The organism is Amycolatopsis jejuensis, assembly GCF_000717335.1.
GTDB classification, from domain to species: Bacteria; Actinomycetota; Actinomycetes; order Mycobacteriales; family Pseudonocardiaceae; genus Amycolatopsis; species Amycolatopsis jejuensis.
Map to the genome: position 1 here is coordinate 1 of NZ_JNYZ01000021.1, position 56815 is coordinate 56815.

At 69.3% G+C, this 56815-nt stretch carries 53 protein-coding genes and 1 riboswitch (1 of these 54 cut by a window edge); of the genes, 20 read left to right on the top strand and 33 right to left on the bottom strand.

Features of this window, described 5'->3' with window-relative positions:
- The first annotated feature begins 253 nt into the window (after positions 1 to 253).
- From OO71_RS27630 to OO71_RS27640, 3 genes are all read left to right on the top strand, one after another.
- A complete protein-coding gene (locus tag OO71_RS27630; RefSeq protein ID WP_033292856.1) occupies positions 254 to 745 on the top strand; it encodes a beta-class carbonic anhydrase in 492 nt (163 codons plus the stop codon).
- Positions 746 to 768: 23 nt separating this feature from the next.
- Positions 769 to 1644 (top strand): HhH-GPD family protein, encoded by an 876-nt coding sequence (locus OO71_RS27635; protein ID WP_033292857.1) that lies wholly within the window; start codon positions 769 to 771, stop codon positions 1642 to 1644.
- 90 nt (positions 1645 to 1734) lie between these two features.
- On the top strand, positions 1735 to 2682 hold the full coding sequence (locus tag OO71_RS27640) for a peptidoglycan recognition protein family protein (protein ID WP_033292858.1): 948 nt from the start codon (positions 1735 to 1737) through the stop codon (positions 2680 to 2682).
- A gap of 43 nt (positions 2683 to 2725) precedes the next feature.
- Here the strand turns inward: OO71_RS27640 and OO71_RS27645 are convergent, their stop codons facing one another.
- Positions 2726 to 3478 (bottom strand): alpha/beta fold hydrolase, encoded by a 753-nt coding sequence (locus OO71_RS27645; RefSeq protein ID WP_211260618.1) that lies wholly within the window; start codon positions 3476 to 3478, stop codon positions 2726 to 2728.
- Between the two features lie 57 nt (positions 3479 to 3535).
- On the opposite strand from OO71_RS27645, the gene OO71_RS27650 reads away from it, so the two are divergent.
- Positions 3536 to 4948 (top strand): M1 family metallopeptidase, encoded by a 1413-nt coding sequence (locus tag OO71_RS27650; protein WP_033292859.1) that lies wholly within the window; start codon positions 3536 to 3538, stop codon positions 4946 to 4948.
- On the opposite strand, the gene OO71_RS27655 is transcribed toward OO71_RS27650, so the two are convergent.
- Complete coding sequence (locus tag OO71_RS27655; protein WP_033292860.1) at positions 4924 to 6339, bottom strand: AAA family ATPase; 1416 nt, start codon at positions 6337 to 6339, stop codon at positions 4924 to 4926. The two genes, OO71_RS27650 and OO71_RS27655, sit on opposite strands and share 25 nt — an antisense overlap.
- A gap of 55 nt (positions 6340 to 6394) precedes the next feature.
- Between OO71_RS27655 and OO71_RS27660 the strand changes: the two genes are divergently transcribed.
- Together OO71_RS27660 and OO71_RS27665 are read left to right on the top strand one after the other, a co-directional pair.
- Entirely contained in the window at positions 6395 to 6703 is a 309-nt protein-coding gene (locus OO71_RS27660; protein ID WP_033292861.1) for an antibiotic biosynthesis monooxygenase family protein, read from the top strand.
- The gene (locus OO71_RS27665) at positions 6696 to 7496 is read left to right on the top strand and encodes an SIR2 family NAD-dependent protein deacylase (RefSeq protein ID WP_033292862.1); all 801 of its coding nucleotides are present in this window, start codon (positions 6696 to 6698) and stop codon (positions 7494 to 7496) included. The genes OO71_RS27660 and OO71_RS27665 overlap by 8 nt, the downstream gene beginning before the upstream one ends.
- Here OO71_RS27665 and OO71_RS27670 read toward each other — a convergent pair.
- Together OO71_RS27670 and OO71_RS27675 are read right to left on the bottom strand one after the other, a co-directional pair.
- On the bottom strand, positions 7483 to 7917 hold the full coding sequence (locus tag OO71_RS27670; RefSeq protein ID WP_156096564.1) for an acetyltransferase: 435 nt from the start codon (positions 7915 to 7917) through the stop codon (positions 7483 to 7485). The two genes, OO71_RS27665 and OO71_RS27670, sit on opposite strands and share 14 nt — an antisense overlap.
- Positions 7914 to 8864, bottom strand: a complete 951-nt coding sequence (locus OO71_RS27675) for an endonuclease/exonuclease/phosphatase family protein (protein WP_051792382.1) — start codon at positions 8862 to 8864, stop codon at positions 7914 to 7916. Before OO71_RS27675 ends, OO71_RS27670 begins: the two co-directional genes overlap by 4 nt.
- Positions 8865 to 8973: 109 nt before the next feature.
- Here OO71_RS27675 and OO71_RS27680 point away from each other — a divergent pair, with 109 nt between their 5' ends.
- The 6 genes from OO71_RS27680 (at position 8974) to OO71_RS27705 (ending at position 13951) form a co-directional block, all read left to right on the top strand.
- Complete coding sequence (locus OO71_RS27680; protein ID WP_033292863.1) at positions 8974 to 9951, top strand: daunorubicin resistance protein DrrA family ABC transporter ATP-binding protein; 978 nt, start codon at positions 8974 to 8976, stop codon at positions 9949 to 9951.
- Positions 9948 to 10745: an ABC transporter permease gene (locus OO71_RS27685; protein ID WP_033292864.1), complete on the top strand. Its 798-nt coding sequence runs from the start codon at positions 9948 to 9950 to the stop codon at positions 10743 to 10745. The genes OO71_RS27680 and OO71_RS27685 overlap by 4 nt, the downstream gene beginning before the upstream one ends.
- A gap of 152 nt (positions 10746 to 10897) precedes the next feature.
- On the top strand, positions 10898 to 11377 hold the full coding sequence (locus tag OO71_RS27690; RefSeq protein WP_033292865.1) for a hypothetical protein: 480 nt from the start codon (positions 10898 to 10900) through the stop codon (positions 11375 to 11377).
- Positions 11370 to 11996: a DUF3558 domain-containing protein gene (locus OO71_RS27695; RefSeq protein ID WP_084145339.1), complete on the top strand. Its 627-nt coding sequence runs from the start codon at positions 11370 to 11372 to the stop codon at positions 11994 to 11996. The genes OO71_RS27690 and OO71_RS27695 overlap by 8 nt, the downstream gene beginning before the upstream one ends.
- The gene (locus OO71_RS27700; RefSeq protein ID WP_033292867.1) at positions 11996 to 13219 is read left to right on the top strand and encodes a WXG100 family type VII secretion target; all 1224 of its coding nucleotides are present in this window, start codon (positions 11996 to 11998) and stop codon (positions 13217 to 13219) included. Before OO71_RS27695 ends, OO71_RS27700 begins: the two co-directional genes overlap by 1 nt.
- A gap of 33 nt (positions 13220 to 13252) precedes the next feature.
- The gene (locus OO71_RS27705; RefSeq protein ID WP_033292868.1) at positions 13253 to 13951 is read left to right on the top strand and encodes an ESX secretion-associated protein EspG; all 699 of its coding nucleotides are present in this window, start codon (positions 13253 to 13255) and stop codon (positions 13949 to 13951) included.
- Here OO71_RS27705 and OO71_RS27710 read toward each other — a convergent pair.
- Positions 13948 to 16641, bottom strand: a complete 2694-nt coding sequence (locus tag OO71_RS27710) for an AfsR/SARP family transcriptional regulator (RefSeq protein WP_051792385.1) — start codon at positions 16639 to 16641, stop codon at positions 13948 to 13950. The genes OO71_RS27705 and OO71_RS27710 overlap by 4 nt on opposite strands.
- A 105-nt stretch (positions 16642 to 16746) precedes the next feature.
- Between OO71_RS27710 and OO71_RS27715 the strand changes: the two genes are divergently transcribed.
- Positions 16747 to 17277, top strand: a complete 531-nt coding sequence (locus OO71_RS27715) for a C40 family peptidase (protein ID WP_051792387.1) — start codon at positions 16747 to 16749, stop codon at positions 17275 to 17277.
- Here OO71_RS27715 and OO71_RS27720 read toward each other — a convergent pair.
- The gene (locus OO71_RS27720) at positions 17259 to 20438 is read right to left on the bottom strand and encodes an AfsR/SARP family transcriptional regulator (RefSeq protein WP_033292869.1); all 3180 of its coding nucleotides are present in this window, start codon (positions 20436 to 20438) and stop codon (positions 17259 to 17261) included. The two genes, OO71_RS27715 and OO71_RS27720, sit on opposite strands and share 19 nt — an antisense overlap.
- A 142-nt stretch (positions 20439 to 20580) precedes the next feature.
- On the opposite strand from OO71_RS27720, the gene OO71_RS27725 reads away from it, so the two are divergent.
- Entirely contained in the window at positions 20581 to 22020 is a 1440-nt protein-coding gene (locus tag OO71_RS27725; RefSeq protein WP_033292870.1) for a M1 family metallopeptidase, read from the top strand.
- A gap of 27 nt (positions 22021 to 22047) precedes the next feature.
- Here the strand turns inward: OO71_RS27725 and OO71_RS50340 are convergent, their stop codons facing one another.
- The 4 genes from OO71_RS50340 to OO71_RS27740 all read right to left on the bottom strand — a co-directional run bounded on the left by OO71_RS50340 (position 22048) and on the right by OO71_RS27740 (position 26318).
- Positions 22048 to 22191: a hypothetical protein gene (locus OO71_RS50340; protein ID WP_156096565.1), complete on the bottom strand. Its 144-nt coding sequence runs from the start codon at positions 22189 to 22191 to the stop codon at positions 22048 to 22050.
- 126 nt (positions 22192 to 22317) lie between these two features.
- Positions 22318 to 22713 (bottom strand): VOC family protein, encoded by a 396-nt coding sequence (locus OO71_RS27730; protein ID WP_245633793.1) that lies wholly within the window; start codon positions 22711 to 22713, stop codon positions 22318 to 22320.
- Between the two features lie 18 nt (positions 22714 to 22731).
- Entirely contained in the window at positions 22732 to 23700 is a 969-nt protein-coding gene (locus OO71_RS27735) for a protein kinase family protein (protein ID WP_033292872.1), read from the bottom strand.
- A gap of 65 nt (positions 23701 to 23765) precedes the next feature.
- Positions 23766 to 26318 carry an ATP-dependent Clp protease ATP-binding subunit gene (locus OO71_RS27740; protein WP_033292873.1) on the bottom strand — a complete coding sequence of 851 codons (2553 nt, stop codon included), beginning with the start codon at positions 26316 to 26318 and terminating at the stop codon, positions 23766 to 23768.
- Positions 26319 to 26674: 356 nt separating this feature from the next.
- On the opposite strand from OO71_RS27740, the gene OO71_RS27745 reads away from it, so the two are divergent.
- Positions 26675 to 27499 carry a (2Fe-2S)-binding protein gene (locus OO71_RS27745; RefSeq protein WP_033293046.1) on the top strand — a complete coding sequence of 275 codons (825 nt, stop codon included), beginning with the start codon at positions 26675 to 26677 and terminating at the stop codon, positions 27497 to 27499.
- On the opposite strand, the gene OO71_RS27750 is transcribed toward OO71_RS27745, so the two are convergent.
- Complete coding sequence (locus OO71_RS27750; RefSeq protein WP_084145340.1) at positions 27442 to 28080, bottom strand: TIGR03086 family metal-binding protein; 639 nt, start codon at positions 28078 to 28080, stop codon at positions 27442 to 27444. The two genes, OO71_RS27745 and OO71_RS27750, sit on opposite strands and share 58 nt — an antisense overlap.
- Positions 28081 to 28147: 67 nt before the next feature.
- Here OO71_RS27750 and OO71_RS27755 point away from each other — a divergent pair, with 67 nt between their 5' ends.
- Positions 28148 to 28960, top strand: a complete 813-nt coding sequence (locus OO71_RS27755) for an AraC family transcriptional regulator (RefSeq protein ID WP_033292874.1) — start codon at positions 28148 to 28150, stop codon at positions 28958 to 28960.
- Between the two features lie 100 nt (positions 28961 to 29060).
- Here the strand turns inward: OO71_RS27755 and OO71_RS27760 are convergent, their stop codons facing one another.
- Together OO71_RS27760 and lysS are read right to left on the bottom strand one after the other, a co-directional pair.
- Positions 29061 to 29414 carry a histone-like nucleoid-structuring protein Lsr2 gene (locus OO71_RS27760; RefSeq protein WP_033292875.1) on the bottom strand — a complete coding sequence of 118 codons (354 nt, stop codon included), beginning with the start codon at positions 29412 to 29414 and terminating at the stop codon, positions 29061 to 29063.
- A 160-nt stretch (positions 29415 to 29574) separates the two neighbouring features.
- Positions 29575 to 31083, bottom strand: a complete 1509-nt coding sequence (gene lysS, locus OO71_RS27765; protein WP_033293048.1) for a lysine--tRNA ligase — start codon at positions 31081 to 31083, stop codon at positions 29575 to 29577.
- A gap of 75 nt (positions 31084 to 31158) precedes the next feature.
- Here lysS and OO71_RS27770 point away from each other — a divergent pair, with 75 nt between their 5' ends.
- Together OO71_RS27770 and OO71_RS27775 are read left to right on the top strand one after the other, a co-directional pair.
- The gene (locus OO71_RS27770) at positions 31159 to 31941 is read left to right on the top strand and encodes a class I SAM-dependent methyltransferase (RefSeq protein ID WP_033292876.1); all 783 of its coding nucleotides are present in this window, start codon (positions 31159 to 31161) and stop codon (positions 31939 to 31941) included.
- A 21-nt stretch (positions 31942 to 31962) separates the two neighbouring features.
- Positions 31963 to 32021: riboswitch (guanidine-III (ykkC-III) riboswitch) on the top strand.
- A 31-nt stretch (positions 32022 to 32052) separates the two neighbouring features.
- Positions 32053 to 32367 carry a DMT family transporter gene (locus OO71_RS27775; RefSeq protein ID WP_033292877.1) on the top strand — a complete coding sequence of 105 codons (315 nt, stop codon included), beginning with the start codon at positions 32053 to 32055 and terminating at the stop codon, positions 32365 to 32367.
- Here OO71_RS27775 and OO71_RS27780 read toward each other — a convergent pair.
- From OO71_RS27780 to OO71_RS27815, 7 genes are all read right to left on the bottom strand, one after another.
- Positions 32364 to 33137: a type III pantothenate kinase gene (locus tag OO71_RS27780; protein WP_033292878.1), complete on the bottom strand. Its 774-nt coding sequence runs from the start codon at positions 33135 to 33137 to the stop codon at positions 32364 to 32366. The two genes, OO71_RS27775 and OO71_RS27780, sit on opposite strands and share 4 nt — an antisense overlap.
- Positions 33138 to 33180: 43 nt before the next feature.
- Positions 33181 to 33675 (bottom strand): aspartate 1-decarboxylase, encoded by a 495-nt coding sequence (gene panD / locus OO71_RS27785; protein WP_033292879.1) that lies wholly within the window; start codon positions 33673 to 33675, stop codon positions 33181 to 33183.
- A 12-nt stretch (positions 33676 to 33687) separates the two neighbouring features.
- A complete protein-coding gene (gene panC, locus OO71_RS27790; RefSeq protein ID WP_033292880.1) occupies positions 33688 to 34590 on the bottom strand; it encodes a pantoate--beta-alanine ligase in 903 nt (300 codons plus the stop codon).
- Positions 34587 to 35540 carry a Rossmann-like and DUF2520 domain-containing protein gene (locus tag OO71_RS27795; RefSeq protein ID WP_425388707.1) on the bottom strand — a complete coding sequence of 318 codons (954 nt, stop codon included), beginning with the start codon at positions 35538 to 35540 and terminating at the stop codon, positions 34587 to 34589. The genes panC and OO71_RS27795 overlap by 4 nt, the downstream gene beginning before the upstream one ends.
- A gap of 197 nt (positions 35541 to 35737) precedes the next feature.
- A complete protein-coding gene (locus tag OO71_RS27800; RefSeq protein ID WP_033293049.1) occupies positions 35738 to 36829 on the bottom strand; it encodes a PrsW family intramembrane metalloprotease in 1092 nt (363 codons plus the stop codon).
- A gap of 821 nt (positions 36830 to 37650) precedes the next feature.
- Complete coding sequence (locus tag OO71_RS27810) at positions 37651 to 39885, bottom strand: DUF6779 domain-containing protein (RefSeq protein WP_033292883.1); 2235 nt, start codon at positions 39883 to 39885, stop codon at positions 37651 to 37653.
- Between the two features lie 69 nt (positions 39886 to 39954).
- Positions 39955 to 40404 carry a DUF3180 domain-containing protein gene (locus tag OO71_RS27815; protein ID WP_033292884.1) on the bottom strand — a complete coding sequence of 150 codons (450 nt, stop codon included), beginning with the start codon at positions 40402 to 40404 and terminating at the stop codon, positions 39955 to 39957.
- Positions 40405 to 40474: 70 nt separating this feature from the next.
- Here OO71_RS27815 and OO71_RS27820 point away from each other — a divergent pair, with 70 nt between their 5' ends.
- A complete protein-coding gene (locus OO71_RS27820) occupies positions 40475 to 41410 on the top strand; it encodes a helix-turn-helix domain-containing protein (RefSeq protein WP_033293050.1) in 936 nt (311 codons plus the stop codon).
- Positions 41411 to 42240: 830 nt separating this feature from the next.
- Here OO71_RS27820 and folK read toward each other — a convergent pair.
- The 13 genes from folK to dacB form a co-directional block, all read right to left on the bottom strand.
- Positions 42241 to 42735 (bottom strand): 2-amino-4-hydroxy-6-hydroxymethyldihydropteridine diphosphokinase, encoded by a 495-nt coding sequence (gene folK, locus OO71_RS27825; protein ID WP_033292885.1) that lies wholly within the window; start codon positions 42733 to 42735, stop codon positions 42241 to 42243.
- Positions 42732 to 43091: a dihydroneopterin aldolase gene (folB, locus tag OO71_RS27830; protein WP_033292886.1), complete on the bottom strand. Its 360-nt coding sequence runs from the start codon at positions 43089 to 43091 to the stop codon at positions 42732 to 42734. The genes folK and folB overlap by 4 nt, the downstream gene beginning before the upstream one ends.
- On the bottom strand, positions 43084 to 43890 hold the full coding sequence (folP, locus tag OO71_RS27835) for a dihydropteroate synthase (RefSeq protein ID WP_051792390.1): 807 nt from the start codon (positions 43888 to 43890) through the stop codon (positions 43084 to 43086). The genes folB and folP overlap by 8 nt, the downstream gene beginning before the upstream one ends.
- Positions 43891 to 43916: 26 nt before the next feature.
- Positions 43917 to 44531 (bottom strand): GTP cyclohydrolase I FolE, encoded by a 615-nt coding sequence (gene folE, locus OO71_RS27840; RefSeq protein ID WP_033292887.1) that lies wholly within the window; start codon positions 44529 to 44531, stop codon positions 43917 to 43919.
- Positions 44503 to 46902: an ATP-dependent zinc metalloprotease FtsH gene (ftsH, locus tag OO71_RS27845; RefSeq protein WP_033292888.1), complete on the bottom strand. Its 2400-nt coding sequence runs from the start codon at positions 46900 to 46902 to the stop codon at positions 44503 to 44505. The genes folE and ftsH overlap by 29 nt, the downstream gene beginning before the upstream one ends.
- A gap of 204 nt (positions 46903 to 47106) precedes the next feature.
- Positions 47107 to 47928: an ESX secretion-associated protein EspG gene (locus OO71_RS27850; RefSeq protein ID WP_033292889.1), complete on the bottom strand. Its 822-nt coding sequence runs from the start codon at positions 47926 to 47928 to the stop codon at positions 47107 to 47109.
- A 154-nt stretch (positions 47929 to 48082) separates the two neighbouring features.
- Positions 48083 to 48886, bottom strand: coding sequence for an ESX secretion-associated protein EspG (locus OO71_RS27855; RefSeq protein ID WP_033292890.1), 804 nt, complete (start codon positions 48884 to 48886; stop codon positions 48083 to 48085).
- A 68-nt stretch (positions 48887 to 48954) separates the two neighbouring features.
- Positions 48955 to 50322 carry a hypothetical protein gene (locus OO71_RS27860; RefSeq protein WP_425388705.1) on the bottom strand — a complete coding sequence of 456 codons (1368 nt, stop codon included), beginning with the start codon at positions 50320 to 50322 and terminating at the stop codon, positions 48955 to 48957.
- Between the two features lie 23 nt (positions 50323 to 50345).
- Entirely contained in the window at positions 50346 to 50711 is a 366-nt protein-coding gene (locus OO71_RS27865; RefSeq protein WP_033292891.1) for a hypothetical protein, read from the bottom strand.
- 119 nt (positions 50712 to 50830) lie between these two features.
- Positions 50831 to 51385, bottom strand: a complete 555-nt coding sequence (gene hpt / locus OO71_RS27870; protein ID WP_033292892.1) for a hypoxanthine phosphoribosyltransferase — start codon at positions 51383 to 51385, stop codon at positions 50831 to 50833.
- A 3-nt stretch (positions 51386 to 51388) separates the two neighbouring features.
- Complete coding sequence (tilS, locus tag OO71_RS27875) at positions 51389 to 52360, bottom strand: tRNA lysidine(34) synthetase TilS (RefSeq protein WP_033292893.1); 972 nt, start codon at positions 52358 to 52360, stop codon at positions 51389 to 51391.
- A complete protein-coding gene (locus OO71_RS27880) occupies positions 52357 to 53373 on the bottom strand; it encodes a zinc-dependent metalloprotease (RefSeq protein ID WP_033292894.1) in 1017 nt (338 codons plus the stop codon). The genes tilS and OO71_RS27880 overlap by 4 nt, the downstream gene beginning before the upstream one ends.
- 72 nt (positions 53374 to 53445) lie before the next feature.
- Complete coding sequence (dacB, locus tag OO71_RS27885; RefSeq protein ID WP_245633794.1) at positions 53446 to 54987, bottom strand: D-alanyl-D-alanine carboxypeptidase/D-alanyl-D-alanine endopeptidase; 1542 nt, start codon at positions 54985 to 54987, stop codon at positions 53446 to 53448.
- 1800 nt (positions 54988 to 56787) lie between these two features.
- Here dacB and OO71_RS27890 point away from each other — a divergent pair.
- A protein-coding gene (locus tag OO71_RS27890) for an inorganic diphosphatase (RefSeq protein ID WP_033292895.1) crosses the window boundary here: on the top strand, positions 56788 to 56815 show its 5' end (the start). Its footprint extends 491 nt past the window's final position; only the first 28 of its 519 coding nucleotides appear in the window; its start codon is at positions 56788 to 56790; its stop codon lies beyond the right edge, outside the window.

A 56815-nucleotide genomic window follows, 5' to 3' on the forward strand; every position in this document is an offset into this window, starting at 1 on the left:
ATCCGAAGCCCCCACACGGTCTGAATGGCTTGTCAAGGCATCTTTCCCGCCTTGACAAGCCATTCAGACCGTCGTGACAATCCAGCTTCGGGGTGCCCCACCGCAACAGTTCCCCACCAGCAAACCCCACCGCAACAGTTCCAACCCACCACCGTGATTTCGCGCCCACCGCATTGCCCCCACCCGCCCCATCCGGGTTCCATAATGAACAACCGCCCGCACCGCGCGGGGAAGCGCAGCCGAAAGGTGCCCCATGACCTCCATCGACCTGCTTCTCAAGCGCAACCGCGAGATCGGCGACATCGTCCCCGGCGACCGGTCCTCCCCCATGCCGTCGCTGCACGTGTCCATCCTGACCTGCATGGACGCCCGCATCCGCGTCTTCGAGATCTTCGGCCTCCTCCAGGGCGAGGCGCACGTGCTGCGGAACGCGGGCGGTGTCGTCACCGATGACATGATCCGGTCGCTCGCGCTCAGCCAGCGCAAGCTCGGTACCCGCGAGGTGCTGATCGTCCAGCACACGAACTGCGGCCTCTCCATGGTCACCGACGACGAGTTCAAGGACGAGCTGGAAACCGCCACCGGACTGCGGCCGACCTGGGCCGTCGAGGCGTTCCGGAACGTCGAGGACAGCGTGCGCACGTCGGTCGAGCGGGCCCGGCGCAGCGACTTCCTCCTGCACAACGACAACGTGCGCGGATTCGTCTACGACGTGAAGGCCGGGAGGCTGAGCGAAGTCAAGTAACCGCCGTCGTATTCAATGGCGGGGTGGCAGTAGACACCGACGTACTGATCGACTGGTTCGCCGACGTGGGCCGCGACCTGCCGTGGCGGGAACCGGACTGCTCGGCGTGGGGCGTGCTGGTCAGCGAAATCATGCTGCAGCAGACCCCGGTCTCGCGCGTGCAGCCGATCTGGCTGGAGTGGATGGCCCGCTGGCCGGTGCCGTCGGCGCTGGCCGCGGAGACCACCGGCGAGGTGGTCCGCGCGTGGGGCAAGCTCGGCTACCCGCGCCGCGCGCTCCGGCTGCACGCGGCGGCCACTGTGATCGCCGCAGAGCACGGTGACGTCGTACCCGCCGATGTGGACACGCTGCTCGCGTTGCCGGGCATCGGCGCGTACACGGCGCGCGCGGTGGCGGCGTTCGCGTACGGCAAGCGCGCGCCCGTCGTCGACACCAATGTGCGACGCGTTGTCGCGCGTGCGGTCCATGGTGCGGGAGATGCGGGTCCGGCGTCGAATACGCGCGACATGGCGGACGTCGATGCACTGCTCCCGCAGCAGGACGCTGTTGCCGCGAAGCTGTCGGCGGCGTTGATGGAGTTGGGCGCGCTCGTTTGCACCGCGCGGTCGCCGCGCTGTGCGGACTGCCCGATCCACGCCGAATGCGCTTGGCAGCACAACGGCCGTCCCGAATACGCCGGACCGGCCAAGCCGGTGCAGAAGTTCGCGGGCACCGACCGGCAGGTCCGCGGGCTGCTGCTGGACGTCCTGCGCGGCAGCGAGGGTCCGGTCGAAAAGGCGCGCCTGGACGTCGTGTGGCACGAATCGGGGCAGCGGGACCGGTGCCTGGACTCGCTGCTCGTGGACGGGCTGCTCGAGCAAACGGCCGACGGCCTGTTCGCGCTTCCCGGGGAACACTGACGCACTACGACGAAAGTCGGCAAAAAGTTGTCCCAATCGGGACGGCGGGTTAGCTTTCCTCCGTCGCACTTCCGGGCGAAGGAGTTCCGCATGGGGGAAGCAACGCGTCGTGCCGTGCTCAAAGGCGGTCTCACGGTCGTGGGCGCGCTCGGGCTGATGAAAACCCAGACCGCGTCCGCGGCCACCACGCCGGTGATCCACTCGACGGCGGAGTGGAACGCGCGGCCCGCGTCCGGCGCGATCGTGGTGGAGAACCACAAGCCGACCTACATCGTCGTGCACCACACCGTGGACCCGGGCAACAACACCGACTACTCGCTGGCCCACGCACTGCAGATCTCGCGCGACATCCAGAACTTCCACATGGACACCCGCGGCTGGATCGACACCGGCCAGCAGTTCACGAACAGCCGCGGCGGGCACGTCACCGAGGGACGGCACCGGAGCCTGGAGATCCTGCGCGGCGGGACGCGGCACGTGCAGGGCGCCAACGTCGGCAACCACAACAGCGAATGTCTAGGCATCGAGAACGAAGGCCTCTACAGCACGGTCGACGTGCCGGTGGCGCTGTGGAACTCGCTCGTGCAGCTGATCGCCTACATTGCCGACCAGTACGGCATCACCCCGGATTTCATCAAAGGCCACCGCGATTTCAATTCCACCGAATGCTGCGGACAGGTGTTGTACAACCGGCTGCCGGAGCTGCGTGAGGCGGTCGGACGGCAGCTGGGTCAAGCGGTCCTGCGGGCTGACGCGCCCGAGTGGCCGCTGCTCAAGCCGGGCGACACCGGCCCGAAGGTGGCGACGGCACAACGGTTCCTGCGCGCGGCCGGTTTCGGAGTACCGACCGACGGCGTGTTCGGGAAAGCCACCGCGGACGCCGTCACCCGGCTCGCCGCCGGACAGGGCCTCTCGCGCGACAGCTGCACGGCCGCGCGGGCGAGCGACGAATCGGCGTACCTGGGATCGGACGTCTGGCCGCTGATCGTGCCGGCGGACCGCTCGGCTGCCGCGTGGCGGGCCGAGCTGGCCCGCTGACCTGGGCGGTCACGTGTGCCAGCGAGGGCGGCACACGTGACCGTCACAGTCCGGAGAGAAACGCCTCCACCGCGCCCCGGTAGGTTTCCGGCGCCTCGGCGTGCGGCAAATGCGCCGAACCGGGTACGACCAGGTGCCGCGCCCCGGGTACCCGAGCGGCGACCTCGGCCTGCTGCCCCGGCGGCATCGCGGTGTGCTCGCCCTCGACGACCAGCAGCGGGCAGCGGATGCCGTCCACAATGGACCAATAGTCCCGGCGGCCCCATTCGGCGGCGATCTCGTACAGGTTCTCCAGGTCGGCGATCAGGTGGTACCCGTCCTCGCGTTCCTCGACGCATTCGGTGAAGTAATCGCCCGCGGCGCCGAAGAACTCCCGCACGTGGGCCAGGGATTCGAAGGGCACCGGCCAGCTCTCGAAGTACCCCCGCCAGGTCTCGACGGTGCGGCCGCGCTGATCCGGGGCGAAGTCCTCGCTCACGACCGCGCGGACCAGCTCCGGATGCTTTGCCGCGGTCGCCCACGCGTGCAGCCCGCCCATCGAATGCCCGATCAGCACGGACGGCCCGAGATCGGCCAGCACGTCGGCGACGTCCTCGGCGAACTGCTCGGTGGTCCACGGCCCCGTGTGCGGCGCCCGGCCGTGCCCGCGGGCGTCGAGACCCCGTACCCGGCCGTACCGCTTGAGCCACTGCGCGACCGGCCACCACGTGCGGGCCCGGCCCATCAGCCCGTGCAGCAACAGGATCGACACGCCGGTGCGGTCTTCGCCACCGAAGTCGATCAGGCCTGGTCGCATTGGTCCTCCTGGGTTTCTGAGGCCACCTCATCACATCTCTGGCTCTAGGGTGAACTCATGCGCAGCCGCCGAATCGCCGTCCTCGCCCTGACCGGCGTGCTCGCGCTGTCTGCGTGCAGCCCGGATGAACCGCCGCCGATGCACCCCGCGCCGGGCGCGAGCGGCGGCGGTGACCCGTACTTCCCGGACGACGGCAACGGCGGGTACGACGCCCTCGACTACCACGTGGACGTCGGCTACGACCCGGCGAGCGGGCGCCTCGACGGCGACACGACCGTCACCGCCAAGGCCACCCAAGACCTCAGCAGCTTCAACCTCGACCTGCGCGGGCTCGACGTCGCTTCGGTGGACGTCGACGGCCAGCCGGCCCGGTTCACCCGGGAGAAACAGCACGAGCTGGTGGTGACGCCGTCGGGTCCGCTGCGGGCTGGTTCGACGTTCAAGACGCGCGTGCGTTATTCGGGCGTTCCGGCGAAAACCCCGCACGAGGGCGGTCCGGAAAACGGCTGGGCCAAGACCGAGGACGGCGGCGCGTACCTGGTCGGCGAGCCGCATTCGGCGTCGTTCTGGTACCCGGTGAACGAAACCCCGCGAGACAAAGCGACCTTCAGTGTCACCGCACACGTGCCCGAGGGCTGGACGGTGCTGTCCAACGGCCGGGAACAGGGCAACACCACCAAGGACGGCAAGACCACCACCACGTGGACCGAGCCGAACCCGATCGCGAGCTATCTGACCACGATTGCGATCGACAAGTTCACCGTGAAGCGGTCCGCCTTGCCGGACGGGACGCCGATCGTGTCGGCCTACGCGCCGGGCGCCGAAGCCCGCGAAGCCACCGGCGACCGGCTGCCCGAGGTGATCGCGTTCCTGGAAAGCAAGTTCGGCCCGTACCCGCAGAGCGCCGCCGGTGGCATCTACCTCGACGAGGACATTCATTTCTCGCTCGAAACGCAAACCCGCCCGACATATGCGAAATGGGCGGAAATCCTCACTGTGGTGCACGAAAACGCGCACCAGTGGTTCGGCGATTCGGTGTCGCTGAACTCGTGGTCCGACATCTGCCTGAACGAGTGCTTCGCGTCGTACGCGCAGTGGCTGTGGGGCGAACGCGAGGGCCAGAACCTGGACGACCGGTACCGCGCGGCCATCGAGATCACCAGGGGCAGCACGGATTTCTGGGCGCAGAAGCTCGTGGACATGGGCCAGGAGCACCTGTTCCAAGGCGTGTACGACAAGGGCATCCTCGCAATGCACGCGTTGCGGCGGGAACTGGGCGAACCGGCGTTCGCGACGCTGCTGCACGACTGGGTGACGCAACACCGGGGCGCCAACGGGACCTGGGCGGAGTTCGAGAAGCTGGTGTCCCGCGTTGCCGGACGCGATCTGAGCGGCTTCCTCGCCGACTGGTTCAAGGGCACGAAACTGCCCGCGGACCGCAACCTCTACCCCGGCGCGCTCCGGCCCTGACTGCCCAGCAACGACCTGGTCAGGCCACTGCGCGCGTCGTTCATCTCGGCGAGCGCCGCGGCCAGGTCGGCGTCGTCGATCCGCACCCGGGAATCGTCCGGCCGGACCGCGAGCGCCCGCAGCGCCGACCGCCGCAGCAGCTCCTTCATGAACGACGCCGTGACCCCGTCGGTGGCCTCGACGACCGGCGCCAGATCGGCTGTCACGTCCAGCCCGCGCGAGTACAGCCGTAGCAGCGCTTCGCGTCCTTCGGCGTCCGGCAGCGGGATTTCGACCGCGAGGTCGACCCGGCCGGGACGATCGGCGAGCGCCTTTTCCAGGCTGCCCGCCCGGTTGGTGGTGAGCAGGAAGGTGACGTCGGCGTCGCCGCCGACGCCGTCCATCGCGTCGAGCAGGCTGAACAAGAGCGGTGTTCCGCCGCGCGCGAGGTCACGGTCCTCGGCGATCAGGTCGACGTCCTCCAGCACGACCACGCTCGGCTGCAGCCGCCGCGCCAGCGACGCTGCTTTCGAGACGAACCGCATCGCGCTGCCGGTAAGGATCACCACCGTGCAGTCGGGCATGCGGCCCATCAGATACCGCACGGTGTGCGTCTTTCCCGTGCCCGGCGGGCCGTGCAGCAGCAACCCGCGCTTGAGGTGCTGCCCCGCGGCGGCCAGGCGCGACCCGTGTTCAGCGATGCCGACGGTGTGCCGTTCCACTGCGTCCAGCACGCCGCCCGGCAGCACGACGTCGTCCGTGCCGAGCTGCGGGCGCGGTAGGAAGGTGACGAGCTCGTTGCTGCGGTGCTCGCTCAGGCCGAATGCGATGACCTGGCCACGCAACACGTCGTGCTCGGCCATGAGCTGCTCGATGCGGTCCCGGGTTTCGGTGGCCACGCGCCGGTCCGCGGCAATCACCTCCAGCCGGGAGCTCGCCTGGCCGTACTGCAGGTTCGCGCCGCGCACGCCGATGAGCACACGGGTCCCGTCCGGCGCGACCGTGCCGACGATCCCGAGCTGGACGACGTCCGCCGCCTCGTCCGGGCCGACCGCGACGGTGGCGTAGTCGACCGCGCCCAGCTCGTACAGGCCATGCTTCTTCGCGGTGACCAGCATGCCGACGAGATCCTCGTGCCCGCGCTGGCCACCGGCGATGCCGAACCAGTCGGTGCGGGCGCCGCCGTTCTGCTCGGCGAGGTACGCGTCGACGCCCGCCTGGATGGTCGCGTGTTCCCAGTCCTCGAAGCTCCGGGTGACGACGAGGGCCTGCGTGATGGGCACGCCGAGGTGCCCGGTGACGCGGTCGATCAGCTCCCCGGAGTCGCCCGCGCCGACCGAATCGGCCGCGGCTTTCACGATGCGCTGCAGGTTGCGGGCAAGTTCGGTGCCGAATGCGTGGTCTTCCCCCATGTGCGTAGCGTCGCACGAACCGGAGCGGGCGGCCAGCCGTCAGTACGCTGGGGACATGGCAGTGGTCAAGATCAACGCAATCGAGGTACCCGAAGGCGCCGGCCCCGAGCTGGAGAAGCGGTTCGCCGCGCGGCTGCACGCCGTCGACAGTCAGGAGGGTTTCCTCGGATTCGAGCTGCTCCGCCCGATCTCGGGGGAGAAGCGCTACTTCGTGTACACGAAGTGGGAGACCGAGGAGCACTACCAGGCGTGGGCGAAGGGCCCGTCGCGCGAGGCGCATGCGGGTGAGCGCAAGAACCCGGTGTCGACCGGCGCGAGCCTGCTGGAGTTCGAGGTCGTGCAGGCATCGAAGCCGGGTGAATGAGCTCGCCCGAGCCGCGGAGCTGATCCACGGCGCCGGCGCGCTGCTCGTGTGCGCCGGCGCCGGGATGGGCGTCGACTCCGGGTTACCCGATTTCCGCGGTGGCGAGGGCTTCTGGCGGGCGTATCCGCCGTACGCCGGGCTCGGGCTGCGGTTCGAGGAAATCGCCGACCCACGGCATTTCGCCTCGGACCCGGAACTGGCCTGGGGTTTCTACGGACACCGGCTCGAGCTGTACCGGAACACGATGCCGCACCGCGGCTTCGGCCTGCTGCTGGAATGGGGACGCGCGACCCCCGGCGGGGTGCGGGTCTTCACGTCCAATGTGGACGGACAGTTCCAGTCGGCCGGGTTTCCGCACGTGGCCGAGGTACACGGGTCGATCCATCACCTGCAGTGTTTTTCGGGCTGCAGCAACGAGATCTGGGCGGCGGACGACGTCGTGGTCGATCTCGACGAGACCACGATGCGCGCCCGGCCCCCGCTGCCGTCGTGCCGCCGTTGTGGCGGCTTGGCCCGGCCGAACATCCTGATGTTCGGTGATTTCGAGTGGGTGGCGGATCGGAGCGAGGTGCAGCTGGAGGAACTGGCTGCGTGGCGCCGGTCGCATCGGGATCTGGTGGTGGTGGAGATCGGTGCCGGGCAGGCGCTGCCCACGGTGCGGCGGTATGCGGAGCTCGCCAGCGCGGCGAGTGGGGCGTTGATCCGGATCAATCCACGGGAAGCTGAGGTCCGGCACGGCCGCGGGATCTCGATTCCCGCCGGGGCGCTGGAGACGCTGATCAAGCTCGCTTGAGCTGCAGCAACGGAAACGGGCGGCCATCCGAATCGAGCGGTTGCCGTCCGGTCACCACAAACCCTTGGTGCAGATAGAATCCCACTGCCGACGGGTTTTGCTCGTTGACGTCCAAAGTGAGCTCCGGGAAGCGGTCCACCGCCGCCCGCAGGAGGGCCGAACCGACGCCCTGGCCGCGGAAATCGTCGTGGACGAACAGCATTTCCAGCTTTCCCTCGGCAGTTCCCGAGAAACCCGCCGCGACACCGTCGACCGTCGCCACCGTCAGGGCCACTTCCGGCAGGTATTCCGGGACGCGCGTGGCGTAGTACTCGACGTCCGACGGGGCCAGAAAATGGTGAGTCGCCTCGACTGCGCTGCGCCAGATCTCGAGGAGCCGGGCGTATTCACCCGAGCCGTGGTCCCGCCGGAGTTCGATCACGGCAGCTGTACCTCCGCATACACGGCCCGATGGTCGGTACCCGCGACGTCCAGCACCCGGTAGTCCCGCACGGCCACGCGGCGGTCCACCAGCACGTGGTCCAGCGGCGCGAAGGGGACCATCGTGGCGGGCCAGGTCGGGATCAGGCCGTCGCCGCGGGCTTCGGCGGCGTCGACGTACCCGCGGGACAGCACGGTGCGCAGCGCGGCGTGGTCGAGGGTCGCGTTGAAGTCTCCCGCCACCACGCGCAAGCCGTGCTCGCCGATGGCGCGCGAAAGGTCACGCATCTCCTGTTCCCATTCGTGGAAACCGGTGTCCGGGGCGTTGGGATGCGCCGCCACGATCTCCAGCGTCACGCCGTCGCCGAGGTCGGCCATCGCGCCGGGCTGTTTGCGCGCCGAATCGCCTGCGTAGGCCTCCTCGGTGAGCCGGAAGCGCGACACGATGCCGGACCCGTCCGTACCGGGCGCCGCATGCAGCACGCGGTACGGCAGCACCGCGAAAAGCCCGGCTCGCTCCAGCCCGTCCACCGCTGCGGGCGTCATCTCCAGCAGGTTGAGCACGTCGACCCGCTGTTCGCGCACCAGCCGCACCACCTCCGCCGGATCGGCCCGGCCGACGTACAGGTTCGAGGCCATCACGCGCACTGTCTTGCCGCGCGCCGCCGGCTGCTCGTCGGCCATCACGCGCGGGACGACGTACACCGTCAGCAGCGCCGCCATGGCCAGCGCGACCCCGCCGACCCACCAGCGCCGCAGCAGCAACGCCACTGCGGCGAGCAGGACGCCGTAGACGATCACGTACGGGGCGAGCGCCATCAGAGCGGTCAGGTACCAGTCGCCGTCGTAACCGATCGTGCGCAGCACGGCCACTGCGAACAGCGGCAGTCCGGCTACCACGAGTAGGCCCGTGACCAGCCGGGTTCGCGCGTCGGCGTCCATCACCATGCGTCCGAGTATGCCGGGGACGCGCTGACAGCCCCGTGTCAGCGTGCTGTGCGCGTCTTGCCAGCGGGACCGTCCAGAGTGTCGGGGAAGCGACACAGGAGGAGGAAACATGTCGCACGCAATCCGGGCCGAAGGCCTGGTCAAGCGGTTCGGGGAGACGAAGGCACTGGATGGGGTGGACCTGGAGGTCCCGTTCGGGAAAGTGGTGGGGGTGCTCGGGCCGAACGGCGCGGGCAAGACAACGGCGGTCCGCATCCTGGCGACCCTGCTGAGACCCGACGCGGGGCACGCCACGGTCGGCGGTTACGACGTGGTGCGCGATCCGGTGCGGGTCCGCAGCCTGATCGGGCTCACCGGGCAGTACGCGTCGGTGGACGAGGATCTGAACGGCACCGAGAACCTAGTGCTGATCGGCCGGCTGCTCAACCTGTCGAGGGCGGACGCGCGGGCGCGGGCCGCCGAGTTGCTGGAGCAGTTCGAGCTGTCGGACGCGGCGAAGCGGCCGATCCGCACGTACTCCGGGGGGATGCGGCGCAGGATCGACCTGGCGGCGAGCCTCGTCGGCCGTCCCGCCGTGCTGTACCTCGACGAGCCGACTACCGGGCTCGACCCGCACGCGCGCAACGAGGTGTGGGCGGTTGTGCGAAATCTCGTCGCCGACGGTGCGACCGTGCTGCTCACCACGCAGTACCTCGAGGAGGCCGACCAGCTCGCCGACAGCATCACCGTGTTCGACCACGGCCACGTCGTCGCGGATGGACGGGCCGACGAGCTGAAGCGGCGCGTCGGGGGCCAGACGCTGCAGGTACGTCCGACGTCATTGGCCGACCTCGACGCGGTCGACCGGATCCTTGGCGAGCTCACCGGCGTCACGCCGACTCGGGACAACGCCACCGGCCTGCTCACCGCGCCGGTGTCCGACCCGGTGCTGCTGTCCACTTTGGTCCGCCGCCTCGACGCGGCCGGCATCACGTCCGACGAACTGGCGCTGCGGCTGCCCAGCCTCGACGAGGTGTTCCTCGCGCTCACCGGGCACGCCGCCGAAGAGCCGAAGGACGAACGCGAACTCGAAGGGAGCCGGTCGTGACCGCACTCGCCGTGGACCCGCCCCGGCACATCAGCCTCGGGCAGGGCACGAAACACGCGCTTTCCCTTGCCTGGCGCGGAATCCTGAAGATCCGCAAGAACCCGGAGCAGCTGGCCGACGTCACGCTGATGCCGATCATCTTCCTGCTGATCTTCACCTATTTGTTCGGCAACGCCCTCGGCGGGTCCATCGACAACTACCTGCAGATGCTCGTGCCGGGCGTGATCGTGATGAACATCCTGCAGGCGTGCCTGACCGTCGGAACGCAGCTCAACACAGATGTCACGAAGGGCGTCTTCGACCGCTTCCGCGCCATGCCGATCGCCCGCTCGGCGCCGCTGGTTGGCGCGGTACTGGCGGACCTCGTGCGGTACGTGGTGTGTTTGGCGGTACTGCTGGTCGTCGCGACGGCAATGGGCTTCCGCGTGCAGACCGGGCCGGGTCAGTTCCTGGTCGCGGTGCTGCTGGCGCTCGCGTTCGGCCTGTGCTTCTGCTGGGGCTCGGTTTTCGTGGGCATGCTGATGAAATCCCCTGGCGCGGCACAGGGTCTGATGTTCGTGTTCATCATGCCGCTCACGTTCGGCAGCAACGTCTTCGTCTCGACGGCGACGATGCCGGGCTGGCTCAAGGCATGGGCGGACATCAGCCCGGTAAGCCTGATGGCCGACGCCCTGCGCGGCCTCCTCAACGGCGGTCCGGTCGCAGGTTCCCTTGCGGGAGCACTGGCGTGGATGGCAGGTGCGGTAGTGGTGTTCTTCCCGCTGGCGACGTGGGCCTACCGCCGTCGGATGTGAGGGCGACCCCGAGGGGGTGGGGAGCCTGCGTCCGGTCTTTTTGGCCGGGCGCAGGCTTTTTTCTCGTGCGGAAGATCATCTGTTTCGTCACCAATTGCAGACAGCCGTGATACGGTCGGTGATGTTCGGTTGCGAGGGTGGGGAGGCCTTCGATGGCGGATGGCGACGTCGAGCGCGTCAGGCACATTCCGGCGGATATGCAGGGTCCGCTGGTCCCGGGGTACCGGTATGTGCGGGACAAGACGCCGGAACAGACGGCGAAGGAAGCCGCAGACGCACAGGCCAAGGCGAATGACGGCATGCCCACCGGTGGTGGCGGGTACCGGCTGGAGCCGGACACCGCCCATGAGGTGGTGAAGGAGATCGAAGACATCCTCGACTGGGTACAGAAGGATCTTCGGCGGCATGCCCGGCAGCTCGTGTCATTCACTCCAATGGGTGACGAAGTCGCCAGCATCAACTACGTGCAGGATCTCAACGCCGCAGGCCGGTCCTATACCAACTTCCTCAACAGCGTTGTCGCGGAGCTCGGGCGCCAGAGGGATGCCGTGCAGCAGGCCCTGGATACTTACCAAAAGCAAGAACACCGGGCCGTCTCTGATCTGAAAGGCCTTCACCGCCACCATGCCTAAACCAATCGCAGCCACCGCATTCAGCCTCCTTGCCGCGGCGCTTCTGGCAACCGGCTGTTCTGGCGAGCCCGGGAGCGCCGCTCCGGCGTCGTCGCCGGCTGCACCCGGCTCCGCGGGTCCGAGGTTCGGAGCTCCATCGGTTCCGGCCCCGTTGGACCCCGCACCGCTCGAGAAAAGCCCGTGCGCTGCGATGACCCCGGACCAGGTGGCGACCCTCGGCGCTCCGGCCAAGAACTCGGAGCCGAAGCCCGCCGACCCGACCGGCCCCGCTTGCAGCTGGAGCTTCGCCACCGACGACGGGCCGTCCTCGACCACCGGAGCAGTGTTCACCGCCGATCCCACTCACGGCGGGATCAGCGGGCTCTACGGCAAGCAGCAATCCGGAGGGCTCAGCAAGTTCCAGCCGTTCACCGTCAGCGGCTATCCCGGGGTGATCTACGACGCTGCGACCAACTCCTCGCCGGGGAGCTGCGGTCTGGCGGTCGGGCTCCGAGACGACCTCACGTACACGATCAGCGTGGACCTCGACGCCCTCAAGCAGCCCTTTGCTGACAGCTGCGAGCTCGGCAAGAAGGTTGCCGGATTCGTGGTCCAGTACCTCCAGAAAGGAGGCCACTGATGCCGGACGGCTATACCGGCGCCGAGGTCTACGAGCGGATGCACCGCTACGGCGCCAACACCGCACCGCTCGACAGTGGGCAGCAAGCGGCCGAATCGCTCAAAGGCGCGCACGAGAACCTCGTCGCCCGGATTGCCCGGCTTCAAGGCAAACTCGACAACGCCTGGCAGGGCGACGCCTCCGCGAAGGCGCAAGCCGGGTTCAGTCCGTTGATCCAGACGTCCCAGCAGGCGGCCGACGACCTCGGGCGTAGCGCGCAATCGCTCAACTCGCAGAACAGCGGCTTCCACCACACCTTGAACAAGCTCGCCAAGATGACCGGCAGCCGTCCTGACACCAACGATTTGGCGAGCTACAACCCGTTCCACGCGAGCGATTCGGAAAAGGCCGCCGCGCAGTGGGATACCAATGACAAGACCAACAAGGAAGCGTATGGCGGCTATTACGCCACAACGGACGGGAATCGCAACACCGCGGCCAAGGATTACCCGGTACTGAGCGCTGCACCGGCCGGGCTTGCCGTCGCAACGGGGTCGTCGCCCGGTGGAGTGTCCGGGCAGGATGGGGGCTCCAAAGGCACCGTCGGCAGGCGTGCGCACTCCGCGGGAGTCAGCAGCGGCAGCCACCTCGGCACCGCAGGCCAAGGCCAGTCGAGCGAGAGCCCGGTGCAGCCCGGCTCGGCGCCCCATCCGGTCGTTCCGAATCCTAGTGTCAGCAACGAAAACCCGACCTCCGACACCACCACGACCGCGGGTTACGCACCGAAACCGCCGGTGAACGACGCGCCCGGGTTCGGTTCGGGGCGGCTGCCGACGTTCGGGCCGGTCGGCGCGGATTCCGGCTCTGGCAACAGCTTCGGCGCGCCAGGAAGCTTCGGCGCACCAGGAGGACCCGGAGGATTGGGCAGCAGGCCGGAAGGTGGTCCGGGCAGCAGGCCAGGCGGTACCGGCGCGGGTTCACGCGGAGCCGGACAGCAGCCGGGTCGCGGCACGGGAACCGCCATTCCCGGCAATGGCCAAGGGGCAGCACGCCCGGGAACAGCCGCGGCAGGAGCCAAGGGCACCCCCGGCATGGGTGGCCTGAGTACCGGAAACGGGAAAGGCAAAGGCAGCGAGGACGAGGAGCACCAGCGGAAGATCACGCTCCCCGACCAGGACGTCGACGAGCTCTTCGGCGGCTACCCCGACGGCATGCGGCCGACCCCGCCCACCATCGGAGCCTGACCTGTGCTGCGAGCACCCCTCCGGTTCAGCCGCATGGGCTACCAGAACCTGGTCCGACGGCTGGACGGCGGAGACCTCCACCCGACGTTGATCGGCGGCGAAAAGTGGTACCCGCCGGAGGAGGCGGCTCAGCTCGACGACCACGCCGACGCCGAACTCGCCCGCACCGGGTACCACGCCCGGGACTTCGCCGACGTGATCGGGCTGCTGCAACGCCCGGCCGTCGACTACTACTGCTGGGCGAGAATCGGCGGCCGCGACGTCACTCTCCAAGCGGCGACCCGAAGGCGCGAAGCAATCCTTGCCGTCGCCGGACCGGACTCCGTCACCCTCTACCCCAGCTCAGCCGAAACCGGGCCGGACGATCTCGCGGAAGCCCTCCCGCCGACCCCGCCGGTCCCGCACCTGCATTCCCTGTCCTGCTCGGAACAGGACTACACCGCGGTCCTGAACGGCGACCCACCCGCCACCCGCACCGGCAGCGCGCGGGACGCAAGGCGCGCGGTGGAGTGGATGCAAGCCCCCAGAATCAACGTCGGACGGCTGTACGTCGCCGTCCGTCGCGGCGGCAGCAGGATCCGGGGTGGCCAGCCGCCGTATTGGATCGACACCGAACGAGGTCGCTTCACCGCGTCGGTCGCCGACGGTTGGCTGAACATCAGCCCGGCCGGTACCGACGACATCGGCCGGATATTCCGCGAACTCGAGTACCAGCTGAGCAGCGCAGCCTAAGCACCTTCCGTTTCCGCAAGCCGCGCACGGATCTCCGCTGCCTTCGGACCCCCAAGGCGTTCCAGCACCGGCAACGCCGCCTGCCAGCACGTGCGAGCTCCGACGAGATCACCAGCACCGTGGAGAACCCGGCCCAAACCGGCTTGCGCCTGGGCGATTCCCCAATCATCGGCAAGGGTGCGGTTGATTTCCAGGGCTACCTCGTAGTGCTCGCGCGCCTCGGGATACCGGCTGCGGTCAAAGCAGAGGGCACCCAGGCTGTAGCGCGTATACCGCTCGCCGATCCGGTCACCAATAGCGCGTTGGAGTTCCAGCGCGCGTTCGAGATGTCCCGCCGCCTCGGCGAAAAGGCCGCACCCACGGTAGGTATCGCCGAGGTTGTTCAGCGCATACCCTTCCCCGCGTTGATCGCCGACCGCGCAGAACAATTCCAACGCCTGCCGCAAAACCGGTAATGCCTCGTCGTACTCACCGCGTTCCGCGTGGCCGACGCCCAGGTTGTTGAGGGTCCACGCCTGCCCGCCGTGATCGCCGATCTCCTCCTGAATGACGAGAGCTTGCCGGTACGCGGCGAATGCGTCGGCGTAGCAAGGAATATCGCTGTAGACTACCCCCAGCTTACTCAACGCATCTCCCTCGGCTCGGCGATTTCCCAGCCGTTGCGCGGCAGCCAGTGCTATCCGGTGCGTGGCGACCCAATCGTCTCGATAACTGCGCAAGTGCAGGAAGGCGAACATCGCGCGAGGCAATTGGAGCGCAATCACGTCGAAACCCTGTCGTGCCGCCGCTTGTACGGCCGAAACCAGGTTGCCGCGCTCCTGTTCGAACCATTGCATAGCCTCGCCACGATCCGCAAACCCGGGGATTTCCCCAACAGAATCAACAGCATCCAAGAGTACCGGCCGATGCGGATCAACAGCCTGTGCAGCCACGCGGGCGGCACCAAGCCACCAGGTCAGCAACCTCTCCAAAGCAGCGCCGTCCGGTTCGGCCTGGGCGGCAGCGTACGTCCGCAGCAAGGCATGCAACCGGTAACGTCCGGGCTGGGTCTGCTGGAGCAAATGCTCGTCGAGAAGGTCCTCGAGCCCGGATTCGGCTACACCACTGCTGATCCCGGCCAGCGCCGCGGCCGAGTACCGGGTGACATCCTCGCCGGGATTCACCGACAGCAGCCGGAAAAGCCGTTGCTGCGACTCGCTGAGCGCACGATAGGAAAGATCGAACGCCGCGGTGACCGCACGGTCTCCGAGAGCCAGCTGGGACAATTGACCAGAAGCCAGACGCTGAGCGAAATCCGCGACCGCCCAAGCAGGTCTCGTCTGCAGGCGTTTTGCCGCCAGCGCAACGGCAATCGGCAGGCGACCGCATTGTTCGGCGAGATGCTGCGCGGCAGCACGGTCGAGGCGTTGCCGCCCGATGACCTTGCCGATGAGCGTCACGGCCTCCTCGGCGGTGAACACGTCGAGCGGCAGCGACACGCTCCCGTCCAGCCCGGCCAGGCTGCGCCGGCTCGTGATCAGCACCAAAGCATGCGAACTACCCGGCAGCAAGGCGCGTACCTGCTGCTCGTCGACGGCGTTGTCCAGCACCAGCAGAACACTCTTGCCCGCCAGCCGATCGCGGAACAACGACGCCCGTTCGCCGAGTGAGCCGGGAATCCGCTCACCGGCCACGCCGAGCTTGCGCAGCAGGCTTTCCAGCACCGCACCGGGCGCGACGGGTGGGTGGTCCGCGGTGAATCCCTGCAGGTCGGCGTACAGCTGCACCTCGCCGAACAGTCCACTTGCGACAATCTGGTGCGCGGCCCGGACCGCGAGCCGCGTCTTGCCCACCCCGGACATGCCTTCGATCGTGACCACCGTGGCTGCCGTGCCGTCCGTCGCCTCGGCCAGCTTGTGCAGCATCCGCAGCTCCGGTTCGCGGCCGGTGAACGTGGCGATGTCCATCGGCAGGTCCCGCCACGACGAACCGGCCTCCAGCACCGACTGCTGGACCCGGCGCAATCCGGGACCGGGTTCGACCCCGAGTTCGTCCCGCAGCAGCTGACGAATCTCCTGGTACGCCTCCAGCGCCTCGGCCCGGCGACCGGCCCCGTGCAAGGCCCGCATCAGCTGCCCCCACAGCCCCTCGCGCAGCGGATACTCCGCCAGGATCGGCCGTAACCGCAGCAGCGCGCCGTGGTAGTCCCCGGTTTCGAGCTGGGCGGCCACCTGCGCCTCGACGACCGTCCGCCGCCGCTCCTCCAGCCACGCGATCGTGGCCCGCAGCTCCGGACCCGGCGAAAGCCCCTCCAGCGGCCGTCCTCGCCACAGGTCCAGCGCCGCGCCGAACAGCCGGATCGCCTCGGCGAGGTCGCCTCGATCGCGGGCCGCCTCGCCCTGGGTGGCCAGCTCCTCGAACCGCGCGACGTCCACCTCACCCGGCCCGGCGACGAGCACGTACCCCGGGGAACGCGTGCACAGCCGCGGCCCGCCGAGGAGCTTGCGCAACCGTTGGACGTACGTGCGCAGGTTCGATTCCGCCGACCGTGGCGCCTCGTCCCACACCGCCTGCATGAGGTAGCCGAGGCTCACCGCTTCGTTGGCCCGCAGCGCCAGCGCCGCGAGGACCACCTGCTGCCGCGCCCCGCCCAGTTCGAGCGGACGGCCGCGTTCCCCTGCCGTCAGCGGGCCGAGTAGCCGGATCTCCATCTTCCCCCCGGAACGGTGCGCATATGCGGATCGTATAGGTCAGATCGTCACGATGGGTCCAAAGCGGTCGCAAACGGTTTTCTCGACGGACGGAGAGGAAGTCACATGAGGGTCAAGGGCCAGCGAACGGTCGCGGTGCTTTTCGCCGCTGCCGTGCTCATCGGCGGCGGGGCGACAGCCATGCCGACACCTGCCACCGCAGCGACCGCAGACATCCGGCACAAGATCGTCTCCACTGCCGAAGGCGAGCTCGGCCAGGGGGAACGTCCGCCGGGATCCAACTGCACGAGGTACTCGCCGGTCTGCGAGGAATGGTGCGCCGACTTCGCGACCTGGGTCTGGCGCCGGGCCGGGATCACCATCGGCCGGATCGCCGCGGTCAGCGAGGTGTTCCGCTGGGGAAGGCAGCACGGCCGGGCGCACAACGGGCACCGCGGGATGAAACCGGGTGACCTCGTCATCTACGGGGGCAACAAGCACATCGGCATCGTCGCCACCGTCCACGCGGGCGGCACCATCGAAACGATCGAGGGCAACTCCAGCAACCGCGTGGTCCGCCAGCGGGCGTTCGACCCCGCTCACGCCAGGGCGGCCGGACGGCCAGGGGACATCACCGGTTACGTGTCGGCGAGCTGACCGCTCTCCTCCGCAAGGAGCCACGCGATCCCCTCGCTCCGCGACATCCGCGTGGTCTCCGCCACCAGCTCCTCGTACCGCCGCGCCCCCAGCTCGCGGGTCAGGTTTTCGATCAGCCCCCGGACTTCCGGGCTCCCCAGATCGAACCGCCCGCGGGCGACGGCGGTGAGTGCGAGGATCCGGGCCGCCGACATGTACCTCCCCTGCTGCCAACGGATCTGGGCGAGAAGCTCAAGACCTCCCGCCAGATCCGGCATGTCGGCGCGCCCGGCCACCGCTTTGATCATCCCGAGCGCCACCGGTTCCGCCTCGTCCGGACGGCCCTCGGCGAGCAGCACCATGGCTTCGACGAGACCGAGCCACTCCGCTTCGAAGCCCTCCGGCATCGGCCAGTCCACTTTGGCCGACACCATTTCCCGGTAGACCTCGCGGACCTCGCCCAGCCGCCGATCGCGGACCAGCAGTTCGGCCCGGCCGAGCAGGAGGATCAAGCGCAGGCCCCGGTTTCCCCCACCAGTGGCGGCGAAGCGCTCCGCGGCTTCCATCTCCCGCCAGGCACCTTCGCTGTCACCGGCTCGCGAACGTTCCACGGCGAGCCGCCACCACTGCTGTACGACGTCGTCGCGGGACCGCAGCTCCAGCGCCAGCCGGAGGCCCTCGGTGTATCCGGCGATCGCCCCTTCGTGGTTCCCGGCCTGCGACAACGCCCCGGCGCGGAAGCTGTGCGTCATCGCGAGCCCCCAGCGGTCGCCGACCTCGGCGAAGCCCTCGTGCGCCCGCTCCCGTGCCTGCTCGGCACCGTCGAGATCGCCCGCGTCGCCGAGGATGAAGCTCTCCGCCCAGTGCCCGGCGGCGCGGCCCCACCGGTCGTCCCGCTCGATTGCCCGGCGGACCTCGCGCATCGCCAGCTCGCGGTCGCCGTTGAGGTACGCGACGATCGGCAATCCCACCGACAGCCACGGGTTCCGCTCCGCCGCACCGGTCCGCGCGCATTCCTGCGCGAGGTCCCGGACGTCCGTTTTCTCGTGCGGACCCGCCATCGTCCGCATGAGAATCTGGCTCAACCGCAGGCTCACCGCCATGTCGTGGGGCAGCCGGTCGCCGAACTCCAGCACCTCGTCGACGAACCGCGCACCACGCTCGTTCTGGCCGATGATGTTGAGGTACCAGAACATGCCGAACAGCAGATGCGCCGCCGAATCCGCGGCCCCGGACGCGATCGCCATCCGCAGCGCCGCGGTGAAATTGTCGTTCTCGTCGTCGTACACCTCGATCGCGGCGAGCTGACCCGGCCCGCGCAATTGCGGTTCGGTGCGATCGACCAGGTCCGCGTAGTAGGCGACCATCGCCTCCCGCATCCGCTCCTGCTCACCCGACACCACGAGCCGGTCGGCCGCGTACACCCGCAACGTCTCCAGCAGGCGGTACCGCGAGCCGACGACGTCCACAATGGACTTTTCGACGAGCGAACCCAGCACGTACACCACGTCCTCGGCGGGCAGCTCGTCGTCCGCACAGACGTTTTCCACCGCCTCCTCGGAAAAGCTCGCCGCGAACACTGCCAGCCGGCGGGCGAGCCGGACCTCGGCGTCGGTGAGCAGGTCCCAGCTCCAATCCACCACCGCGCGCAACGTGCGCTGCCGCGGCAACGCCGTCCGGCTGCCGGAGGTGAGCAGCCGGAACCGGTCGTCGAGGCGTTCGGCGATCTGGTCCGCGGTCATCGACCGCAGCCGCGCGGCAGCCAGTTCGAGCGCGAGCGGCATCCCGTCGAGCCGCCGGCAGATCTGCCGTACCGCGTCCATTGTGGACTCATCGAGCCGGAACCCCGGGCGCACGGCAACGGCACGGTCGAGGAACAGCCGGACGGAGTCGAGGGCAGCGACGTCCGGCGCCGTCTCGTCCGGCACCGGGAGCGGACCGAGCGGGCACAACGCCTCACCGGTGATGGCCAGCGGTTCCCGGCTCGTCGCGAGCACCCGCAGCTTCGGCAACCGGCGCAGCAGATCCTCGGCCAGCCCGGCCGCAGCGTCCACCACGTGTTCGCAATTGTCCAGCACCAGCAACGCTTCCGCGCCGCTGAGCGCCTCCACCGCGTGGTCGAACAGATCGACCGGACGGCGCCGCGCCTCGGTCTCAGTCGACCGGAGATCGCGGACCTCGAGCGAGGTGAGCAACGCGGCAAGCACGTCACCCGCGTCGCGCACGCCCGCCAGCGGCACGAACCACACGAGACCGTGCGCGTGCGCGGAATCCCGGGCCGCCGCCTCCGTCGCGAGCCTGGTCTTACCCGCGCCGCCCGGGCCGACGAGCGTGACCAGCCGGGCCCCTTCGAGCAGCTCGGCCAGCAGTTTGAGCTCGTCGGTGCGGCCGATGAAGCTGGTGAGCCGCTGCGGCAGCCGGTCGATCACCGCCGCCGCGGGCGCGAACTCCCCACGCAACGCACGCAGGTGTACGTCCTGCAGTTCGGCGGACGGATCGACGCCCAGCTCGTCGGCCAGCGTCGTACGGATCGCGGAATACGCGGCGAGGGCGTCGGCCTGCCGTCCGGCCGCACACAGGGCGCGGATCCGCAGCCCGGCCAGCCGTTCCCGCAATGGATGCGCCTGCGCTGCCGCGGTGAGGTCGGCGAGCACCTCGGAATGGCGCCCCAGCCGCAGCCCGGCTTCGAACCAGTCCTCAGTGGCCTCGGTACGCCGCTCGTCCAGCAAGGCGGCAGGCGCGGCAGCGAACGGCGCGTCGAGCACGTCCGCGAGCGCGGGCCCGCGCCACAACGCGAGCGCCTGGCCGAGGGCCTCGGCGGCGGTTTCGTCGCGCCCCGCGGCGAGTTCCCGGCGACCTTCGGCGGCGAGCTTTTCGAACCGGTGGGCGTCGACGGCTTCCGGCGGCGCGGCAAGCCGGTAACCGCCGTTCACGGACTCCAGCTCGGCGCCGGAGGGTCGCAGCACCCGGCGCAGCCGCGAGACGAGCGACTGCAGTGCGTTGGGCGCGTCGGCGGGCGGCTCGGCGCCCCAGAGGCCGTCGATGAGGAGGTCGGCAGGCACCGCGCGCCCGGTATCGAGCGCCAGCCGGGACAGGAGCATGCGAAGGCGGGCTCCGCCGATGTCGATCGGCGTGCCGTCGTCCCCATCCGCTCGCAGCGGGCCCAGCAGCGCCACGTGCACAGGTCCAGCTTTCCAGACAGCACCCCGGAAGCGGTGGAGCCCAACGGAAGTGTGGACTTTCCGGACATTCCACCGCCCAGCGGTTACCCAGCGCCTCCGCAGCGCTACGTTGCGAGGGATCCGCACGCAGACAGGAGCGCCCATGAGAGCACCGCACCGCTCGGCAGTGACCGTCGCCGCCACGCTCACCGCACTGAGCCTGACCACCGGGATCGCATCGGCAGGCCAGGACGGCTGGGGACGGCCGACACCCGGTTCGGACGGCGGCGGCGACAGTTACTACCCGCAGGACGGCAACGGCGGGTACGACGTCTCGGACTACAACCTCAAGGTCACCTACGCGCCGGACAGCCACCAGCTCACCGGCCTGCAGACGGTGTCCGCGCGGGCGACCCAGTCGCTCAGCTCGTTCAACCTCGACCTCAAGGGCCTCACCGTCGATTCGGTCAAGGTCAACGGCCTGCCCGCGAAGTTCACCCGGACCGGCGACCACGAGGTCGTCATCACGCCGCGGTACCCGCTGATCCGCGGCCTGCCGTTCCGCGCGGTGATCGCCTACCACGGCGTCCCCGAGGCGATCAACGACCCGCTGCTGGGCAAGAACGGCTGGCAGTTCACCCGCTCCGGCGGCGCGTTCGCCGCGGGCGAGCCCAAGTCGGCCACCACCTGGTACCCGGTCAACGACACCCCGCGCGACAAGGCGACGTTCCACCTGGCCATCACGGTCCCGGACGAGTGGGGAGTGATCGGCAACGGCCGCGAGGCCGGGTCGTACAAGACGGAAGCGGGCACCACGCACGTGTGGTCCGAGGACACCCCGGCGGCGCCGTACATGACCACGGTGGCCATCGACAAGTGGACCTTCGACCGGCAGCAGCGCGCCGACGGCACGCCGATCGTCAGCGCGTTCGCCCCGGGCACGCCGGACAAGACGAAACAGGCCGAGGCGCGGCTGCCGGAAATCCTCGACTTCCTGGAGTCGAAATTCGGCAAGTACCCGGTGGACGCGGCAGGCGGCATCTTCCTCGCCGAGCCGATCGGCTTCTCGCTGGAAACCCTCAGCCGCCCGATCTATTCCGGCCGAGCGGGCAACATCAGCACGATCGTGCACGAAAACGCCCACCAGTGGTACGGCGACAGCGTAGCCGTGGACCATTGGCGGGATGTGTGCCTCAACGAATGTTTTGCTTCGTACGCAACATGGTTGTGGGCGCAGGAAAAGGAAGGCCAAGACCTGAAGAAGCTGTACCTGGACAGGGTAGCGAGCGCGCCGGACAGCTTCTGGGCGGGAAAGCTGTACGACATGGGGCCGGGTAACGAATTCACGTACGTGTATTCGAAGGGCCCGACGGCGTTGCACGCGCTGAGCAAGTACATGGGCCAGGCCGCATTCGACCGGGTGCTGAAGACCTGGCCCGCCTTGCACCGCGACGGAAACGCGAGCATGCAGGAGTTCCAGCACTACGCGGAAGCGGTGTCACACAAGGATCTGCAGGGCTTCTTCGACGCGTGGATCTACGGGTCGGGCAAGCCTTCGGCGGAGTATTTGTATCCGGGGGATTTGAAACCTGCTGCCGGATGACGATCGGGGCGCCCTGGTACGCGTTGCTCAGCAACCCTGACCGGGGCGCCCGCACCACGCCATCGTGTGGGTGCCCTGACCGGCCGACACCTGGTCGACGGCAACCGCACCCGTGACCACCACGGCCGACGCCACCGCAAAGAACGCGATCATTCTGGCGATTCTCTTCATTGTCACTCCTCGCAACTGAGGCGGAGCAGGATGTTAGAAGGAAGTATGCGCGGCGCACCTCACGGAGCAAAGATGACGAAAGTGCAGAAATTCGCGCACTATGGTGAAACTCGATCATCACCCCGATTACGGCACCGTGGTCGCGACAAGCTCGACCTCGAAGCCGTCCTCGTTCTCCAAATACGCGGCGTAATGCTCCGCGCCCCCGGCATACGGATGCCGATCCGGAAACATCAACTGCCACCCATGCCGTACGGCATCGACCGCCAGCTTCTCCACCGCCGCCGCGTCCTCGACATAGAAAGCCAAATGATTCAACCCAGGACGGCACCGGTCGTAGTGCTCAGCAATCATCGCCGGGGACTGTTCGACCACCAGGTACGTCGGCCCAAAGCGCCAGCTTCGGCCGCCTTCCCAATTCTGGAACCGCGTGTACCCCATCTCCTCCAGCAGCCAGCCGAGCGAGTCGATCGCGCGCGACAGGTTCGGTACCCAGAGTTCGACGTGATGCAGCGTGCCCACGATTTCCGGCCTCCAGTGTTATCTCGCCGGAAACGGGGTCTCCCGGCTCTCCCCCATAAGCTGGTCGTAGAACTCGTTCATCACCATGGCTGTCCGCGCATGACGCTTGACAATGGACGACGCCGGTTCCGGTAGCGAGAACTCGCCTCGGCGGACGTACGCCACTCGCTCGGCGCGGGTCACCGTTCCCGCCAGTTCGGTGACCAGCCAGTTCACCAGCTGGGTCACCACATACCCCCGGTCGTGGGCGGCATTGCGGGTCGCGAAAGCACGCTCCGCGGGAGTCAGGTCGAAGCGCGTCGACAGGGCAAGGCCGAAATCCGCCAGATAGATCTGTTTCCCATCGGTGAGGATATTGCCGAAATGGGCGTCGAAATGCAAAAGACCTTGGGCAGCAAGGAAATCCGTTACCGCAAGGAGTTGCGTTTCGATCCATGCGGCGTCCGTCAGGTGAGAGCGCAGCCATTCGTGCACCGTCGTCGGCAGGTACTCCAGGAACAGCACCACACTCGACGTCGCATCGTCCAGCAGTTCCAGACGGCGGCGGACCGCCGGGGAACCGTGCCAGAACTCCACCGACCGCTCGCGTTCCTCAAGATCGGGAGTACGCCTCGGCATCGGCAACTCCCGCCAGTGGTACAGCAGCGGGAAATGCGCACATTCGCCGGACAGCACCCAGCCCGTCGTCATCACGTGCGCGGCCAGTTCCCGCCACACTCCGCCGCCTGCGGAGCCGAGACCGTAATGGCAGAACGTGGGCAGGTCGAAGACATTCGCTGTCGAGCGAACGTTTTCCGGGCGCCGTTCCAGGTCCGTCAGTGGCACGCGTTTGGCGAAGACCGGTACGCCCGCCACGTCGAGCCGGACCGCAGTGCCGCCGATGCCGACAGCCACCACCGGGGCCGCATCCAGAAGCCGGGCGAGCTGATGGTCACTCAACAGCGCGAGCCCGGTGGCGGCGGCGCTGTGGCGCGCGATTCTCCCCATACCGTCCGAGAATAGAGAGAAGGGCGGCTCCCCGTCAGGAAGCCGCCCTTCTCGAAGAAAACCGATCAGTCGTTCTCGGCTGCCTCACCGTTTTCCGCGGCACCGATGGTGACCGGCGGCGCGTCCGGCACCGAGGACGGGCGCTTCTCACCGCGGAAGGTGAACTTCGCCTCGTCGTCCCGGTCCTCCGGGTTGCCGCTCCAGCCATCGACGTCGACCAGGATGATCTGGCCTGCCTCGACCTCGCCGAAGAGAATCTTCTCCGACAGCTGGTCCTCGATCTCGCGCTGGATCGTGCGGCGCAGCGGCCGGGCGCCGAGCACGGGGTCGAAACCACGCTTGGCCAGCAGTGCCTTGGCCTTCGCGGTGAGCTCGAGCTCCATGTCCTTCGCCCGCAGCTGCGTCTCGACCCGGCCGATCATGAGGTCGACCATCTCGATGATCTGGTCCTGCGTGAGCTGGTGGAAGACGATGATGTCGTCGATCCGGTTCAGGAACTCCGGCCGGAAATGCTTCTTCATTTCCTCGTTGACCTTTTGCTTCATCTTCTCGTAGCGGTTGCTCGTGTCCGCTCCGGAGGAGAAGCCGAGGCTCACGGACTTCGAGATGTCCGAGGTGCCAAGGTTCGAGGTGAAGATGAGGACCGTGTTCTTGAAGTCGACCGTACGACCCTGCCCGTCGGTGAGCCGGCCGTCTTCCAGCACCTGCAGGAGGGTGTTGTAGATCTCCTGGTGCGCCTTTTCGATTTCGTCGAAAAGCACCACCGAGAACGGCTTGCGCCGCACCTTCTCGGTGAGCTGGCCGCCCTCTTCGTAGCCGACGTAACCCGGAGGGGCACCGAAGAGCCGCGAAGCCGTGTAGCGGTCGTGGAACTCACCCATGTCGATCTGGATGAGCGCGTCGTCCTCGCCGAACAGGAACGCCGCCAGCGCCTTGGACAGCTCCGTCTTACCCACGCCGGACGGGCCGGCGAAGATGAACGAACCGGACGGGCGCTTCGGGTCCTTCAGGCCGGCGCGGGTACGCCGGATCGCCTGTGAGACCGCCTTGACCGCGTCCTCCTGGCCGATGATGCGCTTGTGGAGCTCGTCCTCCATGCGCAGCAGCCGGGTGGTCTCCTCCTCGGTGAGCTTGAACACCGGGATACCGGTCCAGTTGGCCAGCACCTCCGCGATCTGCTCGTCGTCCACCTCGGCGACGACGTCGAGGTCGCCGTCCTTCCACTGCTTCTCGCGCTCGCCCTTCTGGCCGAGGAGCTGCTTCTCCTCGTCACGCAGCCGGGCGGCCCGCTCGAAGTCCTGCGCGTCGATCGCGGACTCCTTGTCGCGGCGGACGTCGGCGATCTTCTCGTCGAACTCGCGCAGGTCCGGCGGCGCGGTCATGCGGCGGATGCGCATCCGGGCGCCTGCCTCGTCGATGAGGTCGATGGCCTTGTCCGGCAGGAACCGGTCGTTGATGTAGCGGTCGGCCAGAGTGGCGGCCGCAACCAGCGCCGAGTCGGTGATCGAGACGCGGTGGTGCGCCTCGTACCGGTCGCGCAGGCCCTTGAGGATCTCGATGGTGTGCTCGAGCGACGGCTCGCCCACCTGGATCGGCTGGAAGCGGCGCTCCAGCGCGGCGTCCTTCTCGATGTACTTGCGGTACTCCTCGAGCGTGGTCGCACCGATCGTCTGCAGCTCACCGCGGGCCAGCATCGGCTTGAGGATCGACGCCGCGTCGATCGCGCCCTCGGCCGCACCCGCGCCGACGAGCGTGTGCAGCTCGTCGATGAACAGGATGATGTCGCCGCGGGTCTTGATCTCCTTGAGCACCTTCTTGAGCCGCTCTTCGAAGTCACCGCGGTAGCGCGAACCGGCGACCAGCGAACCCAGGTCAAGCGTGTACAGCTGCTTGTCCTTGAGCGTCTCCGGCACCTCGCCCTTGACGATGCTCTGCGCGAGCCCCTCGACGACGGCGGTCTTGCCGACGCCCGGCTCGCCGATGAGCACCGGGTTGTTCTTGGTCCGGCGGGACAGCACCTGCATGACCCGCTCGATCTCCTTGCCGCGCCCGATGACCGGGTCGAGCTTGCCCTCGCGGGCGAGCACGGTCATGTTGCGGCCGAACTGGTCGAGCACCAGCGAGGAGGACGGCGTGCCCTCGCCCCGGCCGGAGCCGCTTTCGCTGGCCTTCTCGCCGGTCTGGTAACCCGACAGGAGCTGCAGCACCTGCTGGCGGACCCGGTTGAGGTCCGCGCCCAGCTTCACGAGTACCTGGGCGGCCACGCCCTCGCCCTCGCGGATCAGGCCGAGCAGGATGTGCTCCGTGCCGATGTAGTTGTGGCCGAGCTGCAGCGCTTCGCGCAGCGACAGCTCCAGCACCTTCTTCGCCCGCGGCGTGAACGGGATGTGCCCGCTCGGTGCCTGCTGGCCCTGGCCGATGATCTCCTCGACCTGCTGGCGCACTCCCTCGAGGGCAATGCCCAGCGACTCCAGCGCCTTGGCGGCGACACCCTCACCCTCGTGGATCAGACCCAGGAGGATGTGCTCGGTGCCGATGTAGTTGTGGTTGAGCATCCTGGCTTCTTCCTGGGCCAGGACGACCACCCGCCTCGCGCGGTCGGTGAACCTCTCAAACATGCGCACTCCCTCGACTGCTGCGTCGGCGGCCCGTAACCCCCGTGGATCGCACCCACGGCGGACAGCACCGTGAGACCACTCTAGTAGCCAAGCGGTCGCGCTTGCGTACCACTACGGCGTCCGGTGGCCCGTTCGCACCCGGCCGGTGACCCGGCCGGTCACCGCTGCACATCCGGTTGCGCTGCATCTTTACCTCCCGTGGAACGTACGGGAGCGGACGCGGATTCCGCCCGGGTACCCCTGTCCGCTCAGCGCGAACAGCCCGCCACCGGCGCCCGGCCACCCGATTGGCGCAATCCCGGTTCACCTGTAAGGTTAGGCACACCTAAAGACGTCGGACGAGGACGGGGGTGCCGGTGAACCCGCAGGACAGCCGCGCGCCCGCCGGGGAAATCGGCGACGGTCTCGCGTCCTCCCTGCTGCGGGCCGGCGCCCGGCAGGAACGCGGCGAGCTGCGCCGGGACGTCCCGCAAGGCTGGCTTCGCTGCGGCGACCTGCTGCGCCGTCCCAAGTTGTTCGCCGAATGGCGGTCGCTGCTCACCGGATGGCTCTCGGACCACCACGGCGCGGCACCCGAGCAGACCGCGGCGAGCTACGTGATGTCCTGGTACCTGCACGTCCCGGCGTATGTCGGCGCGTTGCTGCTGCACCACGAACGCCGCGTGCCGTCGCTGAAACCGGAGCAGCTCGCGTTCGGTCTCGGGCCCGACCGGCCGCATCCCGAGGGGATGGCCGTGCTCGGCGACTCCTTCTACTGCCTGCCGACGGACCCGGGCTCGGTCCGTCCCGAAGCGACCGTCGTGCGAGACGAACGCGCGCTGGCCTCGGTGCTGCGTGCCCAGTTCGTGGGACACGCCGCCCAGTTCGTGCGCGCTTACGCTCCGGGTACCCGGCTTGGCCGCCGGATGCTGTGGGCCGCCGCCACGGACGCGCTCGACAACTCGCTGTGGTGGGCCGGACGCCAGGGGGGTACCGCGGAGGCCGAGGGTGCCGGGGTCGCCGACGCGGCCCTGGTGCTCGACGCCCGTTATCGCCCGCTGACCTCGGCATCCACCCTGCGCGCAGCGGTCGGCGAGGACGGGCGCCGGGCATGGGTACGACGTCGGGAGAGCTGCTGTTTCTCCTACCTCCTGCCCGGCGAAGCGGAGTGCGGAGAGTGCCCGCGCACCTGCCGTCGCTGACTTCCATCGAGTGAAATTTCCGGGGTACGTCCGGACGCGCCCAACGCACGGGCCAACGGCGATGCAGTGACGGGGACCTTCACTTCCGGCCCGTAGACCCCGCCAGCGCGAGCCTGGTCGCCCATCGCGACCGCGGATGCGTACACCGCTTCCGCCGCGTCGTCCGCGCAGACGAGCTCGGTGCCGCTTGCGCGGGCGAAGTCCCAGCCGTGCAGCACGAACTCGCCGAGCGCCATGTCACCGACCATTGCGGCCGGCATTTCCGACGAGCCGAAGGTGACCATGCCATCCCACGCCTCCGCCGAAGCGAACGCAGCAACCAGGTCCTCGGTTTGTTTCGCGAGCAGCTGCGGCCAGTCGTCCCCGACGAGCGCGGCTTCGGTCTCGGTGGGCGCGACCGGCTGGTACGGCTCCCGCCGTCCGACCGCGGCGAGCCACGGACCCCAGTAGAGGAGGTGATTGAGCAGGCCGCGGACGTCGTAATCGGTACACGCGGTCGGGGCGGTCAACGACGGTGCGGCGGCCGCGACCCGCAGCAGTTCAGCGGCGGCCGGGGCCATCAGACGGGAATGGTCGGACATGAACGCGAGCCAAACACGGGTATGCGGGATTCGTCTTGAAAGAACGCGACACATTACCGTTTCGGGCATGCGGCGGATTCCGAGCGGCATCGTGGACGAACGAGTGGCCCGTACCAAGTTCACCCTCACCCGGCACGCGCCCGCGCCCGAACTGCGCGACCTCGTCGAGCACCATTGGATCCTGCGCTGGAATCTCGCCGAACCACACGAACAACAGGTACTGCCGAATCTGTCCGTGCACGTGACGTTCTTTCCCGGCGGAACCGGCGTGTACGGCCCGGCGCACGAACTGTTCACCCATCACCTCAGCGGGCACGTGCACGGCATCGGCGCGCGAATCCGGCCCGGCTGTTTCCGCCCGTTTCTGCGTGCCCCGGTCCGCACCATCGCCGACCGCGCCGCGGACGTGTCCGCTGTCTTCGGACCGGCCGCGGAAGAAACGGCCGAATTCGTCCGGAAGGCCCGCACGGACCACGAAATGATCACTGCGGTCGACCGGTTGCTGATTGCCGGTCTCGGCCCCATTCCGCGGGCGAGCCGGGTGGCCGCGGATGCGGTGGAAACAATCGCGGCCGATCCGCGGATCACCCGGGTCGCAGATCTGGCATCGGCAACCGGGCTGCCGGCTCGCGCACTGCAACGGCTGTTCTCCGAGCACGTCGGAACGACGCCGAAGTGGGCCATCCGCATTTACCGGCTCGATGAGGCCGCCCGCCGGATCACCACGCGGCCTTCTCCGGATTACGCCGGACTCGCGGCCCGGCTGGGCTATAGCGACCAGCCGCACTTCATCCGCGATTTCCGCGCTGTGACCGGACGCACTCCGGCGGAGTATGCCCGTTCCGCATACCGGAAGGCCAAATCGAATCCGGGTACGTGAAACGGCCGCCGGGAATGATCCCGGCGGCCGCCAGCCGTGCCGATGAACGGAGCACTCCCGGATTGTGTTCCGAGAACGCTCCGCCCGCTGTTCCGCGGGCTCAGTTCTTCTTGTGGTAAGCCTCGACGACTTCCGACGGGATCCGGCCGCGATCCGAAACCTGGAAACCGTTCTTGCGGGCCCATGCGCGAATCGCCTGGTTCTGCTCACGATCCACCGCGGCCGGACGCGCAACGGACTTGCCACCGGCAACCGGACGCAGCGAAGCGCGCTTGCGGCCACCGGCGCGGCGAGCGTGCTCGACGTACTGCGCCAGTGCATCGCGCAGCTCTTCGGCATTTTCCGAGGACAGGTCGATCTGGTAGGCGACACCGTCCAATCCGAACTCGACGGTCTCTTCCGCCTCGCTGCCGTCGAGGTCGTCGACCAGGGAGACCAGCACCTTCTGCGCCATCTGATTCCTCCTGCGGGCTTACCCGAATGAACTGACTACATGATCTGGTTTCGGGGCAACGCCCCGAGGACAGAAGTCTTTGTCACCCATATTAATACCCGCTCATCCCCGTTCAGGCAAATCCGCATTGGGAAATCCCCGGCCGGAGTGGCCCGAACGGCTATTCGGGACGCACGAGCGGGAAGAGGATCGTCTCCCGGATACCGAGCCCGGTGAGTGCCATGAGCAGCCGGTCGATCCCCATTCCGACACCGCCGCTCGGCGGCATTCCGTACTCGAGCGCACGCAGGAAATCCTCGTCGAGACGCATGGCCTCACTATCCCCGGCCGCGGCAAGCCGGGCCTGTTCGGTGAGCCGCTGCCGTTCCACGACCGGATCGACCAGCTCGGAGTATCCGGTGGCGAGTTCGAATCCGCGGACATAGAGGTCCCACTTCTCGGCAACTCCCGGCCTGCTGCGATGTTGCCGGGTGAGTGGCGAGGTCTCAATGGGGAAATCCCGGACGAATGTCGGGGCGGACAGCACGTCGCCGACGAGATGTTCCCACAGTTCCTCGACCAGTTTGCCGTGGCCGAGCTTCGGATCCGCCTCGATCCCGCGCGCATCCGCGATCTTGTGCAGTGCTTCCGCGGGAGTTTCCGGGGTGACGTCTTCGCCGAGTGCTTCCGAGAGCGACTCGTACATGCCGAGTGTCGTCCATTCCCCGGAAAGGTCGTACTCGGATCCGTCGGGGAGGGTGACGACCTGGGTACCGAGTACGTTCTCCGCGGCTTCCTGGATCAGTTCACGGGTCATCGCCGCATTCGTGTCATAAGTCGCGTACGCCTCGTAGTACTCGAGCATCGCGAACTCCGGGGAGTGTGACGAGTCACTTCCCTCGTTGCGGAAGTTGCGGTTGATCTCGAAGACCTTCTCGATCCCGCCGACCACACAGCGCTTGAGGTAGAGCTCCGGCGCAATCCGCAGGTAAAGGTCGAGATCGAAGGCATTGGAATGGGTGGCGAACGGCCGGGCCGCGGCGCCGCCGTGCAGAGTCTGCAGCATCGGCGTCTCGACCTCGGTGAATCCGCGGCGGTGGAACGAGTCACGCAGCGAGCGCATCACTCCGGCCCGGGTACGGACCACGTCGCGCGCCTTCGGCCGCATGATCAAATCGACATAACGCTGCCGGATTCGCGTTTCTTCGGCGAGTTCCTTGAACGCGACCGGAAGTGGCCGCAGTGCCTTCGAGGTGAGCTGCCATCGATCGGCGAGTACGGAAAGCTCGCCGCGCTTGGAGGTGATCACCTCACCGTGCACGAATATGTGGTCACCGAGATCGACATCGGACTTCCACGCGGCGAGTGACTCGGCACCCACCTGGGCGAGACTGATCATCGCCTGCAGTTCCGTGCCGTCGCCCTCACGAAGCGTGGCGAAACACAGTTTGCCCGTATTGCGGAGAAACATCACCCGGCCGGTGACGCCAACTGTCTCTCCGGTGCTGATGTCGGCTTCGAGCCCGGAATGCGCGGCACGGATCTGTGCGAGAGTATGCGTTCTCGGAACCTTGACCGGGTAAGGATCGGCACCGTCGGCAATTATCCGGTCACGCTTGTCCCGGCGCACCCGCATCTGTTCGGGCAGGTCGTCATCAGCCGTCGGGCCGGGCGCGGGGAATTCCGTCATGGCCATAGCGTACGAAGCCGCAGGTGTTCGGCGTCAACCGGATTGCCCTTCCGCCCGGTATTAGGGTGGAAACCCGTGACCGATCGCAGCACGGATGCGGAACTGCATGCCCGGCGCGCTTCGTCGTTCGGCGACCAGGCGGCCGCGTACGCGCGGCACCGGCCGGATTACCCGGCGGACGCGCTCGAATGGGGGATGGCGGGCGCGGCGCACCCGGTCCGCGAAGTGCTCGACCTCGCGGCAGGCACCGGCAAGCTCACCGAGGGGCTCACCGATCTCCGCCGGGCGGTGACCGCGGTGGAACCCGACGGCGAAATGCGGGCCGAACTGTCCCGGCTGCTCCCGGACGTACCCGCGCTGCCCGGCAAGGCCGAGGACATCCCGCTGCCCGCCGGATCGGTGGACGCGGTGTTCGTCGGGCAGGCATTGCACTGGTTCGATCTCGAACCCGCCTTCGCGGAGATCCGCCGGGTGCTGCGGCCGGGCGGGGTCGTGGTGGCGCTGTGGAACCACGACGACGATTCGGTCCCGTGGGTGCTCGGGTTCTCCCGGCTGATCCGCACCGGGGTCAGCCGCGGTTTCGCCGAGGAAACGCAAACACTTGCCGCGGACGGATTCAGCCCGTTCGAGCAACGCCGTTTCCCGCACGCGCACCGGCGCACGATCGATTCGCTGCTGGCCACCGTCGCCACCCATTCCCACCTGCTGATCGCCGAACCGGACGACCGCGCCGAGGCACTCGGCCGGGCCCGCGCGTACCTTGAGTCGCTCCCCGGTCCGGGGGAAGGAGAATTCGACTACCCGCTGGTCACGACTGTTTTCCGGGCTCGGGTGGCGACGAAGATCACCCGCCGGTGACCCGCGACGGTGCTACCGTCGAAAGCGGCGAATTGCCCCGGACGAGCGCGTCGTACCCGGTCACGAGAAGACGACGCAGTGCCGTATCCGTCACTGCGAAGGGTTTTGATCATGGCTTGGGTCGTTCTCGTCATTTCCGGTTTGCTGGAAACCGTGTGGGCCGCGGCGCTCGGCGCGTCGAAAGGGTTCAGCAAATTGTGGCCGAGCGTCTTGTTCGGCGTTGCTTTGCTGCTCAGCATGTCCGGTCTTGCGTATGCGCTGCGCGCAATTCCGCTCGGTACCGGATATGCCATCTGGGTGGGCATCGGCGCGGTGGGGACCGCGATCTACGGCATCGTGGCCATGCACGATCCGCTCACCGTCGGGCGGATCACCTGCCTGGTGCTGATCGTGGCCGGGGTGGTCGGGCTGAAGGTGCTGCACTAACGCACGTTGCGCTCGTACACCAGGCGCAGGCCGAGCAGCGTCAGGTCCGGCACGTGTTCCTTGATCGTCTCGGATTCGTCCAGTACCAGCGGGGCAAGGCCGCCGGTGGCGATCACGGTGACCGGTTCTGTGCCGCTGCCCTGCAGTTCGCGGACGATCCGCCGGACGAGGCCGTCGACCTGGCCCGCGAAGCCGTACAGAATGCCGGACTGCAGGCATTCCACGGTGTTCTTGCCGATCACCGAACGCGGCGGCACGAGTTCCACCTTGCGCAACGCGGCCGCGCGCGCGGCGAGCGCGTCCACCGAGATCTCGATACCCGGGGCGAACGCGCCGCCGAGGAACTCGCCCCGGGCGGAGATCGCGTCGACGTTCGTGGAGGTGCCGAAATCCACCACCACGCACGCGGTGGCGTGCAGGTGATGCGCGGCGAGGGTGTTCACCAGCCGGTCCGCGCCGACTTCCTTCGGGTTGTCCACGAGCAGCGGCACGCCGGTCCGCACGCCCGGTTCGATGATGACCTTCGGGACCCGCGGGTAGTAGCGGCCGAGCATCACGCGGAGTTCGCGCAGCACCGCGGGAACCGTGGACAGCGCACTGATCCCGGTGATCCCGTCCGCGAACCGGCCGAGCAGGCCGCGCATGGTGAGCGCGAGCTCGTCCGCGGTGATCCGCGCATCCGTGCGCATCCGCCAGTCACCGACGAGCTCGGCGCCCTCGTACAGGCCGAGCGAGATGTTGGTATTGCCGACGTCGACAGTGAGCAGCAACGAAGTCTTCCTTACTGCGGCCCGCGATCGCCGCCGGCGGAGGTCAGTTTTCGGCGTGCAGCAACGCGTCGAGCCGTCGTGCGTCGGCGGTTTCGGCAACCGGGAAGGTCATCGTGTCCTCCTCGGGCAGCGTGACCGTACCGCTCAGCAGGCCCGACCCGTCCGGCGCGTGCGCGGGGTCGATCCCGCGTTCGACGATCCGGTTGTGGTCGTCGACGAAGATCACCCGCGGCTGGTAGCTGCGGGCTTCCGCGTCGTCCATCTGCCCGTAAGCGATCAGGATCACCAGGTCTCCCGGGTGCACCAGGTGCGCCGCGGCGCCGTTGATGCCGAGCACGCCACTGCCGCGCTCGCCCGCGATCACGTACGTCTCCAGCCGCGAGCCGTTCGTGACGTCCACAATGGACACCTGCTCGCCGGCCAGCAGGTCGGCGGCGTCCATGAGGTCCTCGTCGACCGTCACCGAACCCACGTAGTGCAGGTCCGCCTGGGTCACCGTGGCCCGGTGGATCTTCGATTTCAGCATTGTGCGATACATCGTGGACTCTCCCTATTCCCCTGCGTCCGTGCTCGGGTGTTCCACCGCTTTTCCGAGCAGCAATCCCACGTTGTCGATCAGCCGGGTACTCCCCACCCGGGCGGCGATCAGCAACCGTGCCTCTCCGTCGACGGGCGCGGGCCCGAGGTCGGTTCCCCTCAACTCCAAGTAATCCACCTCGACCGCGGGACGGGCGGCGAGCGTCTGCCGGGCCATGGCCAGCACGGCTTCGGCACCATCGCGTCCGACGTGCGCGCCCGCGGACAGCGCTGCGGACAGCACGACGGCGTCCTCGCGCTGCTCCGGCGTGAGGTAGGCGTTGCGCGAGGACAGCGCGAGGCCGTCTCGCTCGCGGACCGTCGGCACGCCGATCACGCGGGTGTCGATGTTGAGGTCCGCGACCATTCGCTTGATCAGTACCAGCTGCTGGTAGTCCTTCTCGCCGAAGAACGCATAGTCCGGGCGAAGCAGGTTGAAGAGCTTCGCGACGACAGTGAGCACTCCGGCGAAATGCCCGGGCCGTACGGCGCCTTCGAGCTCTTCACCGAGCGGTCCGGGGTGCACGGTGACTGTCGCGTTGTCGGCGTACAGGTCCGACGCCTTCGGTGTGAAGGCCAGCTCGACGCCTGCTTCGGACAGCGTCGCGAGGTCGTCTTCGAGCTGCCGCGGGTACGCCTCGAAGTCTTCGCCTTCGCCGAACTGCAAGGGGTTCACGAAGATCGACGCGGCTACGACAATGTTCGGCAGCCGCTTCGCGCGCCTAAGGAGCTCGCGGTGCCCGTCGTGCAGCGCACCCATAGTGGGGACGAGCGCGACCTTCCGGCCGACGCTGTGCAGCGCCCGGCTGACCTGGCTGATGTGTTCCGGCGGCTGGAACGTATTGAGCGTTCCGCGCTGGAATTTCGGTGTGGTCACGGGGTTTGTCCTTCGGCTGGGTCGGACAGGAGGTCGGTCAGTTCGGTGGCCGCCGCGGGGTCGAGCAGCCCGGCGGCGCGCGACCGTTCGGCCGTGCGCCGGGCCAGCGCCCGGTAGGCCGGGGCGATCTGCGGCGCCCGGTCCGCGAGCACGTCGAGGTGCTTGCGGACGGTGCCGAGGTCGCCCCGCGGGACCGGTCCGGTTAGGGCGCGGTCGCCGTGCCGGAGGACATTGTCCAGCGCCGCCGAAAGCAGCGGTGCGACGAGTCGCTCGGCGTCCGCGATTCCGGCGGTGCGCAGGGTTTCCGTGCAGTCGGCGACCAGCGTCATCAGGTGGTTTGCGCCGTGTGCCAGCGCCGCGTGGTACAGCGCCCGCGCGGACTCGGGGATGCGTACCGGCTCAGCCCCCATCTCGACCGCGAGCGCCTCGCCGACGTTCCACGCGGCCTCGTCCCCGGCCGCCGCGGTGACGCCGATGCTTGCTGCGGCAAGGCGTTCGAGGTCTTCCTCGCGACCGGTGAAAGTGAGCACCGGGTGTAGCGCGAGAGGCAGCGCACCGGCTTCGGCGGCCGGGGCGAGCACGTCGATGCCGTGCGCGCCCGAGGTGTGGACCACGATCTGGCCTGCCCGCACGGATTCCGTCGCGACGAGGCCACGGACCGTGCCGGACAGCACGTCGTCCGGCAACGCGAGCAGGACGAGGTCAGCCCGCTGCACGACCTCGTCGGGCGGCAGCAGCGGGACATTCGGCAGCAGCCGCTCGGCGCGGTTCAGCGAGGCAGCAGAAAGCCCGGACGCGGCGACGACGGTGTGCCCCGCCCTGGCCAATGCGGCCCCGAGGACGCTGCCGACGCGGCCGGCGGAGACGACGCCCACGGCGAGGCGGGCCGGTCGGTTCATGGCGTGCGCCTGTGGACGCTCATGGCTCGAAACTCCTAGTGCTCGTTCCAGTCCCGCTCTTCCGGCGCGGGTACCAGACGACGGCGCGAGAGTAGCCCCGACCCGGCCGGATCGCGGCGCCCGGGTGACCAGCTTCACCCGGGGCCCCGTACCTTAGGCGCGTGCGCCCTTCCGCGGTCAGGGAAGGGGCAGATCCCCCGGTCGGACGCCCTTTTTGGACCGGTCGAGCTACCCCGGACGGGGAATGTTCACCGACTGTCGCCGTTGTCCGCCAATCGCACGGCATCCGCCCTCGCCGAGTGCAGGGCCTGCAGCAACTCGTCCTGCCGCCGCCGCTCGTCGTCGGTCCGGATACCGCCACGGCGAAGGAATGCGAGTTCCGTCACGCTTGCCTGGTACCGGCCGACCGCCTTGGCCGCCGCCCGCCCGGACTCGCGCCGCGCCTGCCGCCGCCAGGCCCGCCTCCCGGCAAGACTCGCCAGCAGGTCGACCTCCGACGGCGCAATCCACCGCGCAGCCGCCATCCGCGGCAACGCAGCCGTCACGATCCGCTGTTCCCGCCTCCGCTGCAGCACGATCACGTAAATCGCGCCGATCAGCAACGGCAAGATCACGAGGAAGTACAAGGTGAGAAACGATTTCCCACCGTTCAACGTGGCGGCGGCGTTCCACAGCACGTGCAGGCAAACGCCCGCGAGGTACCCGGCAATCGGCGCGAAGATCCGCAGCCACCGCTGAGTGGTCCGCGCGGCAACGCCGAACCCGATCCCGGTCATGACGGTGAACAGCGGATGCGTGAACGGGGAAAGCACGCCCCGCACGAGGAAGGCGGCCACCACGCCGGCGCTGGTGCCGTTGCCGAAGCCGTGATCGGCGAACGCGCGGCCGAAGTAGTAGATGTTCTCGGTGAACGCAAACCCGGCGGCGGCAAACCCCGCGTAGACGACGCCGTCGACAATCCCGTCGAATTCCTCCTTGCGACGCCAGAAGATCAGCAGGACGAAAACGCCTTTGGCCGCCTCCTCGACAAGCGGCGCGGAAACGAGCGCGCTGACCTTGCTGCCGTTGCCCCCGCCGAGCAGCAGGTCCCCGAACGCCTCGGCGCCGGTGTTGATGAGCAACGCGGTGACGGTGGCAATACATGCGCCCCAGGCAAAGGCAATGAGAAGCAACTTCGCCGGCTCCGGCTCCCACCGATCGACCCAAAGAAACCCGGCGACGACCACCCCGACGGGAACCAGCGCTGCAACAACCCCAATGGCAACGGCCAACCACCCGACCCGAGCGGTGGCAAGACCGAAGAGGAAAAGGCCACAGAGAGCAACAACGATGAGCCCGATGACGGGGAGAAGGACGGTAACGCGCCGCGACCGAGCCCCGGGAGCGGGCTGCTCCTGAGCGGGCGACTGGCGACTAGCTTGCGGTCCCGACGGCTGCGGTTCCTGCCGGGGACGCCGCGGTGAGCCTGATTGCGCTGGCTGACCGGGTTGCTGTTCCTGCCCTGACTGCTCGGCCTGACCGGGTCGCTCCACCGGGCCGGGTTGCCGCTCCGATCCCGCTTGCTCTGCCTGGCCGGGTTGCTGCTCCCGCCCGGCCCGCCGCCCCGACGGCTGGTGCCGCTCCTGCCCGGCCTGCCGCTCTGACGAGGATCGCCCTGCCTGGCCGGGTTGTTGTTCCTGCCCAGCCTGCCCCTCCGGCTGCTGCGACTGGCCGGACAATGGCCGCTCGCGCCAAGTCTGCTGTCCCGGCCGCTGTTCCTGCCCAGCCTGCCAATCCGCCTCGCCCGGCAGCTCACGCTGAGCCTGCCCCGAAGGGCGGTGCCGTTCCGGCTGCGGCTGGCCAGGAACCTGCCGCTCCGACGGCTCCCTCCGCGCCTCCGACGGCTCCGATTGCCGTGGCTGGCCGGAATGCTGGTCCCGGCGGGGCTGCCGCGAGGGCGGTTGCTGCTCAGGCTGCAGCGGTGATTGCTGCCGCGGCTGCCGGTGCGGCTCCGGCTGCGGTTGCGGCGTGGCGGGAAGGCGTCCGTTCACGAGCGGTCACCCTACGCAGGCGCCACCGACGCCGCCGGGTGGACATCCCACCGTCATCCCTCCGCGCAACCGGGGCAGAATTTCGGCCGCAGACCGCGCGGTACCTCGGCCCAGCACGCGCTGGCTGGTCGTCAGTCTTCCGCTCGACGGCGGCGTCGTGGGGTCGCTTCGGTTTTTCCGTTGGCGGCAAGGAGTTCCGTCACCGAGCGGCCGGACGCGTGGTTACCTGCCGGGGGTTCGGCGGAGCGGCGGGCATCCGGTTTGTCCGTGGCGAGGGCTTCCCAGGCGGGCGGTTCGCCGTCCGGACGGCGGCGTCGGCCACCCCCGGACGAGGCCGGGGCGGACTCGTCGTCGGGGCGACGGCGTCGACCGCCGTTGCCGCTCGCGACAGTGCTTCGGACCTCCTCCGGCAGCGTCGGGTTGACCGCCTCGCCGGAGTCAGGCGCGCCGTGCCGACCGGTGGGGGTATCCGCGGCCAGCGGGGACAGGTCGGTCCGCGAGAACTGCTCCAACCGCGACGGGGTACGCGCCGCTTCCGACTGGTTTCCCTTGTCCCACAAGGGCTTCTCCGGTTCCGTTGACTTCGGGGCCGGCTCGACGTGCCGATGCGATCGCGTTTCCACCGGTTCGACCGACGGCTCGGCAGGCTCAGCATGCCGACGGGAACGCGTCTCCACCGCTTGCGGAGCAGACTCGGGATGCCGATGGGAACCCACCTCCACCGACGGCGAAACAGGCTCGCCATGCCGACGTGAACTCGCCTCCGTCGATTGCGCGGCAGATTCGACATGCCGGCGAGAACCCGCCTCCGACGGCTGCGAAGCGGGCTCGACGTGCCGACGGGAACGCGCTTCAGCCGCGGCCGGACGCGCGATTTCCGTCTGCTCAGCAGGTTCCTCCTGCTGCGGCGCAGGCCGTGGGGACAACCGGGGTACCTGCCGAGTGGGTTCAGCGGGCTCGTCCCGCACCGACGGCGCGGGGGGCTTGCCGACCGGGGCGACCGTCCGCGTCGGCTGCGACTCGGCTCCCCGCCGCCCCGCCTCGCCACCGCGGGCGGGGGCCTTAGCACGCCCTGGCTCTGCACCGCCTCGACCAGGTTCGACGTTCCGGTCCGGCGAATTTCCGTGATCGAACGATTCGTCCGAATGTGCGCGAGAGTCCCCCTCGCTCGCGCGAAGGTCTGAACCACCAGTCTCAGTGACACCGTCACGAGCACGACCATCCCGTGCACCGAACTCAGCCGTGCCCGTTTCACCAGGCGCGAAGGGCTCGCCGCCCCGTGAGCTCCCGCCAGGTTGTGAATCCGCCGGACCGCCGCGACGCTCCCGCGAGCCAGCGCCCGCGAACGAACCCGCCGCATCCTCGCGACCGTCGCGCTGGCCTCGCTTCGCGAACGCATCTGCGTCCCGCGAACCAGTCGCCGCACCATCACGGGCATCCCGCGAGCCCGCGAGCGCATCCGCGGCACCACGGCGGCCGCCGCGCGAACCACCCGCGAACGCATCCGGACCATCGCCGCGCGTACCGGATTCGGCTCCAGGCCAAGGGGTGAACGGCTCCTCGGAACCACCCCGGCCACCTGGGACGTTCGAAGTCACCGTCTCCGGCCGAGGCTCGGCCGATGGCTCCGGACGCTGTGGTTTCGGCTTCGGCCGCTGGATCTGCTGCGTACGCTGGGCATTCGCCCGGGAACCGTTCGGGCCGAAACCATTCGGACCGGTACCCGAGCCGGTGCCGCGGCGGTGTTCCGGATTGGCGTCGAGGACCCGGTCCATCAGCTCGGTCGGCCGCTCGGCAACCACCGGCTTCGGAGCGGGCGACGGCGACGCCAGCAGCTGCGCTGGCTTCTTCCCATTCCCGTTCTGCTCCGAAGAAGAACCAGACGAAACCAGCCGCTGTTCGTCGTTCAACGCGCGCATTCTCGTGGCCTGTGCAGTCAACGCGACCCGCTCCAGCAGCACCTCGCCGCCGAACAGCGACTGCAGGCTTTCCCGCAGTGCGGCCACCTCGGCGCGCAGCGCGTCCAGCTCCTCGCGCGACTTGGCTTCCGCCGCCTCGCGCGTTTCGGCCTCGATCTCGAGTTCGTACTCTCGCCGGGCCGCGATCTCGCGTTCCAGCTCCAGCTCGTACACCGCCTGCGCCTCGGCGACCGCGTCCTCGCTGTGCGCCGCGCTCTTGCGGGCCCGTACCGCCAGGAAGGCGCCGATCAGCGCGGCCCACAGGGCGGCGACGATGCCGAGCCGCAGGTAGCGGAGGTCGTCACTCAGCACCAGGGCGAGCGTGGCTCCGACGGCGAGGACCAAGCCGACGGCAAGCCACGGCCTGCCAGGGCGGCGGCCGTGCGAGTCGTCACCCACGCCAGTCATGCCAGACACCGTACCTTCCAGTGATCCGAATGAGACCCAGTCGGTACTTCGAGCGGCACCTTCGAAGCGTTAACCGGTCGTTCCCCGCCGGCTCTCCGGTGGCGTCCGGCAGCAGTGTTCCAGCCACAAACCGGCAGCTACAAGCAGCGCCGACGACACCACCCCGACCACCGCCGACCGGCTGTCCGACACCGCCGCGACGAGTTCGTCACGCCGCGGGAACGTGTACCCGAACGCCGCCACCCAGCCACCACCGAGAAACGCCCCGGCCAGCGACGACGCCTTCGCCAGCGCCACCGCACGGGCGATCCCGACCGCGCTGTGCACCCGCCCCGCCCGCACCCGCGACCGGATCGAGAACGCCAGCACCGCCTCGGCCACCGCCAGCACCGCGAAGGTCACCCCGGCCAGCGTCGGGAGCTGCGGCAGATCGCCGTACGCGAGCAGGAACAGCACGTAGACCAGGGCAAGACCAGCGACCGCGGCCACGACCAGGTCCCGGGGCCGCGTGAAGTGCATGCCCCCACCGTACCGACGCCGTTCTGGCACCCTTGACCCTCCAGTGACTGGAGACTCCACCATGACCGACATGCCTGCCACCACGGTCTTCACGATCGGCGAGCTGTCCCGCCGCACGGGGCTGCCGGTGAAGACCATCCGGTTCTACTCCGACGAGGGCCTGCTCCCGCCCACCCAGCGGACCGACGCCGGCTACCGGCTGTACGACGCGCACGCGCTCGCCCGGCTGGAGCTGGTCCGGACGCTGCGTGAACTGGGTGTCGGCCTGCTCGACGTGTCCCGCGCCCTTGCGCGCGAGACGACCGTGCGCGACCTGGCTGCCCGCCACGTCGACGCGCTCGACGTGCAGATCCGGAGGTTGCGGCTGCGCCGCGCGGTCCTTCGCGCAGTGCTGAAGCGTGATTCCGAACTGGAGGAAGTGAAACTCATGAATCGGCTTGCCCGGATGCCGGACGAGGAACGCCGCCGTCTCGTCGACGAGTTCTGGGCCGAAATGGCGGACGGCCTCGACATCGACCCCGAGTTCTACGCCCGGATGCGCGCGACGAAACCGGACCTTCCGGACGATCCGACCCCGGAACAGCTGGAAGCCTGGATCGAGTTCGCCGAACTCGTGCAGGACCCCGGTTTCCGGCAGGTGATCCGCGAGATGAGCGAACGGCAGTCCATCGCCCGCGAGGCAGGCGAATACGAGCAGCCGACCAAGGCCCAGCAAGAGAACTGGTTCGCGTGGATGGCCGACGCCCGGGCCGCCCTCGACGCCGGACACGCTCCGGATTCCGTGGCAGGCAAGGCAATTGCCGACGAGATCGCGACGGCGTCGGCCCGTCCGGACCAGGATCCGGCCGACCCCGCAGTGCGTTACGCAATGGCCGACGGAATCGCCGGCGGGGCTGATCCGCGCGCCGAACGGTACTGGCAACTACTCGCGACGATCAACGGCTGGCCCGCGATCCCCAGCCGCCAGGCCGAGGTGCAATTCCTGCTGGCGGCGCTACGGGCCTGAAACTCACCGGCGCGTCAGGGGCGGGACGCCGGACAGCCCCCGCCCGGTCGGCCAATCCTGAGCCGCCGGGCCGAAGCGCAACTCCGGCTGGCGACGCTACAGGCCTGAAACTCGCAGGGGCGTGAAGTCGGGACGCGGCACGACCCTGGCCCGGTCGAGCAATCCCCGGCCACCAGGCCGAAGCGCAACTCCGGCTGGCGGGGTTACGGGCCTGAGACTCACCGGCGCGTCAGGGGCGGGACGCCGGACAACCCCAGCCCGGTCGGCCAATCCTGAGCCGCCGGGCCGAAGCGCAACTCCGGCTGGCGACGCTACAGGCCTGAAACTCGCAGGGGCGTGGAGTCGGGACGCGGCACGACCCTGGCCCGGTCGGCCAATCCCCAGCCACCAGGCCGAAGCGCAACCCCTGCAGGCAACGATGCGGGCCGCGTAAAGCGGTTATGCCGGGGCATAGCCCCGCACCAGGGCCTGGGTCGGCCCGGTGAGCAGTCAGAACCGGAACCGCCACTCACCAGAGCGTCAGATCGCAGGGCAACCTCAGCCCGGTCGGCCAATCCCCAGCCACCAAGCCGAAGTGCAACTCCTGCGAGCAGCGCGACGGGCCTCGTAAAGCGGTTATGCCGGGAAAGGTCCCGCGCGAGGGCTTGGGTCGGCCTGGTGAGGGGCCAGAACCGATACCGCCACCCACCAGAGCGTCAGATCGCAGGGCAACCCCGGCCCGGTCGGCCGACCCGCCAAAAAGGGCACGCCCTGCTGGCAGCACTGCGAACCTCATACCAGTACGGGCACGACCACTCACCAGACCAGCGCCACGCAAAACCGGCTCCACCTCACCCAAGCGTGAGATCAGAACGCAGCACAACCCCGGCCCGGTCGGCTTCCGGTAGCCGGGCCAGCAGGGCAACAGCACGGCCGTGGCCAGGGACCTCCGCATCCGGGTCGAGCTCCAGCCACGGGATCAGCACGCTCGCCCGGTCCGGGGTGCCGGGGTGCGGCAAGAGCAGCTCCGGATCGTCGGACCTGACGCCGTCGACGGTCACTACGTCGACATCGAGCGTGCGCGGGCCCCAGTGCACCTCGCGGACCCGGCCCGCTGCCTGTTCGGCCGCCTGGCCGGTGCGCAGCCACGCCCAGTGGTCGCGCGCCGGGTCGTCGACGATGCACAGTGCGTTCAGGAAGTCCGGCTGATCCTCGACGCCCCATGCCTTCGTCTCGTACACCCCCGACACCGCGACCAGCGCCGGGCGCACCGCATCGACCGCGCTGCGCAGGTAGCCCAGCCGGTCACCGAGATTGGAGCCCAGCGACAGGACCGCGCGGCTCACCGCTCCCGCCGGACGGTGACCGCGACGTCGTCGAAGGTCAGCGGAATCGGCGCGGACGGCTTGTGCACGGTCACCTCGACCGCACGCAACCTGTCATCACCCATCACCTCGTCCGCGATCTTCCCGGCAACACTCTCGATCAAATCGTACGGCTCCCCACCGACAATTCCCGCCGCCAGCTCGGCCAGCTCGCCGTAGTGCAGGGTCTCGGTGAGATCGTCGGACGCGGCGGCCGGGCCGAGGTCGAGCCACGCGGTGATGTCGACGACGAACTCCTGCCCGTCCCGCTTCTCGTGCTCGAAAACGCCGTGCCTGCCGTACACGCGCAGCCCAGTGAGCGTGATGTGGTCAGCCATCGGCCCGTCCTTGCTGCCAGGCCGCAGCCACCGCCACGGCGTCGAGTGAAGCCCCCACCTCGTGCACCCGCACCCCCCACGCCCCGGCCGCGGCGGCCAGCGCGGAGATCGCGGCGGTCGCCACCTCGCGACCGTCCGGCGGACGCGGTACCCCGTCCTTCCCCGCCAGCAGCCGCCCGATGAACCGTTTGCGCGAAGCCCCCACGAGCACCGGGAAACCCAATGCCAGCAAGGAATCCAGCTGATGCAGCAAAGCCCAGTCGTGCTCGGCGTGCTTCGCGAAACCCAGGCCGGGGTCGAGCACGATCTCGCTCTCGGACACCCCGGCCGCGACCGCGTCGTCCACGCGCGCCAGCAGCTCGCGCCGCACCTCGGCGACCACATCGGTGTACGTGGCCAGCGCGTTCATGTCCTTGCTGTGCCCGCGCCAGTGCATGAGCACATACGGCACCTTGGTTTCCGCCGCGACCCGCGCCATCCCCGGGTCGGCGAGCCCGCCGGACACGTCGTTGATCACCTGCGCACCGGCCGTCAGCGCGGCCTCGGCGACGGCGGCCCGCGTCGTGTCCACCGACAGCACCATGCCCTCGGACGCCAGCTGCCGGATCACCGGAAGGATGCGCGCCGCCTCGGTTTCCGCATCGACCCGCGACGCACCCGGCCGCGTCGACTCGCCGCCGACGTCGATCAGGTCCGCGCCCCGCGCCCACATCTCGCGGGCGTGCTCCAGCGCCTGGTCGAGGTCGAGGTACCGGCCGCCGTCGGAGAACGAATCCGGGGTCACGTTCAGCACGCCCATCACGGCGCACCGCCCCGGCCGGGGGATCACCGGCGCCCCCGGATCAGCTCGATCGCCTCCGCCCGCGACGTCGCCGACGTGCGCAGCAACCCGCGTACCGCCGACGTGGTGGTACGCGAACCGGGCTTGCGGATCCCGCGCACCGACATGCACAGGTGCTCGGCCTCCATCACCACGATTACGCCGCGCGGCTGCAGCTTCCGGACCAGCGCGTCCGCGACCTGCGACGTGAGCCGCTCCTGTACCTGCGGCCGCTTCGCGTAGAGATCGACGAGCCGCGCGAGCTTCGAAAGACCGGTGACCTTGCCCTCGCCGTTCGGAATGTAGCCGATGTGGGCCACGCCGTGGAACGACAGCAGGTGGTGCTCGCAGGTCGAGTACATCGGGATGTCCGTGACCAGCACGAGCTCCTCGTGCGATTCGTCGAACGTGCGCGACAGGACCTCGTCCGGGTCGGTGTACAGCCCCGCGAACATTTCCCGGTAAGCGCGAGCGACCCGGGCCGGGGTGTCTCGGAGACCGTCCCGTTCCGGGTCCTCACCGCACGCGAGCAGCAGCTCGCGGATGGCCCGCTCCGCCCGGTCCTGATCGAAGACCGGGCGGATGCCGTCTTTACTTCCGGTCTGTTCCGTCGACGTCACGCCGCTGCTGCCCCTCGTCCGGCTGCTGGCCGTTCGCGCCGTCGGCGAACCAGCCCTGCTCACGCGGACGGTCTTCGGCGGGGCGCCACGGCTGCTGGCCACCCGGGGACGTCGCCGGGGTCCAGCCCGGAGGCGCCCCGTAGTTCGGCGGCCCGCCCTGCGCGCCGCCCGGGCCACCGGGCTGGTAGCCGCCCGCCGGACCGCCCGGCTGCTGCCCACCACCATACGGCTGTGGCCAGCGCCCGGTGCCGTTCGGCCCACCGGCCGGACGGCCGCCGTTCGGCTGCGGCGGGGCGTACGGGTTGGCGCTCGGGTCCGGCGCCTGGTACGGCGGCCCACCCGGGAGTTCACCGGCACCGGGAGCGGTGCCGACCGGGGTCGGCGCCGGCTGCAGCACCGGCTGCTCCTTCTCCGGCGGCGGCCACGGCTCGCCGCGCTCCATCGCCAGCTCGCCCGGGGTCTTGATCGGCGGCTTGTCCGACGGCGTGCGCTCGCCGAACTCGTTGAAGACGGTGATGTGCGGGCGCTTCTCGACCGTCGCGAAGATCCGCTCGAGGTCCTTGCGCTGCAGCGTTTCCTTCTCCAGCAGCTCCATCACCAGGTTGTCGAGGACGTCGCGGTAGGTGTTGAGCACGTGCCACGCCTCGGTGTGCGCGGTCTCGATGAGCTTGCGCACCTCCTCGTCGATCTCGTGCGCCACCTCGAGCGAGTAGTCGGCCTGGCGGCCCGCGGACCGGCCAAGGAACGGGTCACCCTGCTCCTGCCCGTACTTCACCGCACCCAGCCGCGCGCTCATGCCGTACTCGGTGACCATCGAGCGGGCGATCTTCGTGGCCTGCTCGATGTCCGACGACGCACCCGTGGTGGGCTCGTGGAACACCAGTTCCTCGGCCGTGCGGCCACCCATCGCGAACACCAGCCGCCCGATCATCTCCGACCGGGTCATCAGCTGCTTGTCGTCCTCCGGCACCAGCAGCGCGTGCCCGCCGGTGCGGCCGCGCGGGAGGATGGTGAGCTTGTACACCGGTTCGATGTCCGGCATCGCCCACGCGGCGAGCGCGTGCCCGCCCTCGTGGTAGGCCGTGATCTTCTTCTCCTTCTCGGAGATGATCCGGCTCTTGCGCGCGGGCCCGCCGACCACCCGGTCGACCGACTCCTCGAGCGCCGCGTCGTTGATCACGTGCCCGTTCTGCCGGGCGGTGAGCAGCGCGGCCTCGTTCAGCACGTTCGCCAGGTCCGCACCCGACATCCCGACCGTGCGCTTGGCCAGCCCGGTGAGGTCCGTGCCCTGCGCGATCGGCTTGCCCTTGGAGTGCACCTCGAGGATCGCCTTGCGGCCGCGCAGGTCGGGCGCGGACACCGGGATCTGCCGGTCGAACCGGCCGGGGCGCAGCAGCGCCGGGTCGAGGATGTCCGGCCGGTTGGTGGCCGCGATGAGGATGATGCCGCCGCGCGCGTCGAAGCCGTCCATCTCGACGAGCAGCTGGTTCAGCGTCTGCTCGCGTTCGTCGTGCCCGCCGCCGAGGCCGGCACCGCGCTGGCGGCCGACCGCGTCGATCTCGTCGACGAAGATGATGCACGGCGCGTTCTGCTTGGCCTGTTCGAACAGGTCCCGCACCCGGGAGGCACCGACACCGACGAACATCTCGACGAAGTCGGAACCCGAGATCGTGTAGAACGGCACGCCCGCTTCACCGGCGACGGCACGCGCCAGCAGCGTCTTACCGGTGCCGGGCGGCCCGTAGAGCAGCACGCCCTTCGGGATCTTCGCGCCGAGTGCCTGGTACCGCGCGGGGTTCTGTAGGAAGTCCTTGATCTCGTACAGCTCTTCGACCGCCTCGTCGGCGCCCGCGACATCCCCGAAGGTGGTCTTCGGCATGTCCTTGTTGAGCTGTTTCGCCTTCGACTTGCCGAAGTTGAGGACGCGGTTCCCGCCGCCCTGCGCGTTGTTCATCATCCACATCAGAAGGCCGAGCACCAGCGCCAGCGGAATGGCGAAGATGAGGATCTGGGTGAACAGACCCTGCTGGGTGACCTTGGTGGTGAACTTGACCGGCTGCCCGTCGACCTTGGCCTCGATCAGCTTGTCGTAGATCCCCGCCGTGGCGCCCGCCGGGAACTGCGCGATGATCTGGTCGGTCTGGTTGCCGTCGACGTCGATCTTCTGCGTGAGCTGCAGCTTGAGCTGCTGCTCCTTGTCCTCGAGACTGGCTTCCTTGACGTGGTTCTGGGCCACCTGCCCCATCGCCACCGAGATGGGAGCCTGGGCGTAGCCACGATCGCTGTCGAAGATCGTGTTGTAGGCGAACAACGCCAGCAACCCCGCGACGATCCACAGCAGTGGGTTCCTGAGCACGCTCTTCCGGTTCATACGACTCGGCCCTTGCGGCCTCGACCCTCCCTGGTTGGGCGGCTCCTGTGATACCCGCCATCGCGATCTTGACAACCCATGGGTGCCGCCGGGCACCCGTCCCACCAGGGTACCGTCCGGGCGGGCGGGGGAGCCTGGTGAGCCTCACGCAGGTCAACGGCCGATCCCTCGCGAGGGTTCCCGCTCCGGCGAGGTGTTCGCCCGCTACCTGCCTTCGACCGCCACCGAGGCCACCATTTCACCCAGCCGGGTACGCAATGTCTTCGGGTCCGCGGGAGCCACGGTGACCCACTCCCGGCCGTCCGAACCGGCCCGCGACAAGCTCAGATACCGCCCGGTGGCGGTGTCGAACCAGCCGAGCACGCGGGACCGCTGCCGCGCCCCGAGCTGGGACCGGCTGTTCGCTGCAAGCTGACCGCCACGCAGCCTCGGCTGGCCCGCGAGGAGCCCGTACGTCTCGCGCGGGTCGGCGGTGGCGCGTTCGCTGAGTGACTGACGTCTCTGCCGACGGCCGCCCTTCTCCTCGGCCTGCCCGCCGCCCGCCGCGACCGGCACCCGGATCGGCGGCGTGTGCAGCGCCTCGTCCAGCGGGAGGGTGACCGACGCCTCACTGCCCCGCGGTCCGGTGGGAAGCAGCTCGACGACCGTGGACACCAGCCCGTCGGCCGGGGCCTCGCGCAGCCAGAAGCCGTCGCCGTCCTGGATCGCGATCACGCCGGTGCGCTCGTCGCCCGCCGCGAGCAGCGCGACCGGATGCGCCTCGAACTCCGGGATGTGCAGCCCGTCGATCGAATGCGGGGCGCGGGCGAGCAGGGTGAGCCAGTCTTCGAGCCGGGGCTCGGCGCGGCCGCGGGAATCACGCAGGCCGCGGGCCTTGAGCTCGACGTCGATCCGGTGCCGCAGCGACACCCGCTCGTCCTCGGTGGCGCCGTGCGAACGGATCCGCAGCGGGTACGGCAGCTCGCCGAGCTCCATCGACTCCCAGAGGAAGTCGAACGCCATCGGCGAGAAGAACTCCTGGTGCATCCGGTGCTGCTCACCCTCCGGTCAACGATTTCCGGCCCCAGCCTAGCGCCGGGCCGCCACCCCAATGCCACATTCGCTGCATCTGACGCACCCAATGTGGCATTCGCTGCGTCAGACGCACCCAATGCCACATTGGGGCGATCTTCGGCAGAGGTCAGAACGCGGCAGCGCTGGCCTGCTCGGCGGCGCCGGAGAGCATTTCGCCCAGCCGGTGCCGCAGGGTGGCCGCGTCGGCCGGGGCGATGGTGATCCAGTCGCGGCCGTCCCGGCCTCGGCTGGCTTGCGTGAAATAGCGGCCGGTTTCGGTGTCGAACCAGCTCAGCACGGGTGAGCGGCTGCGCCCGCCGAGCCGGTTGCGGGCGTTCGCGCCGATCTGGCCACCGCGCAGGCGTTGCTGGGCGTGCAACCGGGCCAGCGCCTTGCGGTCTTCGTCCACGCTCGCGCGGCCATCGGCGTCGACCTGGTTGCCGCGGCGCTGCATGAAATCGACGCCCGAAGCGCCGACCAGCTGCTCCAGCGGCACGGTGATCGACTTCTCGGTGCCCCGCGGAGCCCCCGGCAGGAGCGAGACGACGGCCGTGGCCAGCCCGTCGGTTGGGCACGGCTGCAGATGCAGGCCGCGCTGGTCCTGTACGGCGAAAAGGCCCTGACCGGCCGCGCTACCCGCCACCGCGAGCAATGGCTCGCCGTTCGGGTCGAGCAACTGCACGGTGTCGAGGCTGACGTCCGGGGAGGCGAGGATGCCGAAAAAGTCCTCGACGTGCGGAGCCGGGCGGCCACGGGTGTCGGCGAGCCCCCGGTCGGCCAGTGCGCCGAGCGTGCCGGTGCGCAGCGCCGCCCGTTCGTCGACGGTGACGCCGTGCGACCGGACCCGCAGCGGATACGGCAGCTCGCCCATCCCGGCCGACTCCCACAGGAAGTCCACCTCGATCGGTGCGAGCAGCTCCGCGTTCGACATCGACCGACCCCCTCTCGTCATGCCCGCGGGCGCGTGACCGGTCCGGTCACGCGCCCGCGGGTCGAGCCTCAGTTGTCGTCGTCCGACCACGCGCCGATGACCGGCGGCGGGGTGGCCTCGTTGGCGCCGAACGCGTCGTCCGGGTCCGGCTCGATGAGGAACGACGCGTGCGTGTGCTCCTGGTCCTCCTCGCCCTGTCCGGCGGACGCGCCCATGCCGCCGCCCATCGGGCTCATACCGGGCTGCTGGCCGATGGTGCCACCCGCCGGGACGACGCCCTGCTGCTGCGGCACCGCGGACGCGGCACTCTGCCCGCTCTGGTGTTCGGCCGCGGCCGACGTGCTCTCTTCCTTGCGCGACCCACTGCGCGAGCCCTGGCCGAGCTTGCCCCCGGCGTACCCGGCACCGGCGCCGATCGCGCCGAGTCCCAGCGCAGCTCCGACGCCACTGCCGCCGCCCCCACCAGCAGGCGCCGCCGGCGCAACCGGGGCGGGCGCACCCGCACCGGTACCGACCCCGGCTCCGGCGGCGAGACCGCCTTCGAGACCGGCCGCGGCGTAGTTGCCCGAGTCGGCGGTGATGTGCGCGCTGCCGGGCTGACCTGCGCCGCCCGCACCGGGGACGCCGTACGCGCCGACCCCGCCGAAGCCGTCCGCGCCGCCCAGCCCCTGCACACCGTCGGCGTGCGGAATGTTGTTGACGGCGTTGAAGGAATTACCGTTGAAGTGCGTCGGCGTGGGCTTCATGCCGAGCGATTCGGGACCGAAGCTCGGGGTGGAGCCGTCGACCTCGCTCATCGCCTGCGTGTACGCGTTGAAGAAGGCGACCTGCTGCGCCTTCACGTCGTTCGCCGCGTCGGCCTGCGCCTTCTGGTCCGCGGCGAGCGCGGCCGGACCACCGGCGAGCGCGGCGGACATCGCCTGCTTCGGATCGTAGTCACGCGGGGCGGGCATCTTCTTGACCTCGGCGGCCGCGGCGGCCTGGCGCGCGAGCCGGTCGGCCATCGTGTGCGCGGCGTCGGACGCCTGCGAACCCGAGTTGGCGATGGAGACGAGCGCACCCTGTGCCCCGGCCGCACCGTGGCCGACCCAGGCGTTGCCCAGCTCGGAAATCGCGGAGTACAGGTCGTTCGACGCCTGCTTCAGCTCGGTGCCGTGCTTGGTCCAGTGCTGCCCGGTGGACTCGGCCGTACCCGGGTCGTTGTCGGTGGTCGCGCCAAGGTAGAGCTGCTGGCTCTCCTGCGCGTTCCAGTTCGGCGGGTTGCCGATGGCGCGGTCGCCGCCCATCTCGAAGCCGCCGGCACTGCTGCGGGCGGAGTCGACGATGTTCTGCGTGCTCGCGTTCGACCCCATCGGGACGGCCGATCCGGGAGCGGGCACGGGCTGGTCGCCGTAGCCCGACCCGTCCGGGACGGGGTTCTGGGTGTTCGGTGCCATGACTTCGTGATCCCCCTAGGACGTCAGGCCTTGCGGAACGGGTCGGCGGCGGACTGGTCGATCTCGTGGTAGCGGGCCATCGCCGCGACGATGCCCTCTTCCGCGGCCTGGTACTGGCTGAGCAGGTTCTGCAGGGCGGACGAGTAGGAGTCGCCACCGCCGTCGGCGCGCTGCACGAACTTGGCCGCCATCGCGTGCCCGACCGGGTTCGCGCCGAGCTTGGGCGGCTGCGCGAGCGTGCCCGAACCGTTCAGGAGAGCCTCGACGGCATCGCGGCCGGTGCGGATCTTCTTCAGCACGGTCTGCGCCGCGTCGGGGTCGATGCCGACCTGACCGCCCACAGCGGCGGCTTTGAACGCGTTCGCGTCCGCCGAACTGCTGTTGCCCATCTGCCCTCTCTCCGTTCCCCCGCGCGAGCACCGCCCGCCTGGCATTAGGTCTTCGCACAGGTTAACGCACCTGGTCGAGACCTATGACGCGATTTGCGGCATCCGGGTTCCGTGATCGCCTAGCCCGACGTGTAGACGTGTGGATCGAGCGTCCCGATGTACGGCAGGTCGCGGTACCGCTCGGCGTAGTCGAGGCCGTAGCCGACCACGAACTCGTTCGGGATGTCGAAGCCGATGTACTTGACGGGTACCTCGACCTTCACCGCTTCCGGCTTGCGCAGCAGCGAGACCACCTCGAGCGAGGCCGGATTCCGGCTCGCGAGGTTCTTCAGCAGCCACGACAGCGTGAGCCCGGAGTCGACGATGTCCTCGACGATCAGCACGTCGCGCCCGGCGATGTCGCGGTCGAGGTCTTTCAGGATCCGCACCACCCCCGACGACGAGGTCGAAGACCCGTACGACGACACGGCCATGAACTCCAGCTGCGCGGGCACCGGCAGCGCCCGCGCGAAGTCGGTCATGAACATGACGGCGCCCTTGAGGACGCCGACCAGCAGCAGGTCGCCCTGGCCGTTCTCCGGGTGGTCCGCGGCGATCTTCGCCGCCAGCTCCGCGATCTTGTCTTTGATCTGCTGCTCGGTGATGAGCACGGAGGCGATCTCGCCCTCGTACACGAGTCATTCCCCTCGGGTGGTGGGTTCGGGTCCGGCAAGCGAGAGCCTGCCACGCCGCCGTCGTGCCTCCAAGTTGCCTGGCAGCCAGACCCCGCCCTGACCGCGCCAGCGGGCCACGAGAGCGTCGACCGACCGCAGATGCGCGTCGGTCAGCTCGCGGACCCCGGAGTCCAGCAGCCACCTGCGGAGAACCCGTCGGCGCAGTGCGGCAGGCTCGGCGGCGAGCACGGCTACGTCGAGGTCATCTTCGCGGACGCCGCGCTCGTACACGCGCGCGGCAAGTGTGTCCAACGCCTCGGTGTCTTCGCGCAATTGCGCGGCTGTACGGGCAAGCGCCGGGGCGACACCGCCCGACAGCACGTCCTCCAGCAATGGCAGGACTTCGGTGCGCAACCGGACGCGCGTGAACCGCGGGTCGGCGTTGTGCGGGTCCTGCCACGGTTCGACTCCGAGTTCCGCGCACGCCTGAAGCGTTTGCGCGCGGGTGATGCCGAGCAATGGACGACCCCACGGCGGATCGTGCGGACGCATGCCGGCGAGAGACCGTGGTCCAGACCCTCGTCCGAGACCGAGCAGCACAGTCTCGGCTTGATCGTCGAGGGTATGGCCGAGAAGTACGAGCCCTTCGCCTCTCGGCAACGCTTCGCGGAGCGCGTGGTACCTCGCAGCGCGCGCGGCTGCTTCAGGACCACCTTTGCCCGTTACGTGGACAGCGTGTACCTCAGCGACGTCAATGCCGAGGCTCTTCACCACTGTCTCTGCTTCGGCGGCGACGGCAGCGGAGCCGGGCTGTAGGCCGTGGTCGATCACCAGCGCGCGCGTACGGAAGTCACGGTGCCGCGAGACGTACGCCGTCGCTTCAGCGAGCGCGAGGGAGTCTGCTCCGCCTGACACTGCGACGCACACTTCGCCGGGTACGGCGAGCGTGGTGAGGAAGTCGCGGACCGCCGTGCGGACCGCGGCGAGCGCACTCACCCGTGCAGGCGCCGCACCCAGGCCGCGGGGTCCGCGATCTCGGCTCGGGTGGGCAGCGTGTTCGGCGAGCGCCAGACCGCGTTGAACCCGTCCATCCCGACAGCGTCGACGACGTGCCGCGTGAACTTCGCGCCCTCCTCGTACTGGCGGATTTTCGCGTCGAGACCCAGCAGCGCACGCAAAAGCCGGTCGAAGAGCCCGCCGCCCTGGCGACGCTCGGTGAAGCGCGAACGGATCTGCTCGACACTGGGGACCACCTGCGGACCGACGGCGTCCATCACGTAGTCGGCGTGGCCTTCCAGGAGCGTGGACAACGCGAGCAGCCGGTCGAAGATCGACCGTTCCTTGGGCGACTGCAGCAGTTCCGCGATCCCACCGCCCTTGCCGCGCTGCCGGAGCGCGTCCGGGAGGCGGCCGACGAGCTCGGCAAGACCTTCCGCGGAACTGTCGGCGAGGGTCGAAACCAGCCGTTCGACCTCGTCGGCGAAGTAGTCCCGCAGCCACGGCACGGCGGTGAACTGCAGCCGGTGCGTGCATTCGTGCAGACAGACCCAGAGCCGGAAATCTCGGGCAGGCACCTTCATCGCGCGCTCGGCCGCCACCACGTTGGGCGCGACCAGCAGCAGCTCGCCCTGGTGCTCGCGGCCGCCGAACGGGTCGTACTGCCCGAGCACGCGAGACGCGAGGAACGCCAGCACGAGCCCGGTCTGCACCCCGGCGCCGGACGCCAGGATCGGGCCGAGCGGACCGCCTTGCGCGGCAGGCAGCGCGCGGCCGGTGAGCACCCCGAGCCCGGACGCCGCGGACCGGACCCAGCCCGGCCGGTCCACCACGGTGCCGGGCAGCAACGGCAGGTCCCGGCCGAGCCCGGTGAGCTCGCGGACGTGCCCCTCCGCCTCGGCGGTCAGCTCCCGCAGGTCGACCACCGCGCGGTCGGCTTCCCCGCGCGCGACCTGCGGGCCGCCGCGGACCAGCAATGCGCCGGTGGCGGCCGCGCGGTCCCAGTCGACCATGGGCCGCCGTCGGGTTTCGGTTTCCTGGCTCACCTGTCCGACGCTACCTTCCGGTCGCGGGTTTTGGTCGATTCAGCGGCAGCCGCACCCGCGTAGTGCAGTGGCGAGCACGTCGAGCGCGGCCTGGCCGGTGTTCCGGTCCGAGCCGTTGGACATGAACGCGAAGGCGAGCACTCGGTTGTCGCTGTCGAGGACGTATCCGGCAAGGGTGTTGACGCCGGTGAGCGTGCCGGTCTTGGCCCGCACCCAGCCTTTGCCGCCCTGTGACTGCGGCGTGTGATAGCGGCCGGACAGCGTGCCGGTCGGGCCTCCCGCGACCGGCAGCCCGGCGAGCAGCGGACGCAGCTTCGGCGTGGCCGGGTTCTTGCCGTCCGGGCCTGCCGCCGCGGCGAGCACCTGTGCGAGCAGCCGGGCCGGGACCTTGTTCTGGTTGGACAGGCCGCTGGTGTCGAAGAGGTCGAGACCGTTGACGTCGAACCCGTGGTCGGCCAGCACCTTCTTCACCGCGGCCGACGCACCGGCGAACGACGGGTCCCCGCCGGTGGCCACGGCGACCTGGCGGCCGAGGGCGTCGGCGAGCACGTTGTCGGAGATCTGCAGGAGCGCGTACGCAAGGTCCGGCAACGGTGCCGACTGGACCTCGCCGAGCACCTTCGCTCCGGCGGGCGCCTTGCCGACGCCGCCCGGGTTCGCGCCGAGTTTCTGGGCCACGAGCTGCGTGATCGCGGTCGCCGGGTTGGCCGAGCGCATGGTCTCGTCGGCCCTCGGGTTGCCGCGCCCGCCGTCGGCCATCACGGGCACGAGCGGGGCGCCGTACAGCGACGGCGCGTCACCCGGCTCCCAGCCCGGCGCGGTGACCGGACCGTTGTAGGCACTCACGTCGACCTGCACCTTCGACACGGTGCCGCCGGCCTTCTTGACCTGCGCGACGAGGTCGTCGACGTGCGCCGCGCCAGGGTAGATCGGCGAATCGGTGCCGGACGGGAGCGCGGTGAGCGTGGGATCGCCCCCACCGACCAGCACGACGACGCCCGGCTCCGCACCCTGGACGATCTTGGTGGTGAACCGTTTCGTGGGTTCCATCGCCAGCAACGCGGCGGCGACGGTGAGGATCTTCGTGGTCGACGCAGGGGTCAGCGGGGTGTTCGAGGAGTGATCCCAGAGCGCGGTACCCGTGGCCGGATCGATCACACTCCCGCTGAGCTGCGACAACGCAGCGGCCCCGGCAGGCCCGGCAAGCGCCGACGCGACGCCGCTGGCGGACGGCCCCGGCCCGGACGCGTCGGGGCCGTGGAGCGCGAGCCGGGCGTCGACAGGGTCGGGCGCACTGCCCTTCGGCGCGTTCGGCGCCCAGGGCAACCCGAGACGGTTGGACACCTGCGGCACGGCCGACGCACCCCCGGCCGCCGCGAGAAGCAGAACGGCGACGATCGCGAGGACGAGCACCTTCCGCTTCTTCTTGCCCCCGGGAGCTCCCTGCGATGGGATCGCGCCGCCAGTTTCCTGCGGCGGGACCCCTTCGCTTTGCGGAAACCCTTGGACAGGCACCGGAATCCCGACGGTTTCCTCCGACGGAAACTGCTCCGGCCGCGGAATCCCGACCGTCGCCTCCACGGGAAACCTCCCACCGGACGGCTCGATCCGCACCGGCCGCGCCATCCCCCCGGCAGGCGGAACAACCCCCGGAGGCGGTTCGGGCAACGCAGGCCGAGCGGGGAGGTCGATCCGCTGGGACCAGGGCTCGCTGCGCTGCCCGGGCGGGGTGGGTTTGGGGAGGCTGGGATCGGCTGGGGGTGGGGTTGTGTTGGTGGGGCTTGGGTTCGCTGGGGTTGGGTATGCGGGAGTTGGGGTGGCGCTGGGGGTTGGGTAGGCAGCCGCCGGGGCGGCTGGGGTCGGGGTGGCGGGCGTTGGGGTGGCGCCTGGGGTTGGGCTGGCGGGAGTCCGGGTGGCAGCCGCCGGGGTGGCACCTCGGGTTGGGTTGGCGGCCACCGGGTTGGTTCCCGCCGCAATGGCGGGAGTCGGGTTGGCAGGCGCGGCAGCGGCGGGAGTCGGGTTGGCGGGGGGCGGAGTGGCTGGAGTGGAGCCGGTTTGGTCGTCGGCTTGACCGGAACTCGCCGGGCCGGGCTGAGCCGGACCGGAGCCGACCGCATCCGGATGGTCTGGATGGTCTGGACCGGAGCCGGTTCGGCCGGAGGCGGCAACCTCGGGACCGGCCGGGCTCGTCTCCGCTCGGGCCGCCCCCGTCGAGGCGGACTGCGTTGCGCCGGAACCGGTTTGCCCGGATTCGGCGGCCGATGCGTCTGAGCCCGTCGAGTCTGTGGCCGCTGCGTCTGCTCGGATTCCAGCGGGCCCGGCTGAACCGGAACCCGTCGCGGTGGGGCCTGGTTCGCCTGCGCTGGTACCCGGCTGGGTTGGGGTTGTCCCGGTGGGAGCCGGGGTGGAGTCGTTGCGGAAGGCGGTCCAGCCTTCCTTCGGGGGTGGCGCGGACGAGTCGTCGCGGGTGGTTATCGGGCGGAAGGCGGCCCAGCCCTGGTTGCTGTCGGGCGGGGTGGGGGTTTCGTCGCGGAAGGCGGAGAACTTCGCGGACTCCGAGGCGGATTCCTTGGCCTGGTAGGGATTCCACGTCGGCGGCGGAGGCGGCACTGGCTCGAACAGGGACGTCTCCTGCGATTTCCCGGATACGTCACCAGAATCGGCCGGAGATTGCCGGGGCGCGGTTTTCGGCGGCGATTGCGCGCCGGACGACGGCGGCCCGGCCTGGATGGTCTGTTCCGAGCTTCCTTCGGCCGCGGCCTGAATGGTCTTCTCGGCGTTGCCCTCTACCGCAGTACCCTCCACGGGCCTCTCCGCGGAAGCAGCCGGTACACCGTCAGGTCGCGGGACGCCGGTCACGAACTTCGTCGGGCCCTCCACCGGCACCCACGGCGCAGCGGCGGCACCCCCAGCCCCACTCACCCGGTCCGCCAGATTCGACCGCGGCGGCTCAACCGGCTCAACCGACCCAACAGGCTCAGGCTCCGATGACCGTTCCGCCGGGGCGTTCAACCCCGGCACCCGCTCCGGTGGGACGTTCGGCCGGAACCACGACCCCGGCCCGTCGCCCGGTGTGACGTTCGGCACGGACAGCTGGGCCGTCGCCCCGGCATCGCGTTTGGGCAGGGGGAGCCGGGAGGTCGGGCGCTCGGCGGATGACGTGGTGTCTTCGTCGCCCGTCGGCCACCTCGGCTGGTCGTTGTCCGGCACCCACCACTCCTTCTCACCTGCCCGCGAAGGGGCCAAGGTCACATGCCGCCTGGCCGACATCGGCGGGACCGGCCGGCGGGACGTAGTCCACACTAGTGACGTCAACGAGGTGATTACGGTTGCCGCCCACTCGTGTGGGTCACCGAGATTCGAGAAGCAGCGAGGACGGCCGTGGAATTCGACGTCACGATCGAAATCC

Coding starts and splice junctions, on each gene's coding strand:
- OO71_RS27855 (WP_033292890.1), bottom strand. CDS start 48,886: ATGTCGAACGCGGAGCTGCTCGCACCGATCGAGGTGGACTTCCTGTGG.
- panD (WP_033292879.1), bottom strand. CDS start 33,675: ATGTATCGCACAATGCTGAAATCGAAGATCCACCGGGCCACGGTGACC.
- OO71_RS27725 (WP_033292870.1), top strand. CDS start 20,581: ATGAGAGCACCGCACCGCTCGGCAGTGACCGTCGCCGCCACGCTCACC.
- folB (WP_033292886.1), bottom strand. CDS start 43,091: ATGGCTGACCACATCACGCTCACTGGGCTGCGCGTGTACGGCAGGCAC.
- OO71_RS27695 (WP_084145339.1), top strand. CDS start 11,370: ATGCCTAAACCAATCGCAGCCACCGCATTCAGCCTCCTTGCCGCGGCG.
- OO71_RS27740 (WP_033292873.1), bottom strand. CDS start 26,318: ATGTTTGAGAGGTTCACCGACCGCGCGAGGCGGGTGGTCGTCCTGGCC.
- OO71_RS27700 (WP_033292867.1), top strand. CDS start 11,996: ATGCCGGACGGCTATACCGGCGCCGAGGTCTACGAGCGGATGCACCGC.
- OO71_RS27850 (WP_033292889.1), bottom strand. CDS start 47,928: ATGCACCAGGAGTTCTTCTCGCCGATGGCGTTCGACTTCCTCTGGGAG.
- OO71_RS27760 (WP_033292875.1), bottom strand. CDS start 29,414: ATGGCGCAGAAGGTGCTGGTCTCCCTGGTCGACGACCTCGACGGCAGC.
- OO71_RS27755 (WP_033292874.1), top strand. CDS start 28,148: ATGCGGCGGATTCCGAGCGGCATCGTGGACGAACGAGTGGCCCGTACC.
- OO71_RS27715 (WP_051792387.1), top strand. CDS start 16,747: ATGAGGGTCAAGGGCCAGCGAACGGTCGCGGTGCTTTTCGCCGCTGCC.
- OO71_RS27775 (WP_033292877.1), top strand. CDS start 32,053: ATGGCTTGGGTCGTTCTCGTCATTTCCGGTTTGCTGGAAACCGTGTGG.
- OO71_RS27735 (WP_033292872.1), bottom strand. CDS start 23,700: ATGGGGAGAATCGCGCGCCACAGCGCCGCCGCCACCGGGCTCGCGCTG.
- OO71_RS27680 (WP_033292863.1), top strand. CDS start 8,974: ATGTCGCACGCAATCCGGGCCGAAGGCCTGGTCAAGCGGTTCGGGGAG.
- ftsH (WP_033292888.1), bottom strand. CDS start 46,902: ATGAACCGGAAGAGCGTGCTCAGGAACCCACTGCTGTGGATCGTCGCG.
- OO71_RS27750 (WP_084145340.1), bottom strand. CDS start 28,080: ATGTCCGACCATTCCCGTCTGATGGCCCCGGCCGCCGCTGAACTGCTG.
- OO71_RS27860 (WP_425388705.1), bottom strand. CDS start 50,322: ATGGCACCGAACACCCAGAACCCCGTCCCGGACGGGTCGGGCTACGGC.
- OO71_RS27650 (WP_033292859.1), top strand. CDS start 3,536: ATGCGCAGCCGCCGAATCGCCGTCCTCGCCCTGACCGGCGTGCTCGCG.
- folP (WP_051792390.1), bottom strand. CDS start 43,890: ATGGGCGTGCTGAACGTGACCCCGGATTCGTTCTCCGACGGCGGCCGG.
- OO71_RS27820 (WP_033293050.1), top strand. CDS start 40,475: ATGCCTGCCACCACGGTCTTCACGATCGGCGAGCTGTCCCGCCGCACG.
- OO71_RS27880 (WP_033292894.1), bottom strand. CDS start 53,373: ATGGTCGACTGGGACCGCGCGGCCGCCACCGGCGCATTGCTGGTCCGC.
- OO71_RS27705 (WP_033292868.1), top strand. CDS start 13,253: ATGGGCTACCAGAACCTGGTCCGACGGCTGGACGGCGGAGACCTCCAC.
- lysS (WP_033293048.1), bottom strand. CDS start 31,083: ATGACGGAATTCCCCGCGCCCGGCCCGACGGCTGATGACGACCTGCCC.
- OO71_RS27810 (WP_033292883.1), bottom strand. CDS start 39,885: ATGACTGGCGTGGGTGACGACTCGCACGGCCGCCGCCCTGGCAGGCCG.
- OO71_RS27815 (WP_033292884.1), bottom strand. CDS start 40,404: ATGCACTTCACGCGGCCCCGGGACCTGGTCGTGGCCGCGGTCGCTGGT.
- OO71_RS27660 (WP_033292861.1), top strand. CDS start 6,395: ATGGCAGTGGTCAAGATCAACGCAATCGAGGTACCCGAAGGCGCCGGC.
- OO71_RS27640 (WP_033292858.1), top strand. CDS start 1,735: ATGGGGGAAGCAACGCGTCGTGCCGTGCTCAAAGGCGGTCTCACGGTC.
- OO71_RS27675 (WP_051792382.1), bottom strand. CDS start 8,864: ATGGTGATGGACGCCGACGCGCGAACCCGGCTGGTCACGGGCCTACTC.
- OO71_RS27645 (WP_211260618.1), bottom strand. CDS start 3,478: ATGCGACCAGGCCTGATCGACTTCGGTGGCGAAGACCGCACCGGCGTG.
- OO71_RS27655 (WP_033292860.1), bottom strand. CDS start 6,339: ATGGGGGAAGACCACGCATTCGGCACCGAACTTGCCCGCAACCTGCAG.
- OO71_RS50340 (WP_156096565.1), bottom strand. CDS start 22,191: ATGAAGAGAATCGCCAGAATGATCGCGTTCTTTGCGGTGGCGTCGGCC.
- OO71_RS27865 (WP_033292891.1), bottom strand. CDS start 50,711: ATGGGCAACAGCAGTTCGGCGGACGCGAACGCGTTCAAAGCCGCCGCT.
- OO71_RS27630 (WP_033292856.1), top strand. CDS start 254: ATGACCTCCATCGACCTGCTTCTCAAGCGCAACCGCGAGATCGGCGAC.
- OO71_RS27690 (WP_033292865.1), top strand. CDS start 10,898: ATGGCGGATGGCGACGTCGAGCGCGTCAGGCACATTCCGGCGGATATG.
- OO71_RS27710 (WP_051792385.1), bottom strand. CDS start 16,641: ATGGAGATCCGGCTACTCGGCCCGCTGACGGCAGGGGAACGCGGCCGT.